We start from the raw sequence: 47,418 nt of genomic DNA on the forward strand, positions 1-47,418 counted from the left end.
GGTCTTGACCTCAACGCGTTGGGATCAATTCTGGAACAAACTGAATCAATACGGCTTTTCCGTTGCCCTCTAATAGTATCAAATAGAGGTCGCACCCCCGCTCAGATCGCTATTAACCAGGTTGACACGACGCAGATCGGCGTGACCAAAGTTTGCCTCGATCAGATTTGCGCCAGTCAGTCTAGCTCCGGTTAAAGTGCTGCGACGGACATCGGCATAGCTGAGATTTGCGTTGACCAAATTTGCACCTGTGAGATTGGCGCTGACTAGCGTTGCTTTCATCAAGTTTGCAGAGGTTAAGTCTACGCCGATCAACGATGCCTCAGTCAGCATAGCGTTGATCAAAACTGTGCTGGCGAGGTTGGCGCTAATTAGGTTAGCGCTGGTGAAATTGGTGTTAATCAAATGAGCACCCGCCAAATTAGCGCCCACTAAATCAGCACCCGACATATTCTTAGACCGTAAATCGATCGCGCCTAAGTTCGCTTCAGAAAAATCTTGGAGCGGATTTAGCCCTGCAATCTGCGCCAAGTCAAAGAAATCGTCTGTATCGGCTGTCTCGACGCGCTCGATCAATTCTCGAAGAAACTGAAGGGATTTGTCTTTGGTCATCATCTTTTTACCTAACTGAGACCATGCGGAGACGAGGTACTGCAATTAGGTAGGACTACAGAGCACTGCGACTGGATTTCGCAATGCACTCAAAGATTGATAGATCCAGAGTTAGACCTCGGAAGATGCTGGAAGAGTTTCAGGTCGCCTGTGAGAGATGAAGCGCAATAAGCCGTTCAATGACTGCTTTTTTGTTGTGACTAAGATTTTTGGGAATGAGGCTACTTAGAGTAGGAGCGTCATTCAAAATGCCCTCAGACTGTTCAGGGACAGCGAGTTCTGCTGAAGTGATGTTATTCGTGAGGTGATTTGAGTCAGACATAAAATATAACGAGTGGTGAATCGTTTTGATCTAGCTGGGCGTGAGTTCTAAAGATGGCTGAGAAAGCTGCACTTAAATAGCCTAGTCGATCGCCAAGAATCGAGACATTCCCCGATCGAACGAGTGCTTTGAGTTAACGATAACACTGCTGCTCAAGGATTCAATTCAGGACATCAAACTTTCATCATTCCCCTGACTTCTATTTTTCGGTTAGCGCCCACGCCCCATCCCACTCGCCAATCGGAGGATTTGTGAGCCAGTGTTGACAGCGCTCCATGTGCAGCGCCGCCGCTTTGTCGTGACTGTCAATTTCTAAAACGGTTGCAAATCCAGCGATCGCGAGAGCAAACTTGCGATTCAAATAGTGCTGTCGGGCTTTCTCATAGTGCTCGATCACCTGCTGTTTTTGGTCAGAAATGGTTTCCGATCGTAGCCCCACCAATTCGTAAACAGCAACCGGGTTGTTTTTGCCTTTGACTTTGATGAAGTCAAGTTCGCGGGTCCAGACGCGATCGCTCACAGGGCGATAGGTGCTCTCACTAATCACAATATCGGTGCCGTAGATCTTGGTGGCTCCTTCTAGCCGAGCGCCGAGATTAACCCCATCGCCGATCGCCGTAAACTCCATGCGTTTGCTACAGCCGATGTTGCCACTGATTACCGTGTCGGAGTTGATGCCAATGCCGATTTTGATGGTTTTCTTATGGTCTGCCCGACGTTTTGCGTTGAAGTCAGTGAGGCGGTGACGCATATCAACCGCTGTTTGCACCGACATCCACTCGTGATCGTCAAGGGGTAATGGCGAGCCGAAAACCGCCATAATCGCGTCGCCGATGTATTTGTCGAGAATGCCTTTGTGGGTGAACACGGCATCCACCATCGATTCAAAATATTGGTTGAGCAGTTCGACGACTTCTTCAGCCGCCAAGGTTTCGGTGAGCGTCGTATAGCTGCGAATGTCAGAGAACAACACTGAGACTTCTTTGCGATCGCCTCCCATCTTGGCAGCGTCGGGGTTTTCTAACAACTGTTCTGCCAGTTCTTGAGTCATGTAGCGATACATCGTGCTTTTGAGTCTCTTTTCATCGCTGATGTCATCCATGACGACCAGCGCCCCAGAGATTTTTTTGCTGTCGTTGGCATCGGCGATCGTATTGATCGATAAGTTAATGCTGTGCTGTTCTCCTCCTTTTGTGGGCTGTAGAGTTTGGTCAGGATAATATTGCTGGCGGTTTTTATCGCCGATCGCCATGCCAAACCACTTCGAGAAATCTCCCTTCTCAATCTTCACCAGCTTTGAGATTAAATGCCCTTCTAGCGACTCATTGCTGTCTAAACCCAATAGCTTCTTGGCGCTTTCGTTGGCAGCAATGATATGACCTTCTTTATCGGTGGAGATCACGCCATTGGAGAGCGATCGCAGAATGTCTCGCTGCATCTGCTCTTGCTGTTTAATGGTCTCAAACATTTTGGCATTTTGCAGCGCAACCCCCGCCTGAATGTTAAAGGTCGCCATAAACTCCTGATCGCTGCGATTAAAGCTGGCTTTCCAGAATTCAGGCGCTGCGGGCCAATAGCTGGGATTGTAATCGGGAAAGTATCCCTGCTTGTTTTTGTTGACGAGTTGAGTCACCCCAATCAGATCACCATTGACGTTGCGAATCGGCATACACAATAGGCTGCAGGTTCGGTAGCCTGTTTCTTGGTCAGTTTTTTTGGCGGTTTCGGCTCCCTCATGATCGTAGAGATCAAAGGGAATATTGATGACTTCACCAGAGGCAGCGACTTGACCCGCGAAGCCAACCCCGATCGGAAACCGCAACTCTTTTAGGTTGCCGTCTGCCATCACCACACGAGTCCAAATCTCGTCTCGCTCTCGGTCAATCAGCCAAAGAGTGCTGCGATCGGCGTTCATCAGCTTTTTGGCTTCATCCATGACTCGCATCAGCGTATCATCTAAGTCTAAGCTGCTTTGACTGAGCGATTGAGTCGCCTTAATCAGCGCATTGGCTGCCCGCTGTCTTTGCGTTGCAATATAGAACGATCGAGACGACTCTAGAATCAGTTGAATCGAAGGAGCAAATTCGATAAAAAGCTGCTCGTCGCCGTGAGTAAAGCCACCCAGATCAATTCGCTCATCGAGAGGAGTTGAGCGATCGCACCCTGGCTTGAGCTTGTTGATCAGTTGAATCACTGCTACCAGATCCCCATCGTCGTTGAGGAGGGGCAATGTCAGCATTGTGTAAGCGCGATATCCCAGCTTCTGATACTGAATTTTTGCTTGCCCCGATCGAGGGTCATCAAAAAAATCATAGTGGATATTGATCCCCCGTTTAAAGGTGGCGGCTTCTCCGGCAATGCCCTGATCGGCAGGGAATCGAATTTCAAAGCTGCGTCCATCAGTATCGTTGGTGACCGTCGTGTAGAGTTCGTTTTTCTCTTCGTCTAGCAAATAAATCGTGGTGCGATCGGCGTTGAGCAACTCTCCAGTTTTAGTTGTGATCGAGGTGAGCATCTCTTCTAAAATGGTGTCAAACCCCTGCATATCAAGCATCGAAAGAGTTTGGTTGACGATTCTTAGCTTTTGCTCAACCTCATAAACAACTTCCTTAAACTTGTCTTGCGTCAAAGGCGCGAGCAAGGAAGCAAACTTACCTTTCGGTGCCGACAGCGAACTCTTACTCGTTGCCAGACCTGATTCAGACGAATCATGGGTCGCAATACCAAACGAAGAGGGTTCTACGATCGCGTTACTCCACGTCGCCACATCGTCGCCATAGTGGGTTTCACTCGTTGAGGAGTCAGAATTGTGATCGCTAATCAGATAGACAGGACTATTTGTAATAGCCGCGTCTGTAACGACATCACTAGAATTTCGGTTGGGTAGATGGGGAGATGCAGGAGTCATAACGATTTCAGTGAGAAACTAAAGGAATCCGTTCTGTCTAAACGAGCAACGGAGCGATGGTAAACTGTGAATCATGACTGAACGATCGTGGTTTATGAGACACGTTCTATCTAAGACGATTCTGACACGATGACCAAAGATTAGATGTGCCAATTTCTACCGACTGACATCCCTTGCCTCGTCGCTTGAGCACTTCGAGGTTGATCGTTTGCTGCCATCAAGGGTTTGTAGGTGCTCACTACACTCGATCGCTTCAAGCAGAGGTTTTTTGCCATTTCTATTTATGGAATAGTTTGAGTGCTCTTACAATCACCGATCGGCTGCTCTCATGGTTCCCCCTTTTGAGAGTCTTTATGCTGAATTGCATCGACATTTGACAGTGAGAAAGTTGCTGAGTGCTTTCTTAGACAGTAAAGGGAAACCACAGTTTTTTCTAGATAGATATAAAATACAGTGAATCTTATGCAAATCGCCGACGAATGAGCGGTTAACGTTGATAGGTCTATATTAAGATAGGTTTATACAACAGTCCGGACAATTTTAAATCGCCAACGGTGGAATGCGGGTTTCAGCATCATCACTGAGGCAAATACCAACGGTGGAATGAGGGTTTCAGCCTCTGCCTCAAAAAATGTCCGGAGTATTGTTTATATAAAGTTTGTGTATGGGCGCACAAACTCAGACAGGTTCTGCTGACGCTCATGATTTGTGGATATTTCACGACTCACTATGCAGACAATTTCTGTGGTGATTCCGGCTCATAACAAAAATCTCAGATTCTCTATCGCTACTCTTTAAGATCTCTTTCTGCCGAGATTGACGTGACAAAGAAATGTAACGCAATTGTAACCGATCGAGGATTTAGATCGGCTCCTTAAACGCTACAACATCTGAGAAGCCAGAATCTAGCCAACATTTATCAATCTAACGAGGCTGATTTTAGCTGATGTTAAGAGTGACGCGCAGGTCAAGGTTGGTCAAAAGCTATGGACGGCGATTTGCTTAAATCCTCGCGTCCTCTCTAATAGAGTCACTCAGCGATATCTCCTGAAATGGCTACTGTTGACTTTACTGCCACCCGGATTTGTGAGGCGCTTTGCTCAACCGTTCGGCGACCCATTGCAGCATCTGATCTGAGTTATCAGCCTTGAATCGGCTTAGGTCTTTTTCGCTGCTTTTACCCGGGTCGATCGAGGTTTTCGAGCGGTGTCAGAAGCAGAGTGATCGACTTGAACTGATCCATTTTCTCGGAGGCTTGCTGCCTGAGCGAGAAGAGATTCTGCAAAGGCAGAGGCTGCGTCTTCGCCAGAGCCATTGGTCGAGTCGCTGGAGTGCCCCCCCGCAAGTTGAGCTAGTTCTTCTCGGCGCTGCTGACGATCGAGCGCACTCACCCGCACCACCGTCCGCAGTTCAGGCGTATCTACCGCAGACCCATTTTCTTCAACCGATGCATCTTTTGCCTTGCGCTTCTTGCCCTTTGTCGCCTGCTCGCTGCCGTTGAAGTCAATGACCTGCTTATCGACATGGAAGTGATGATCTGCCATCGCCGCCACGATCGGCTGGTGAGTCACACAGAGAACTTGATGCTGACGGCTGAGATGATGCAGTTTTTCAGCGATCGCTTGAGCAACCCGCCCTGAGACCCCGACATCGATTTCGTCAAAAACCAGCGTCCCAACCGAATCGACCTGCGAAAAGCAAGCCTGTAACGCCAGTAGAAAACGGCTCATCTCGCCACCAGAGGCAGTTTCGGTCAGCGACTGTAGCGGTTCGCCAGGGTTGGGGCTGAACAAATAAGTGATGCGATCGGCTCCCGCAGAGGTCGGTGAGACGGGCGTGATCCCCACTTGAAACTGGACTTTTTCCATCGCTAGGGGTTTTAGCTCTGCCACGAGCCGATTTTCCAAATCCTTGGCGGCAGTCTGACGCAGGTGAGTTAATTTTGCACACACGTCCGTCAATTCAGTTTTACGATCGTGGGCAGTCTGTTCAAGTTCTTCGAGAGACTGTCCGGCTCCAGTGAGTCCTTCAAGTTCGGCTTGGAGCGATTGTTGAAGCCCGATCGCCTCTGCCAAACTCGGACCGTATTTGCGGCAAATCTGCTTAAGTTCAATGATGCGTTCTTCAACTTCCTGCAATCGCTGAGGGTCGGTTTCTAGCCCGTCTCCATAGGCGTTGATTTCCTGTCCCGCTTCTTCGACCTGCGCGAGGGCTGACGTAACGAGATCCAAAATCGGCTGAATTTGCTCGTCATAGCGCAGCATATCCGTCAAAAGCGATCGGGCTTTACCCAAAAGGTCAGAACACGCATCATCGCCATTTTCGTTCTGGTAGAGCGACTGATATGCCTCGTAGCTCTGCTGCTGCAATTCGACGCTGTGACCGAGGCGTTTTCGCTCCTGTTCTAGCTGCTCGATCTCATCGGGATCGCTAAGATTGGCGACATTGAGTTCTCGAAGCTGATATTCAAACAGGTCAAGCTGCTGAAGGCGCTGTTGCTCAGAGTGACGACGCTTATCGAGTGCCTGAGACGCTTGCTGGTAAACAGACAACGCCTGACCCACGCGATCGCGTTGTTTGAGCAGGGTCGCCCCACCATAGCTGTCTAGCCAATTTCGCTGAAGGCTCGGCTGCCCTAATTGCACGGTCTGCCCCTGAGCGGTGATTTCTACAAGCCGATCGCGCAGCGACTCCATTTGCTGTTTGTTGACCAACACGCCGTTGACGCGCGATCGATTGCGCTGTCCGCTGCCACTGGCAACAATTTCGCGGGTGCAAACTAATAGAGAACCGTCTAGGGGATCGATCTGCTCGATGTCTAGCCAGTTTTTCATGGCGGGATCAATCCGAAAGGTCGCCTCGACCGAGGCGCGCTCTGCCCCTGTGCGAACGGCTCGACTCGTGACTTTGCCCCCTAGCGCAGCATCGATCGCATCTAAAATAATCGATTTCCCTGCACCTGTTTCACCCGTCAAAACGTGTAAGCCTGAGCCAAAATCCAACTCTAGACGATCAATTAAGGCAAAGTTTTCGATTTGCAGAGACAGCAACATGGGCAAATTTCAAGCTGAGGAATGAGACGCTGGCTGATTGAACTAAACGTCTGACGATCGTTTAGTTCAGACAAGAGGGTTGGGTCTGCTGAATGGTTTGAAAAGTAGAAAAAGCATCCGTAAAGGTGCCCAATTCAATGTTAGCGGTCAGGGAACTGATAAGGGTTTCTTTTTCGCGCTTCTGGTAGTAAATTTGTCCTATTTTAGCCGTCAAACGGTCAAAAGCAAAACTTTTCATGCTTTGTGTTGACGACACCCTGACCGAATAGAACTATTTTGAATCAAGTAACCAATTGCCTCAGAAGAGTTTCCTACAAAATAGTTCGTGAATCCTTCTTTAATCCATGATCTGTGGCTTCTAAAGAAATAATTAACTGAAAAGAGGAGAACTCTGTAAGCTTGTTGTTACAATGCTTTACATACCGTTTCAATCCGGTTTCACTGCATGAGCGTCATGAACGATAAGTCTGTTTCTGTTACGACAATTGACTCGAGGTACACGACTGAGGATGTTGATCGAGAAATGGCGGACTTATCAACCGTCACGATCGCGAATGAATCTGAAATCTTGATGGGTGACGTGCCCTCTGAGCAAGCGGCTCCCAGCATTCACTATGACCCCGATGAAATTGCGGCTCGATATGAAAGACAGCCCTTTAAGGTGTTTGCGAGAACGTTAAGCATCTTCTTACCGCTTGTCTGGTTCGCGTTTCGTCTGTGGTGGGATCGCGTGACTGGAGGTGGCGATCGTGCCCAGAAGGGGCAAGCGATCCATCTTCGCAAGATGCTGACCACATTGGGACCCGCCTTTATCAAAATTGGACAAGCGCTATCTACTCGTCCAGATTTGGTGCCCCCGACTTATTTAGAAGAACTGACCAAACTTCAAGATCAGTTGCCTCCTTTTCCAAATGAGATCGCGTTTCAGTTCATCCGCGAAGAATTGGGTGCTGACCCCAGCGAAGTATATGCAGAACTGAGTTCGATGCCGATCGCTGCTGCGTCGCTCGGTCAAGTCTATAAAGGCAAACTCAAGACGGGTGAAGACGTTGCGGTGAAAGTCCAGCGCCCCGGTTTGGCTGAAAGCATTGCTGTGGATATGTATATTCTGCGAAAGATTGCGGCTTGGGCGATGAACAACATCAAGCGAGTGCGGAGTAATCTAGTCGCGATCGCCGACGAACTCGCCACCCGCATTTTTGAAGAGACGGATTATAACCAAGAAGGACGCAACGCCGAGCGGTTTGCCAGCCTCTATGGTTATCTTCCCGAAATCTATGTGCCTAAAATCTATTGGCGCTACACAGGGCGACGCGTCTTGACGATGGAGTGGATTACGGGCACTAAGCTGACCGAACTCGACAAAATTCGAGAGCAGGGCATTGATGCCACTCACTTGATTGATGTAGGTGTGCAGTGTTCGCTACGGCAGCTTTTAGAGCATGGCTTCTTTCACGCTGACCCTCACCCTGGCAACTTGCTGGCAATGCCAGACGGCAGACTGGCTTATTTAGACTTCGGCATGATGAGCGAAGTCAAGCCCTATCAGCGCTATGGATTGATTGAAGCGATCGTTCACTTGGTCAACCGAGACTTTGAAGGGTTGGCACACGACTATGTGAAGTTAGAGTTTTTGACTCCTGACACTGACCTTGCGCCAATTATTCCTGCCTTTGCGAGTGTTTTTAACGATGCGTTAGGAGCCAGTGTTGCCGAAATTAACATCAAAAGCATCACCGATCAACTCTCATCATTGATGTATGAATATCCGTTTACGGTTCCGGCTTATTATGCGTTGATTATCCGATCGCTCGTCACCCTAGAAGGCATCGCCATCCACGTCGATCCTGAGTTCAAAGTGTTGAGCAAGGCATACCCTTACGTCGCGAAGCGATTGCTGACGGATCAGTCTCCTGAGCTTCGAGAATCGCTAAGAGACCTACTGTTCAAAGATGGTAGATTTCGATGGAATCGCTTAGAGAACTTGTTGCAAAACGCCCGCAGCAATCAAGAATATGACCTGGATCAAGTTCTTGACCAGGCGGTTGATTTCTTGTTTTCAGAACGAGGTGAGTTTATTCGCGCCAACCTGGTGAATGAGATTATTAAAGGATTAGATTCACTCGGTCAAAGCGTTTGGCAAACCGTAAATTACCGATTTCGTGAACAGGTAGGCTGGACGGTTGAGCGTCCGGTAGCACTATCGGAGAATCAGCAAACCCTAGAGCACGTCAAGCGCATCTGGAATATTTTGCAAGAAACTCGCGGGTTTGATCAGGGCAAGCTGCTGTCGTTGCTGCCGCGTCTACTTGCAAAACCAGAGACGCAAAAAATGGGTCAAAAAATTGTCGGAGGTTTAGCGCAAAAGTTTGCCGTTCGACTTCTTCGCGATTTTCTGTTAACTGAGCAGCCCTCTCCTCAAATTGTGAAGGATGGTTATCCGATCGCGCGTCCGGCTCTGCCCGCAGCAAGAGGATAAGAACGCCGTGGAGAAGAGAGACGTTTCACCGAAACGTCTCTACGAGGGTTGGGGATGGTTTGAATATTTGTCAGGTGACGGGCTTTTGGTCTGAGGCGCGACGATCGAGATCCTGGTTTCTCGCCTCAAACTCAGACGTGCGTCACTCGAACTGCTTTCTTTCACGCTTCAGGTCTTCTTCAAGGGCTTGAATTTGTTCTCGACGGGCTTCTAGTTCTAACGTGCGGCGATCGAGTTCTTGATTTTGAAGGGTTAGCGATTGCCGCCATTGCTCTGCGCGCTCGGTTTCTTGCTCAAGAAACGCGGGAGTAATACCGTTCACTAAATAGTCTTCAACCAGCTTTAAGACCCAACTTTTGGCATCTCGAATGCTAAGAATTTGTTGAGTACTGGATAGCTCGACCAGAACCAAGGCACTCTCGCCATAGTCACTGGCTTCAGTAGAAAGAACAAATTCTCCCTCAGTAGCGACTGCCCAAACGTTTTCGGCTTTTTGAGTCGCTAGCAGGCGCAATCCTGCTTTACCTGCATAGCTTTTTTGATGGACTTGAGCCAAGTGCAGCATAACCGTTTCTCTCTATTTGTCTCTACTGAATATCACGTCAGGATCAGTCTCTTTGGATTGGCAATCGGACAGCGAGCAGTTGTTAGGCTATCTGATTGAGGGCTAAGTGATCTTAAAAGAGATTAGCCCTATTACAAATAACATAGCGTTTCTAAAGCAGGTTCGATAGCCCGTAGGAGCACGGGAATGGAAACAACACTGAGGGAATGGCTGAATGAGTCCAGTAATTTTGCTGAATGCCTCTTGAATCTCAATCCAAGCGATCGAGGCGTGTCTGGAGAATCTCGGCTTGCGTCTCAAATTCTGACAGCGCATCTCGTGCAGTTTGAACCACATCAGGAGGGGCTTTATCGACAAATTTAGCGTTGTTCAACCGTCCTGAGAGGGCTTGAATTTCAGCTTCTACTTTCTTCAAATCTTTCTCGGTTTTTGCCTTGAGAGCGACTAAATCGATCAATCCTGCCAGAGGAATCGCGACTCGCACCGTTCCAACTACGCCAACGATCGTTTGGGCTGAGTCTTCTTCGCTAGGCGATGACGAATTCACGATCGGTTCGGGTGCGTCTGGACGCGGCTCACCGACGACTTCGGTTTTGAATTGCTCAATCTGGCTGAATAGCTGCTGGCGATCGCCCACTTTCCAGAGTTTTTGCTTGATAAACCAGACGGTGTAGCCAATCCCCACGAGTTCTAAAAAGGTTGACAGAAGCAGAATTTCGTGAACGGCTTCTAAAAGACCCGCACAAATTTTGAGCGTGATTAACGTCAGCAGAATGCAGCCGATCGTCAGCAAGACGCGCTGATGAGTGGATAAGAATGTGGCGATCGAGCCAACCAAATCCGTCTCAGAAGAATCCACAGTGACTTCTGGACGCGCTTGCTGAGTCTGAGGTTGATTAATCCTCAACGTTTGCACCTTTGCCAAATCCTGAATGTAGGGCTGACCTGACTTGAGGATGTGTTCTTCTTTCTCGCTCTCGGTTTGCAAGATTGCCTCAATTTTGACTCCGGGCTTGATGTCTGCCTCGGCTCTAAGATTCCGAATCGTGCGAATCGTGTCAATCAGGAGGTCAAACTGCTGCTCTAGGTCAGGGTTGATCAGCGTAGAATCGGCGATCGGATAAGTTTGTAACGCTAGTGTCTGACCTGACGTTTCATCGGTTTGAGTCACTGTATGCCAAATCTCTTCGGTGATGTGGGGCATAAAGGGGTGAAGTAGCTTCAGAGTCCCTTCTAAAACGTAGGCGAGCGTTTGCTGCGCGGCTTTACGAGAAACGGCATCATCACCCAGCAGACGAGATTTCACCAATTCGATATACCAGTCGCAGAAGTCGCCCCAGATGAATTCGTATAACAGTTTGGCAGACTCGCCCAAGCCATAGTGATCAATCTGATCGCGAATCTGCTGAGTGACCTGATGGAATCGGGACAGAATCCAGCGATCGCTCAAGTCCAACTGATCTCGATCGGGCAATCCTAACTGGTCGGGGGTCTTGCCATCTAGGTTCATCAACACAAACCGAGAAGCGTTCCACAGCTTATTGGTGAAATTACGAGATGCCTCAACCGACGCAGACTCATCTGTTTTGCGGTTATATTCCAATCGGATGTCTTGCCCCGCCCCCGTCACCTCACGCACGAGGGCATAGCGCAGTGCATCCGTACCATATTTGTCAATCAAAATCAGCGGATCGATGCCGTTGTTAGACGACTTAGACATCTTCTTGTTGTTTTCATCCCGCACCAGCCCGTGAATATAGACGGTCTTGAAGGGCATTTTTCCCGTAAAGTGCTTTGCCATCATCGTCATCCGGGCAACCCAAAAGAAGATAATGTCAAACCCCGTCACCAGCGTCGCAGTCGGATAGTAGCGCTTAAAGTCCGGCGTTTCGTCAGACCAGCCCAAGGTTGAGAAGGGCCATAAGCCAGACGAAAACCACGTATCGAGCACGTCAGGGTCTTGCTCAAGCTGAACATTTTCGCCGAACAGAGCGATCGCCTTTTCTCTCGCCTCTGCCTCGCTTCGAGCCACCATAAATGGGGTCGTGTCGGTGATGATGCCGCCCGTCTCGCTGATGGCATACCAGGCAGGAATTTGATGCCCCCACCAGAGTTGGCGAGAGATGCACCAATCTTTTAAGCTCACGAGCCAATCGCGATAAACTTTTGTCCAGCGATCGGGCACAAACTCAGGCGAATTCTTTTGGTCGAGATCGGCTAGAGCAGGCTCTGACAGGGGTTTGATCTTGACAAACCACTGAGTAGAGAGCAGAGGCTCGACGGGAACCTTACCCCGATCGCTATAGGGAACCGTGTGCTTATAGTCCTCGATTTTGACCAGCATTCCTTCTTCTTCGAGCCGTCTGACCACGTTTTTACGCGCCACAAAGCGGTCTTGCCCCTGAAACTCTCCGGCATTCTCATTCAGAGTGCCGTCTTTGTTCATAATGTTGATGAATCTCAGGTTATTCCGTTTGCCCATCTCAAAGTCGTTGGGGTCGTGAGCGGGTGTCACCTTGACGCATCCCGTCCCAAAAGAGGGATCTACAAACTCATCTCCAATGATCGGAATCTCTCGGTCTACGAGCGGCAAAATCACCATTTGACCAATCAGATGCTTATAGCGATCGTCCTTCGGATTGACCGCAACGGCAGTATCTCCCAACATCGTCTCAGGGCGAGTCGTGGCAACCTCCACATAGCAATCACTCTGCGCCAGCGGATAGCGAAAATGCCACAAATGCCCGTTGACTTCCTGATTTTCAACTTCTAAGTCAGACACAGCAGATTGACTGGCAGGGCACCAGTTGACCAGATAGTTGCCTCGATAGATCAGCTTCTCTTCATAAAGCTGAATGAAGGCATCTAGCACGGCTTTTGACAGCCCTTCATCCATCGTAAAGCGCTCTCTCGACCAGTCTACCGAAACGCCGAGTCGTCGAAGTTGATTGACGATCGTGCCTCCCGATTCGGCTTTCCATTTCCAAGCGCGTTCTAGAAACTTCTCGCGCCCCAACTCTTGCCGAGTCTTTCCCTCAGCTTTTAGCTGCTTTTCAAGAATAGTTTGCACTGCAATGCTGGCATGATCCGTTCCAGGAAGCCAGAGTGTGTTGTAGCCACACATACGGTGATATCGCACAAGCGCATCAATCAACGCTGTCTCAAAGGCATGACCCATATGAAGACTGCCCGTGACGTTGGGAGGCGGAATCACAACGCAGTAAGGTTCGCCGGGGGCATTGGGGTCGGCTTTAAAGACGTGGTTTTCTTCCCAAAACTTCTGCCACTTGGCTTCTGAGGCAGTAGAGTCGTAGTGGCTGGGCAGATTAGCGATCGTTGCAGTCATTGGGAAAACGTTGGGACTAGGTGGGGCGCTTATTTGTCAATGATAAACGTTCATACGCCTAGGGCATGAAGTGAATTTTTAGGATACAAAAATGGGTGCCTCTCAGAAGAAACACCCCGTCAATGAGCCAATTAAATTTGAAGCCTGTTCTAGTCAATAAAGCCCATCAACGCAGGGGCATCATCGACATTGTTAGAGGCGATCGGGCGTTGCCCGAACCCCATGTTGTCGTTCATCAAATCTGGATCGCTGACCATCACAGGTCTGCCGTAAGGACCTTCGCCTTCAATCATTTTGATCTCATCACAAAAGACTGGGCGTTTGTCCACCATTTCAAAAATGCGAAGGTGGCTTGCCACAATCGGACGGTTCGTCAGCAGAGTGCCCACGATTTCTAGGTGACTGGCTCCGATCGGTCGAATGCCCCCGTCCTGAATCGTGCCTGCGATTTCGATATCGCTGGACATGACAGGGCGGTTCCAAACAGAAAGACTGGGCTGTTTGTGGAGTGCGATCGCTCCCTTTTTATCGGCTTTTTTCTCGGCTTCGGGGGTCACGTCAATAACGTCTGCGCTCATGGTTTTTCCTTTGTGGAGTCGGTGATGTTTGGAGTAACGTCGTCGCTCGTTTTGCCGTTTGTAGCGACAGCGGACTTGGTATTGAGTTTTACGCTTCGATCTCTAACACTTATTCTTTTTTGGTGACGTTAAAAGAAGAAAGTTTGAAGCGATCGTGAGGCTGAATATTAAATTCAAATCTTAAGCAATTATAAGGTCAAAGCGTCCCCTACCTTCGGTTAAATTGGCTAGGAGATCTTATCAGACTGATCTTCAGAGATCAAATCACTGAGAAAGGGGGACGCTGATGGCATCCCCGATCGTCAAAATCAACTCAAGAATTAAGCGCTAACCGCAACTTTCTCTTTAGCGATTATTCGCTCATAGGTCGCTCTCATTTTTAGCCCAACTAGCACTTGGAATAAGCCCGTCCCATTGTTAGAACCTGGATATTCACGGTGCTTGAGCAATAGCTCGGTCAACTCACCGTTATGCTTCGCGGAAGTTTTGCTCAGGTGTTGTTCGATGTAGATGACTTCTTCGAGCTTGTCGAACTGACCATCGACTTCTAAAATCGAAACACTGTGACCGTAGTAAGAGTCAGGACCGTAATACATTTTGATTCCAGGATAGGAGCAAGTGAGCTTGCGTCCGCAAGGAGTCCAATGAATCTCGGAGCCTTCGTCAAACAAGTAAGCAGGCTCAAAGCCCTCCACTTCATCGCGTTGAATCATCTGCACCCGCAGCACTTTTCGCTCTTGGTCGTTCTTGATTAACTGCGTCGGCAACACTTGCACCACAACATCAGCAAAGCCTTTCTGAGGGTCAATGTACGCCTCAAAGTCGGGTTTGCGAGCGTTGATCTGAGCCAGCACATCTTCATAAGTGTGACCCCGTTCTGCCATGTCGCGCTGAATCTTCCAGGCGATTTTGACTTCATCGCTGATGTCGAGATAGACGCTAAAGTCTAACAGGTTGCGAACTCGTTCGTCGTAGAGCGGATGTAACCCTTCGATCACGATGATGTGATTGGGTTCAACAATTTCAGGAGGATCGAGAAGACCCGTCTCGTGGTTATAGATAGGCTTATTAATCTTTTCCCCACTTTTGAGCGCTTTCATCTGCTCATACATCAGGTCAAAGTTATTGGCTCTAGGGTCTAGTGCCGTGATTCCGGTTTCTTTGCGCTGCTTGCGATCCAGACTGTGGTAATCGTCGAGGCAGATAACGGTGACGAAATCTTCCCCAAACAGATCGGTCAATCGACGCAGAAACGTGGATTTACCGCACCCGGAGTCTCCGGCAACCCCAATTAGAACCACGCGGTCTGGCTTACTGATCATAGATTTCCTCTAAAACAAAAAGTTTTCTACTAATTGGGTTCTTGAGTCAGCCGGAGCTTTGACGACTTGCTCAAGCAAAATGCAATCATTCTAAGAATGAACGCTGCCTACCTCAACAGCTTTGTTAAGCCAAAGCTTTGCAGTTAAGTATTTAGGACTACTCGCTAGGGCAGATCTTACCAAATCGTGATCCCCCTCACAAGCCTTAAGTAAATCTAAAATTTGCGAATCCTCATTACTTTAGAGTCAAGGCGGACATTTCTATCCCTAGAGTGGCGAACTTGATTGGAAATTCATGATTTTAGCGATCGCCAAGTCTCCCTAAATCTGTAGAGTGAATAAGAGAAGCAATTTGCGCCCATCGATTTGGTAGAAAGGGCACCTTGCAGCACAATATTAAATTGAGTTAGGTCGGAGAGATTCAAAGCGATGTTCAATTCAAGCGCAACAGGTGCTGGCAACACACCTTCAGGCAGCCGCGTGTTTCGGTATGAAGTGGTGGGTCTGCGTCAGAGCCAAGAAAATGATCAGATGAGCTATCCCATTCGACAAAGTGGCAGCACATTTATCACGGTGCCCTACACTCGCATGAATGAGTTTATGCAGCGCATTACGCGCATGGGCGGCAAAATTGTCAGCATTCAGCCTTTAGACGTTAACGGTGACTTAGCTGGAAAAGTTACCCTGGAACAGTCTGCAACCAACGTTAAGCAGCACACTGATACACAGGGCACTCAAGCAGGAGTAAAGACAAAGCCAATGACCCAAGCAAAGGCTGCTGTCGCGACAGACATCCCCGTAAATATTTACCGACCCGCAAGTCCTTATGTCGGTAAATGTATGTCTAACGAGGAACTCGTCGGCGAAGGCGGAATCGGTACAGTTCGTCACCTTAAGTTCGACATTTCTAGCGGAGATCTGCGATATCTAGAAGGACAAAGCATCGGCATTATTCCTCCTGGAACCGACAAAAACGGCAAACCTGAAAAACTCAGACTCTATTCGATCGCCTCGACTCGCCACGGCGATCGGGTCGATGACAAGACCGTCTCCCTCTGTGTTCGGCAGTTGGAGTATAAGCATCCTGAGACGGGTGACATCGTCTATGGCGTTTGCTCGACCTATCTCTGTGGTCTAAAGCCAGGAGACGATATCAAAATCACAGGTCCGACGGGCAAGGAAATGCTGCTGCCGATCGACCCAGAAGCCAAAGTGATCATGATGGCAACCGGGACGGGAATCGCGCCGATGCGTGCCTACCTATGGCGCATGTTTAAGGACAACGAAAAAGCTGCAAACCCTGACTACCCGTTCAACGGGTTTGCGTGGCTGATCTTCGGCATCCCCATGACGGCAAACATTCTGTATAAAGAAGAGCTGGAGGAAATTCAACAGAAGTATCCTGACCACTTCCGTCTCACCAATGCAATTAGCCGTGAGCAGAAGAATAAGGATGGCGGCAGAATGTACATTCAAGATCGGGTGGCTGAACACGCGGCTGAACTGTGGCAGATGATGCAGGATGAGAAGACGCACACCTATATTTGTGGTCTCAAAGGCATGGAGGACGGCATTGATGCGGCTCTCTCGGCTGAGGCTTCAAAGGTGGGCGTTGAGTGGAAGGAGTTCCAACGGGCGATGAAGAAAGCGGGTCGCTGGCACGTTGAAACCTACTAGGATTCATTGAAAAACCGGGAGAGCTAATGAAGTTCCCCCGGTTTTTTAGTAGATTGGAGTGCTTCGCTCTCTACGACGCGAACACTTTCACCGCCGCCGCAACCCCGGCACCTGGCGTAAATTCATGACCTAGTTCTTGCAGGGTGGCTTCTAGAGACGCGATCGCCGTGAGCACATCTCGATCGCTGACAAAGCCTAAGTGACCAATCCGAAAAATCTTGCCCTTGACGTGATCTTGTCCGCCTGCTAGCACGATATCGAATCGCTTTTTCATCACCGATCGAATTTGTTCGGCATCGACACCGCTTGGCATCACCGCTGTGATTGCCGGACTTGCACACTCCTCTGCGGCAAATAAAGGCATTCCCATCGCTTTCATGGCGGCGCGGGTTGCTGCTAGCAGCCGATGGTGACGCGCAAAAATGTTCTCTAGACCTTCTGCCTGCATCATTCTTAACGCCGCTTGCAGAGCAAAGAATAGGTTAATCGGAGGCGTGAAAGGAGTCGTATTTTTGGCGGCATCTTTGCGATATTTGCCCAAATCCAGATAATAACGAGGCAGTTTTGCCATTTTGTACGCATCCCAAGCTTTAGCGCTGACTGCCACAAATCCCAACCCTGGCGGAATCATATAGCCCTTTTGCGAACCAGATGCCACCACATCCAAAGCCCAAGTATCGACTGGAACGTTTGTCGCTCCCAAGCTCGTCACGGTATCGACGATAATCAGCGCTTCGCCGTGGGCTTTGACGTGACGATTGATCGTTTCGAGGTCGTTGATCACTCCTGTCGAAGTTTCGCTGTGGGTAATGACGACGGCTTTGATTTGCTTCTCGGTGTCCGTCTCTAACGCCACACGGAACTGCTCAGGATCGAGAGGTTTGCCCCACTCAGCCGTGATCCGCTCGGTTTTCAGCCCATAAGCATCGGTAACTTCTGCCCAACGCTCTCCAAATTTGCCATTTGACCCAACCAACACCCGATCGCCCGGACTGAGAAAATTAATAATCCCAGCTTCCATTACGCCCGTGCCGCTGGCAGTGAGAATCAGCACATCATTTTGCGTTTGGTGAAGCCATTTTAGATTGGCGGTGACTTCTGCCATAATTTTGCCAAAGTCAGCGCTGCGATGCCCGATCGGATGCCTCGCCATCGCTAGCAAAACCCGCTCCGGCACAGGAGTCGGACCCGGAATCATCAGCATTAACTTGTCGTCCATGAGAGTGTCCTTTTAGGGGTGAGGATGCAGTTTTTTGTGCATGATCCAGGATTACACAAGTAATCCACGATCGGCTTTAATCCAACTGGAAATTAATTTTTATAGTCAAGAATCAGGAAGAAAGCCATTCTAAGATCGGTTGCGATAGGTGCGGCGGCGGGTCAAAAAGTCTGGTAAATCAATCTTGAGATCTTCGTTAAAAGCATCGGCTCTGCTATTTGATCGTAGAGGTTCGCCGCCGATCGTCGAAGTGGCTTGAATGTCTGCAAATAATTCTGCTAACTCTAGTGACCGATCGGAAGAGTCATTCTCCAAGAGATCTTTGAGCTGCGCCACTTTATCTTGGGTCGTGTAGAAACGGTCTTTCCAGTGCTGGACAGCGGTTTCATATTCACTGGCTTGCTGCGCCTGACTGAGAATTTGCTCCTGCATTTCGGCGGCTTGTCGCTCTAATTCGGCAATGCGAGTCTGATTTTGTTCACGATCGAGTTCTAGCTCTTGACAGGCTTGCTGCAAAAGTGCCTGAGTTGCCATTTGTTTGACGAGTTGTGACTCTAATTCTTCGACTTTTTGCGGCGAATCTTGGGCATCTGAATGGCTCGAAGCAGAATTTAGGGACTGGTCGGAGAAATCTCCCTCTAGTCGGGCTTCTAGCTCGTTAATTGCGGTGTGTCGATCGTTGAGTTCTCGATAGAGTCGTCGAATTTGTTTTTGCGCTTCTTGCAGTTGCAGTTCTAAATTAGCTGATAAACTACGCGCCGTTAATTCTTGCGATTCTAGCTCTAAGACCTGTTGCTGCTGGGTTTGCATCGCCACTTGCAGCTCATCGATTTGGGAAGTTAGCCGCGTTTGATCAGGTGCATTGGGGCGATTGAGCGTCACCTGCGCTCTCAATCGCTGCAATTCGGCGTGTTGACTTTGGGCAAAGAGTTCTGCGGCTTCGAGCAACTTCTGATAGTCTTGCTCTCGCTCCTGCGCCTGATGAATTTGCTGCTCAAAAGCGGCTTGTTTCTCAGCAAACTGTCGCTTTAGCTGGTTGATTGCCTGCTGCTGAACGTTGGCAATCTCTTCAGTCGAAGCCAGATGTTCTTCTAGAAACTGCTGATTGACGATTTGCAGCCTCAGCTCATTAAGGTTGTCAATCGATTGGTCTAACGCCAGCTCTAGATCCTGAATCCGCTCGATTTGGTTGCGGATTTTGGCTTGCATATAGTCTAACTGTGACTCTAACTCGTCAGAATTTGCAGATATTTCTGGCGTATCGGAGCGATCGGATAACTGTTCCGACAATTTTTTACCCTGATCAGCGTTCGGTTCAGACACTCGGAACCTCCCAAAACCCGATTCCACTTAGGAGAATTAGCTTTTATAGTAGACGCAAAATCAGAAATATTAGCGACGGGACAAATCGGCGATCGCGCGAGGTCAGGAGATTTTAGGCTCTTGTGAGGTTTTTGCAGCCTTTTCGACGTTAGGAGGGGCTTCAAGGCTATTCAGCGACCAGCGATATTCAACCTCTAATTGACTGCGCTGACAGTCTTCTTCCAGATGTTTTTGTTGAGAATATGCTTTTCGCAGCGTGATGATCAACTGGTGAACTTGCTCTCGCTGATGTTTTTTCTGAGTTACGGCAAACATTGTCTGCCGCTCTAGAAGTTGCAGCAACAATTCATAGTGAATATGCGAAGGGAGAGGAATCGGCTCCATGTAACGCTAACCTGGCTAAAGGAAAAAACGATCGACGAGAAATATTAGCCTAACGAGTCACCAACCGCGCAAGCGCCTGACCCGGATCGGGCTGTCTGATTAAGGATTCTCCCACGAGAGCTGCCTGAGCACCCGCATTAACCACTAAATCGAGGTCGGCAGGAGTGTGTAGCCCTGATTCGCTGACGACTAAAATTTCCTTTTCTGTCAGTTGATTGCCTCTCGCCGCCAGCAGTTGACAAGTAGTGTCAAGATCTACTGAGAAGTCTTTAAGGTTGCGGTTGTTGATGCCTACCATCGTCACTCCGTCGAGAGAGAGAACGCGATCGAGTTCTTCAAGCGTGTGCACCTCAATCAAAGCCACCATGCCCAACGCTTTGACGATTTTCAGAAAATACTGCAAGTCTGTGTCGGGCAATATCGCCGCAATTAGCAAAACCGCATCGGCTCCTTGCAGCCGCGCCCAATACATCTGATAAGGGTAAATGATGAAATCTTTACACAGCAGCGGCAAATCGACCCCTTCACGAATGCGCGAGAGATTCTCAAAGCTGCCTTGAAAAAACTTTCGATCGGTGAGGACAGACAGACACGATGCCCCACCTTTCACATAGGATTGGGCGATCGCCACCGCGTCAAAGTCTTCTCGAATCACTCCTTTGCTGGGCGATGCCTTCTTCACTTCGGCGATCACCGCTGGGTGAGTTTTTCCCTGACGTAGAGCCGTCACAAAATCGCGGGTTGGCGCGATCGTCTGCATTTTTTTCTGCAGCTCCATCAAAGGGAGACGATCGCGCATTTTAGCGACTTCGACTTCTTTTTCCCAAACGATCTCTTCTAAAATGTGACGCGGAGCAGAATCAGGAACCGTTGTCTGATATTGGATCTGAGGAATCGTAATAGCGGGATTGGGCTGACGACGACGAATCTCCATTAGGGTAGCCAGAAACCACAAAAGAAACTTAAAGTCAATGAAACTTGAGCCTAATCAGGTTCCAGCCGTTTTGACCAGAGTTGACCGACACAAACTCTTATTTAGTAGAGTAACGCAATTCCTTGAGAATTCTGAGTTTTGAACGGTACGGCTAGAGAATCTTTGAATGGTATCAGATCATCCTCTAACCATCCATCTCCTTGATGTCCTACCGTGTGCACATCAGTCCTCGTCGCTTCGTTTGAGTCGGCTCATGCCCCCTAAATCCCCTACGTCACTTGCTTTAAGTCGGGGAACCCGCCCAACGCAGTGACTCATCAAAATTGGGTGACTTTGAACGAGATCAATGACTTGACCTCTAAAACCTCGTTTCATCTCAAAATCCCCCAGCATAGGCAGGGCTAATTTAAGGTCGAGAAAGAAAATCTGTACCCTTTATCTTGCGTTAAGGCATCATTCTGATGCTGAACGAAGACTCAAGCTTGTAGATTTTATCTGGTGACAACTAATCAGCCCTGCCAGCATAGGGGATTTAGGGAGCGAGGGTCTCAGCGATGACTGATCGAAAGACTCGTGTGTACGCCGTAGCCTTGATATCAATGGACGGCGGCTCGTTTATAGGCTTCGTCTAGAATCTCGGATAGCGTGGGATGGGTGTGGACTAAGAACGCCAACGATCGCACCGATTGACGATTGGCGATCGCGTTTGCTGCTTCCTGAATCAAGTCTGCGGCGTGAAGCCCAATGATATGAACGCCCAAGACTTCTCCAGTGTCCGATCGATAGATTAGTTTAGCGATTCCGTCAACTTCTCCTTCAGCCAGCGCTTTGGCGTTGCCTTTAAAGTAAGTTCGCACCGCAGACACTTCAAATCCCTCCGCTTCGCCTAATTCTTGTGCCGCAGGCTCGGTCATGCCCACAAAGCTGATTTCAGGATGCGTAAACGCGGCGGCGGGAATGCTGCGATAGTCTACTTTGCGATCACGTCCGCACATATTTTCAACCGCAATCACGCCCTGGGCAGAAGCCGCATGAGCCAGCATCATCTTGCCTGTTGCGTCTCCGATCGCCCAGAGGTGCGGAACAGATTCTCCGGCTGAAAGGACTTCTAAGCGATCGTTAACGGGAATGTAGCCTCGTCGATCTAACTCGACGCTGACCGATTCTAACCCTATCTCTTTGGCAACCGGAATCCGACCCGTCGCGATCAAACACGCATCGACTTCGAGAACTTCGACGATTTCCTTGGTTTTGGCATCGGCAAGCTCAATCACCACAGGCGAACCAGGAGTGACTTTCATCGCCAGCATTCCAACTTTGGTCTCGATATCGCGAGGGGCAATCAGAATGCGCTGCGCGAGCTTGGCAATATCGGGATCGAATCCGGGCATGAGCTGATCGAGCGCTTCGATCATCGTCACCTCGCAGCCGAGAGCGGTGTAGACATCGGCAAATTCGAGTCCGATATAGCCGCTGCCAACGATCGCGATCCACGGGGGCAACGTCTCTAGCTTGATCGCGTCGTCGCTCGTAAACACGGTTTTGCCGTCGATTTGCGCGCCAGGAGGCACAAAGGGCACTGATCCCGGCGCGAGAATGATGTCTTTTGCCGTGATGATTTTCTCGCCTGCGTCAGTGGTAACGGACACCTTTTGCGACCCTGCGACCCGACCCCAGCCATGAATCACCTCGACTCCGACCCGCTTCAGGCTGTTGACTAGCCCGTCTTGTTGTTTAGCGACCATGTTGCCTGCATGAGTGGCGATCTCGCCTCGATCGAACGAGACATTGCCGACCTGAATGCCCAATGACTTTAAGTGGTGGGCGTTGCGGAGTTCTCGCACGCGACCCGCCGCCGCCAACAGCGCCTTAGACGGAATGCAGCCCCGATTGACGCAGGTGCCGCCCATATCTGCCGCCTCAATGATGGCGGTCTTTAATCCACAGTCAACCGCATGGAGAGCTGCACCATGTCCGCCAACGCCCGCGCCGATAATTACCAAATCGTAATCAAATCCGTCTGTCACATCTGCCTCCCGGTGCTGGTGGTTGCTTTATTTATTTTCGTCTGCTGAGGGTGGATCAGACAACCTTTCAAACGAGAGTGCTCGAAAGAAGTCAGTTTTGAAGACAACGAAGCGGTATGAAGTTATCATCAACAGCGAAGTCTGAATCGTAATGAAACGATTTAGTTTAGATTGGGCATTCTGATCTGGGTGGATGCCCGATGAAACTGTGATCAACAAAACCTGAAGGCTGAGTCGGCGATCGCTTTGTGATAGCTGACCATTTTTGAAGCCCAAACAGTCTAAGGTTTTGATCCTTGAATTTGGAGTCAAGCATGATGGATCTGCAACAGCAAGACGCGCGACGTGCCGCAGCGAGAGCATTTATTGAGTCGCTCGATAAACTGCAAGAAACCCTCTGCTTTGAAGCGGGTCAACCTGCACTTCCTGCGTCGAAAGTCGTTGAGGTGGTAATTGACAAGCCCTCTGAGGTTCCCGTAGCACTCACTCTCGACACGTTAGAGCAAGCCGTGGCAGATGTTGAGCAATTCATGCAGGCAAAAGAGCAGGGTTAAAAATAGTCCAAAAAAGAATTAGCTTTCTAGCATTTGTAGTTGATAGAGACTCGCGTAAAGTCCGCCTTGGCTTAGTAATGCGTCGTGACTGCCTGACTCGACAAGCTGCCCTCGCTTGAGAACTAAGATGCGATCGACATTCCGAATCGTCGAAAGTCGGTGGGCAATAATAATCGCGGTACGGGCTTCTAACAGGCGTTCTAAGGCTTCTTGAATCAGCGATTCAGTGCCTACATCCAGGTTTGCTGTCGCTTCATCAAGGACTAAGATCTGGGGATCGCGAATTGCAGCACGAGCAAACGCCAGCAGTTGTTTTTGTCCGCCAGACAGATTGGTGCCCCGCTCACGCAGCAGCGTATTGTAGCCTTGGGGCAACTGCTCGATCAAACTTGCCACGTTGGTGTTTTCAGCCGCCGATCGAATCTGATCAAAGGTATAGGTTTCCCCCAGGGTGATGTTGCTCTTGACATCTCCAGCGAACAGGAACCCGTCTTGCAAAATGATTGCCATCCGTCGCCGCAGTTCTGCTTGGGGCAATTGACGGATATCAATACCGTCGAGTAAAATTCGCCCGTTGGTTGGCTCATAGAGGCGACTTAACAGGCGAATGATCGAGCTTTTTCCGGCTCCGGTGGGTCCGACCAAGGCGACTTTCTCACCAGGGCGAATCGTGAAATCTAAGTCTTGGAGAACATAGTCATCTTGCTTGTAGGCAAACCAAACGTGCTCAAACTGAATCTCACCGGGAGCATCGGGCGTTTTGAGCGTTAAGTTGGCTCCCTTTCTCTCGTGTGCTTTTTCGGGATCGCGGATCTCGATCGGTTCGTTCATAATGTCGCTGACCCGCTCGACTGCCGTGAATCCGGCTTGAATCGCGGTGAATTTCTCAGCAAACTGACGCAGCGGATCAAATAAACGTTGAGCAAACAAAATGAACGTAGACAACAGCCCAAAATCGAGTTGTCGGTTCATCACGAGCCAGCCGCCAACGCCCAAAACCCCCGAAATCGCGACGAGAGAAATCCATTCCAGCGTAGCGGACACCGCAGAGTCGTGAAAAATCGTCCGATCGACCTCGTGAATGTAGCGCTTGTTGACCGTGCGAAATAATTCGCCGTTAAATTGCTCACGTCGAAATAGCTGAACGACTCCGATCCCCGTAATATTTTCCTGCAACATCGAGTTGAGCGAAGATAATTCTTCTCTTGCTTTATAGTTCGCTTTGCGATATTGCTGCTGAAAATAAATAATCAGCCCCGTCACGGGTAACAGCATCAGCACGAGCAGAGTTGCCAATTGCCACTGCCGAGCAAACATAATCACCGTGATCACAAGGATCGAAAACAAGTCATTGACGACCCCGATCGCGCCTGTCGAGAAGACTTCTCCCAGCGCTTCGACATCGCTAGTGAGGCGAGTGATCAAGCGTCCAACCGGAGTGCGATCGAAAAACCGAACCGCCAAAGACGTGACATGATCAAACAAATCGCTGCGGATGCCTGCGGTAATGCGCTGCCCGACTTTTTGCACGAGATAGCTCTGAGTGCCGTCTAAAATCAGTCGAGTCAAAATCGTGGCTAACAGCAAACTCGCCACAAAATTGAGTCCGTCGGTCAGCGATCGACCTTCGAGAAAGTCAAGCTGGACACCAAAAAAGCCCAGGCTAGTAGACTCACGTTTGAGCAGCGAGACGGTCTGACCGATCAAAATCGGCTGAAGGGCGTTAGCGATCGCCGATGGCACCAAAAACACCATCGACAGCAGCAACAGCCGCATATTCTTTTTAGCGTAGGGAACCAGCCGCAAAAAAAGTCGCCAATCGGTTTCTTTAGGGCGGCGATCGGGGCGATCAGCGAGAGAGTGGGTCATGATGGTTAGATAAAAGCTTGCGGCACGATCGCACAAGCCCAGGGAAGACAGTTGCTTAAGCTTAACGAAGATTAGACCTTCAGCGCGGGTTGACTCACCTGCCGACGAATCTGCTCGATGCAGGTGCACAGCCCATCGGTGTCAAGGCGATAGCTAAGAGGGTGGGCGATCAGCCGAGCCGTACTTTGAAACAGCACATCGATTTCAATCAAGCCGTTTTCTCGCAGCGTGTTGCCCGTGGCGACTAAATCGACGATCGCTTCAGACATCCCTGTGATCGGACCCAACTCCACCGAGCCAGAGAGTGGAATAATCTCCACAGGCAAATCTAAGCTCTGAAAATAATCGTAAGCACAGTGAACAAATTTAGAGGCGACTCGCCCGTTGAGCGGAAGTTCGAGGCTCGATCGATAAGGACTCGATGCCTTGACTGCGACCGACATCCGGCAATGCCCAAACCCTAAATCGACCAATTGGGCAACATTGGCGCTTTTTTCGCGCAGCACATCATAGCCGACCACGCCCAACTGCGCCTGTCCATATTCGACGTAGACCGACACATCTGAATTTCTAACCAGCAGCGCTTTTGCAGTGTTTGTGGGATCGGTGATTTGCAGTTGACGGTTGCCCGACTCTAGAAATGCGCTAAAGTCAAGCCCGATCGCTTGCAGCAATCGAATGCTGTCTTTGAGCAAAGCACCTTTGGGTAATGCGACGGTAATCATGGGAAGAGTAAGGGGCGAAGAAGAATTAAGAATCAGTTCTAAAATAAAGAATAGAAGGTTGAGCGACTCCTAGCCTAATTTATCCTTCGTCCCTCATCCTTCCCTGTATGCAGATTCTCTTGGTCGATGACGAAATCGAAATGGCTGACCCACTTAGTCGCTTACTGATGCGAGAAGGTTATGTCGTGGATGTAGCACATGATGGTCGTGAAGGGGCACTGCTGGTCGAGCAAAATCGCTATGACTTGCTCATCTTAGATTGGATGTTGCCCCACGAGTCAGGACTCGATCTGTGTCAACGGCTGCGATCGCGTGGTGACACCACCCCAGTTTTGTTTTTGACGGCTAAAGACACAATCGACGATCGCGTGCAGGGACTCGACGCTGGAGCCGACGACTATCTAATCAAGCCCTTTGAGCTAAGAGAATTATTGGCACGAGTCAGAGCCTTACTGCGTCGTCCTGCGACGTTAGAATCTGCTCCTGATTTGCGGCTCCGCGTCGATGATCTAGAGCTAGATTCTCAAAATCAAATCGCTTATCGCAAAGGACGGGCGATCGAGCTTTCTGAAAAAGAAAGTCAACTGCTGGAATATTTCATGCGCCAACCCAATCAACTGCTGGCCCACGACCAGATTTTTCAACATCTCTGGAGCGATGGCGAAAAGCCAATGAGTAATGCACTCGCCGCTCAGATTCGCTTACTGCGTCGCAAAATTGAGTCTGAAGGAGAACCGCCCCTGATCTCAACCGTGTACGGCAAAGGCTATCGATTTGGGGGAGGCGAGTAAGAACTCCTCATCTTTGCTGTGCACTATTCAAGAATAGACCTCCTGCGTGAATCCTTCGCCCTCCTCACGAAGTGGGGCAAGCCCTCGCCAACCCTTCTCCCCAGGGAGAAGGGAACTAGAACCTCTTGTTCCCTCTCCTTAGGGCTACCGTGTACACACAAGTCTTTCGATCGGTCGTTGCTGAGATCCTCGCCTCCTAAATCCCCCAATCTGGGGCAGGGTGGTTTCATACAAGGAAATAAAAGACCTGATGCAGTTGATTCGCCCAAGACCTGAGGGCTTGTGGAACGGTGCGCCACCGCTGCCGTCTTGCCAAGGTGATGAACGTATTGAGAACTGCCCAATTCACGTTGCAGGGTTGGGGGTGAGGTAAACAACTTGCACAGAGCGCTGAACGCTGCGCCCATGAGAATGATCTTGCTCTACGGCGACCGTCAAAGCGGGTTCAGTTTAGGTCAGAGTCTCGGCTTGACTGGATTTGAGTGCCAGAAGATAGTCCTGTTCGATGGCATTCACCTCGTTTCGGGCAAGGTTGCCAGTGCCCACTGATTAAACGTCTCAATCCATCCCTGAGGCTCGACTTGCAGAAAACTGTGCCGAAAGGTCGAATAGGACGGCATCGCTTGCCTATTGGGTAAGTCCAGCAGATGACCAAACTCGATTGATGGTGCCAGCAAAAGTCTGCCAAGGGGCGATACCCGCGGTAGCCGCACAGAAACCCCAGGAGGCTGAGAAATAGAATCATCCGCCAGGGATGTCGACGACCTTTGATCTTTCGAGGGTCGGGAATTTGCTTTAATTGCTCTATGAGGGTCATGGACTGAATCGATGAATCACTACTCAGTCCATCCTCATTTTCCTACGACTGAGCAGTATCTATTCAGTTCATTCTCATTTTCTTGTTCTTGTATAAAATCACCTTGCTTCTCCTTGAGAAGGGTTGGCGAGAGCTTGCCCCACTTCGTGAGGAGGGCTGTCCAGATTCACGCAGGAGGTCTACTGATCTAATCCGGTTGCCAGCGATAGTGAGATAAGCTGATTTTTCCGGTCGGGCTAAACTGAACGCCTTCAGATTCTAGGAGCGATCGCTGCAAATAATCTCCACCGTTGCGAAAGGGTGACTCAGAAATCTCGCCCTTAGCATTGATGACTCGATGCCAGGGCACATCGTCTTGGAGTGGGCTAACTCGAAACAGGGCATAACCGACCAGACGCGCTCGACCCGCCAGATCTGCCAATTCTGCCACCTGCCCATAAGTCGCCACTTGCCCATAAGGGATTTGGCGAACGATAGCGTAGATCCGATCGTAGCTAGACATCAGACTGATGGGGAAGTTTCAAGAGTGTTCTGAATCTGAACTCTCGGCAGGCGATGCTTCGAGAAGAGTCGGCACGTCAGATCGAAACTTCTCGCTGTCTTGCCAGGGGTCAAGAATATCTTTCACCAAGACTTCTTGCAGCCAAATGTGACCCACAATCACTAAAGGAATGGCGAGAAATAAGCCTAAAAACCCGAAAAAGATGGCAAAGATGACTTGAGACAACAGCGTCACTGCCGGAAGCATCGATAGCTGCTTTGACATCACAAACGGCACAAGCAAATATTGCTCAAGCTGTTGAATCACAATATACAGAACCACAACGGCTCCTGCTTTTACGGGATCTTCGATCAGCGCGATCGCCACGGGTGGAATCACACTCAGCGTCGGACCCACATTCGGAATCGCTTCTAACAACCCGGCTAACAGGGCATTTGCTAACACGAGAGGCACCCGCAAAACCAGCAAGCCAATGCCGCTCACCGTCCCGATTACGACCATGTTGATTAGAATGCCGCCAATCCAGTTCACCAGGGCAATCTCGCACAGAGACAAAATTTGATCAGCGCGTCGCCGATAAAACGAGGGAAACAGCAGCACAAACCCTCGGCGATAGGGTTGAGGATTGATCAAAAACATCACCGTCAAAATCACCACGAGCAGAAGATTAATGACGATCGCGAGTGCGTTTGAAAACCAGGAGAAAAAGTTTCCGGCAACCCGTGCGGCTAAGGGTTGAATTTGCCGAATCAGATCATCGACTCCTGGCAGATATTGAGAATAACCCGGAATCATGCCCTGCATATCTTGAAACCGATTTTGGAGGTTATCAAGTCCTTTAGGCACGAGTTCAACGAGCTGCTGAAACTGAGAAATAAACGGCGGCACAATTAGCCCAATAAAGACGAGCAACAGCAACACAAAAACAATTATTGAGAGCGCCACCGCTCCTCTTCGCTTCAACCCAGCTCGCTGGAGGCGACGCACCAAGCTATTGAGTGCCGTGGCAAACACGACTGCCGCAAGCACCAACAGCAACACCTGGCGAATCTCCCACAAGATGTAAAGCGAGATCACCAACCCTAAAAACCCAACCCATTTACCCAATCCCACGATTTGCTCTCCCTACCACGTTCTGGCTTAGATGAGTATGCCATCTCTAGGGTTTTATGCTCGATCTCGATCACAATCCGTCTCCCTCTCTTTGGGATAGTTCGCAGTCGTGCCTTTTTCCCAGATACTAAAAGAGTAATACCGCTCAACTTGCGAGGCGAGATGCTGCTATCAAAAGGGTTTGAAATCGAGGTTTACACGGGGACACCAGCGGGTGAAGTCGTCGGCATGTCTGACAAGATTGTGGCGACGTTGGATGGCTTTGTGCGAGAACCCGACAGCCGCAACGTTGAATACACCACCGCTCCGAGCTATCGATATGAGCGATCGCTGTGTGATCTCGTCCGTCCACGAGTGCAACTCCGGCACTATCTTCGGCAGTTGGGCGACTACACGTTGATTCCGGGCAGCACTTTGGCATTAAGTGGAGCAGATGAGTTTCACCGATCTGATCCGGGGAACCCCTATCACGACTATATCGAGCAGACCTACGGAACCAAAGTGGTGACGGCAAGCGTTCACATTAATGTCGGCATCAGCGACCCAGAATTGTTGATGCGTGCCTGTCGTCTAGTGCGAGTTGAGGCACCGTTATATCTGGCATTGAGCGCTGCCTCTCCCTTTTTGAATGGCAAGGTGACAGGCTCTCACTCTAGCCGTTGGGCGGTGTTTCCTAAAACGCCGAGTCACGTTCCATTATTTGAGAGTCACGCTCACTTCATTCGCTGGACAGAGGAGCAGTTGGTGGCAGGCACGATGCAAAATGTGCGTCATCTCTGGTCGTCGGTGCGTCCAAATGGCGATCGTCGCCCTTATAATCTCAATCGACTGGAGTTGAGAATCTGTGATTTAGTGTCTGACCCGATCGCGCTTCTCGCCATCACCGCTTTGCTAGAAGCCCGACTTCATCAACTGATCGAAGATCCGCATCTCGACCCATTAGAACTAAGTCAACTGCCAGCCGCAACGAGAGCAGAAGATTTAGTCGCGATCGCCGATGCGAATGAGATCGCCGCCGCTCACGCCAGCCTCGATGCTGAGTTAATTGATTGGCGATCGGGCAAGCGCATCGTGGCACGAGATTGGGTTGAGGAGCTTTATGGAGAAGTTTGGTCGATCTCTAAAAAACAAGGCTTTAGCTGCTTTCTGCTGCCACTCAAAAAGATTTTGCGAGAGGGCAATGAGGCACAGCGTTGGTTAAAGCAGCATGACCAAGGTTGGGACACGCACCAAATTGTCAGGGAGTCGATTCAAACCATGCAAACTCAGGAGGCAGCGCTTCAAAACGAGATATGTCAACCTCTCGTTGCATAGCTATCCAATCATTTAATCATTGAGACGGGATAATCAGGATGAGCGGGGTTGGGAATCAATCGCTGATTTTTGCAGTCTGGCAGCAAATCTAGCTTTTCTAAGATCACCTGACCGATGAGAATTTCATCGCCTACCACAAGCGCCTCATCCGCTGTGATGCGTCCTTCACATTCGAGGATGAGCGGTTCCGTCACTCCCACTAATTCTTCTGCGCCATTGGCAAATCGAGCCACCTGCTGACCTCGAATTCTCAACCCAAGCTCGTCTGCAACGCTTTGAGGAATCACCAACATGACTGCACCCGTATCGACGAGGGCTTGTCCCTCATAGACTCGCAGATGACGAGGTGCCAAAACTCCCCGACTCACCATGCTCTCATCCCCTGCATTAGTAAGTTTGACCTTCGTATGAACTGCGCCCATTGTGGTTTGTTCTGCCATTGTTTTGCCTAAATAGAGGATTCCTCATCGATCGGAGTTTCTACCGAGTTCTCGTCTGCGATCGTTTCCCACAAAAACCGTTTTGCTAGTCGATCGTAGGTTCCCGGTCCGACAAATTGCGGATATTTGTGCGATCGACTGTAGACCCACACTAAACTTCTGTCTTCAAAAATACGGACATCCTGCATCCACTTGCATTGGGGCATGAGCGACTTTGCCATCTCTAACGCATCGACCCAGCGATCGAACTCTTGTGAAAATCCAGGAGAAACCACTTTAAACATCGTAAGAACTATAGGCTTGATTTGATCATAGAACGCCTGAAGACAATCAGGAGAGCGTTCAGTCAAGCAGCAGCGAGTTCGTATGGTTTCGCGATCGCCTCGAAGTCCGAGTGCAAGAACTCTGAGCGGAGCCAGCTAACGTTCCCATTCAGCGGCGACAGACAGGATTGAAACGTAGCGCGAAACTCTGTACGTCCGCTGCAATGGGGTTGTTATGCCGCGCCTTTGCGAGCTACTTCCTGTACATTGATCGAACTTAACTTTGCGCGGACTCGTTAAGATTGTTATGCACTTTTGTATGCCAAGACAGCAGATGGCGCAAAGCTACCAAAAGTGACTGCTTTGAGAATGACATCTCGGATTGCATTGTTATAAAGCCGAATGTTTGTCATGCCACGAAGCTCAAAATATTTTGCATACTCAAGCTGATAGACAATATCTGACAGAACGACAATACCATTTGGCTTGAGAACTCTAATAATTTCATCTAGTGCTTTTTCCCGATCAGTCTCTGCTTCTAAGTTATGAACCGCCCAACTTGAGACTACAGCATCAAAAGAATCATCTGGAAAAGGTAGCTGACGCATATCGGCTGTTTTGATTTCAACGCGCTCTGTAACACCTTCAACTTCAGCATTTGATAGTGCAGCATCAGAACTATTGTTGGCTTGATCCTCCTGCTGCCATAGATCAATGCCGATCGCCTTGCCCGATGTGAGACGCTTTGCAGCCCCTATCAGCATTAAACCTCGTCCACAACCCACGTCAAGAACAAATTCACTCCCTGACCATTGAACTAGATCCAGCAGTTTTTCTCTGTCTTTTAACTTCATGACTTTACTGCCATAAAGCATGAAGCAACCCATACCAAGCAAGTAAGTAGCGGCAATGCCGAATAGCACACCGCCAATTATTTTTGGAATTTGTCCAAATGTCGATGAGAACAGGATCACAAGAGAGATCGTGAGTGCAACTGCACCAGCGATAAAAAAGAAGCCTAATAAACCTGGCGCATCAATGCCATAATTCGGCTTGCCTTGAACATTTTCAGTCGCCATTAGCCTTGCGTCTCATCAGAAACAACAGAAATAATAATAGTACATTTGCTCATATCGCTCAAGTGATAGCAAACACGATTTCTATTTGCGCCTCTAAAGACTTGCGGCGTAACTTGTTATTAGAGAGAAAGATTCCGCACATCACACCAAAACAGGTGGATCGGCAGAAAATTTCCGCATATCACTCTAAATCGGTTGGATTGACGGAAACTTTCTGTTCAATACACCGACTAAGATGAATCGGCAGAAACCTTCTGCATATCTTTAGGGCATACGGGGAGTTCTTAAGGATTACAAGTACGGCGTACCGTTGAGTGAGCGATCGCCCCTCCTTTCCCCAAACAAACGATCGGCTTTGCAAGAGCCGAAGGCAACGCACCCCTCCTCAAAAAATCAGCATTCCAAAAAACAAAAAACTCTTGTAAAATACATCGCAGTGATGAAGTTGTGCCCCGAAGCCTGATCTCGCAAATCAGACTCCGAGGACTTCCATCCCTAGTTAAACCAACTAACTCAGGAGGCGTTCATGATTGTACACCGTCAGCTTTGCTATGGGATCTTGAAAGGCTGGAATCAAGATCCTGCATACAGTTTTCACCCCTACAGACCGTCTGAGAAATCAGTGTTTTTGTCCTCTTTGAAGTAATCGAGAAGACAAAAACTATGGGAGTTAGGACGATCGTGCCTAGCTCGATTTCGTTCACGGTTGAGTTGCGATGCTCGATCGAACGGCGTTATCGAGTTGGCGTTATGCTGGATTTGCAAGAGCGTTATATCTTCATGTCGTCTGGCATTCTTCCGAATGTTAGCGACAGCATTGAGGACTTTGTTTCACAACTGAGTGAGATTGCGTCCAATCAACTGGCATTGCTCAAGTAGGATGGCACGAGTGATTTAACGACTGAGTATCAGATTGTTCGAGTGTTGCCGGGATATCAAGTTGAACGATCGTTCGTGAAATTCAACATTGTCGGGGGTAATGGTTCACTGATTCAAGTGGAGGAATTGCACAACAAAACCATCATTCAACTGTAAAGAGTTGGGGAGCCGTCGATTCCCCCTTTGAAAAACTCGGCTCCCTCAATAGGTCTCAAAAGCTGTTTTGTAGACCTCGATTTGGGCATGAGCAACTTTGCGATCTCTAAGGCATCAACCCATAATCGAACTCTTGTGAAAATCCAGGAGGAACCACTTTGAACATAGTCAGAAATATAAGCTTGATTTGATCATAGAACGCCTGAAGACAGTCAGGAGAACGTTCAGGTAAGCAGTAGCGAGTTCGTATTGTAAGACTAGAAATTCATCTGGCTTGAGAATTGCTATCGCATATTCTTGCCCTTGAGAATCGGCAAATTCAACTAGGTAATGATTATTCTGTTCTTGCTAGTAGACTTCAACGATCGTGCCCACAAGTCCACTAGGTAAATAGTTTATAGAGGAATAGTCTGGCTCTACGAGAGTCAATCGCTCAATGAGCAAATTATTTAGAATTGCAACTGTATCCAGAAGCTTAGGCTGATTGCTCATGTCTTGATGAACGCAGAAATTAAACTTTTGGTTGAGCAGCAGCGAGTAGTCTTTGCATCATTACCAAGATTTCTCAACTGTCCGCTCCAACCGTGTTTTAGAATACGCCCATTATCGTGATACGACTTTTATCAAGCCTGAAAGTATACCTAAGGTAGGTACTAGACTTTTTCCAAGAGCTTCAGAAAGCGGTTTTCCAACTTCTGCAAGCTTTTCAGCTCGTGTGTGATAGTAACCACTTTCGATTTTTTTCATGTCCCGCTCATGTTTCAGTTGCATACGTAGCTGTCGCGTCGCATATCTATTTGCAGTTTTCACATCTTTTTTATCTTTTCTTTGTGTCTTTTTCTCGGCACGCTTAACCTGCCTTTCTATTGGTTGCTGGACTTTTGATGGGTGAGCCATAGTTTAGAAATCTTAAACGTCTTGAACTATTATGGCTATATATGCTGGTGATTAGAGATACTTTACTGAAAGTTCAAGTTCACGTAAGTATTGATAACTAAAGATCCACTTTCATCTATGCTCAAGCCGAGGTTTAGCAGTCTAACAACGTTATCGGGTGAGCAAATCTTGACCGATCGCCCACCCAACACAATTTAATGAGCCACCGCAGGCATTCCTAGAATGTCTTCAATGCGAGGCATCTCTTCTAACGGAATCACCCGACCCTCATCTCCAAATCCAGCAATCTGATCGAAGTTGAGATAGCGATAAAGATCGTCCGCAAAGGGATTAATCTTATTCGCCATCATCTCCAAATATTCTTGAACGGTGGGAATGCAACCCAGCAACGCACACGCCGCCGCCAACTCTGCCGAGCCTAGATAGACCTGGGCACCTTTGCCCATGCGGTTGTTAAAGTTGCGCGTCGAAGTCGAGAAGACCGTTGTGTTATCGCCGACTCGCGCTTGATTGCCCATACACAGCGAGCATCCGGGCATCTCGGTTCTGGCTCCCGATGCGCCAAAGATGCCATAGATGCCTTCTTCTTTGAGTTGATGTTCGTCCATGCGAGTCGGAGGGCAAATCCACAGGCGACTGCTCACCGGGGGAACGCCTTCTAAGACTTTGGCGGCGGCGCGATAGTGACCGATGTTGGTCATGCACGAGCCGATAAAGATTTCGTCGATTTTGTCTCCCGCCACTTCTGACAGCAACTTGATGTTGTCGGGGTCATTGGGAGCCGCCACGATCGGTTCTTTAATCTCGCTCAAATCGATCTCAATGATCTCAGCATATTCAGCATCGGCATCGGCTTCGAGTAGACTCGGATTTGCCAGCCATTGCTCCATTTTGGCGACGCGACGCATCAGAGTTCGGGCATCTTCATAGCCGCGTGCCACCATATTTGTCAGCAGGGCAACGTTCGATCGCAAATACTCCGAAACCGTTTCGGGGCTGAGTTTAATCGTGCATCCCGCGCAAGACCGTTCGGCAGAGGCATCGGTTAGCTCAAAGGCTTGCTCAACTTTGAGATCCGGCAATCCTTCGATTTCTAGAATGCGCCCCGCAAACACGTTCTGTTTGTTTTCTTTGCTGACGGTCAACAGCCCTTTCTGAATCGCCATATAGGGGATGGCATTCACCAAATCTCGCAGCGTGATTCCGGGCTGCATCTCGCCCTTAAAGCGGACGAGAACCGATTCGGGCATATCGAGGGGCATGACTCCGATCGCCGCCGCAAATGCCACCAATCCAGAACCCGCCGGGAACGAAATCCCCAACGGAAAGCGAGTATGAGAATCGCCGCCTGTGCCCACGGTATCTGGCATCAACATCCGGTTAAGCCACGAGTGAATGATGCCATCTCCGGGACGCAAGGCAACGCCACCCCGCGACGAGATGAAGTCGGGTAAGTCGTGATGCGTTTTGATGTCCACAGGTTTGGGATAGGCAGCCGTGTGACAAAAACTCTGCATCACGAGATCAGCGCTGAAGCCCAAGCAAGCGAGTTCTTTCAGTTCGTCACGAGTCATCGGTCCCGTCGTGTCTTGTGATCCTACTGTCGTCATAGCAGGTTCGCACGACGTACCGGGACGCACACCCGCCAAACCACAAGCTTTGCCAACCATTTTCTGCGCCAGAGTGAAGCCTTTGCCCGTGTCGGCAGGCATTTTGGGACGAATAAACAAATCGCTCGACGCAAGGTTTAAAGCGGTGCGAGTTTTGTCGGTCAATCCGCGTCCGATGATTAAGGGAATCCGTCCACCCGCCCGGACTTCATCGACGATCGCGTCAGGCTGCAAGCTAAATGTCGCGATCACGTCCCCCGATTCGTTCGTCACTTCGCCTTTAAACGGGTAAATCGTGATCACCATGCCCGTCTCCAGTTGAGACACGTCGCACTGAATCGGCAGCGCCCCCGAATCTTCAGCAGTGTTGAAAAAGATCGGCGCGATCGAGCTTCCCAAAATATAGCCGCCCGTCCGTTTGTTGGGCACAAAGGGAATGTCTTGCCCGATGTGCCAGAGAACGGAGTTGATCGCCGATTTGCGCGACGATCCCGTACCCACCACATCGCCCACATAGGCAACGGGATGACCTGTTTGCTTTAACTCGACCAGAGTTTGCAACCCACCAGGCATTCGCGATTCCAGCATCGCCAAAGCGTGTAGCGGAATGTCAGGACGCGTCGTGGCGTGAGTTGCCGGAGACAAATCATCGGTGTTGGTTTCTCCGGGCACTTTGAAAACGACGACCGTGATCGCCTCTGCCAACACGGGACGATCGGTAAACCATTTTGCCTCCGCCCAAGCCGTCATCACTCGTCTAGCGTTGGCATTCGTCTCTGCCAAGACTTGCACATCGTGAAACGCATCGAAAATCAGCATTGTTTTGCTGAGAGCGGCAACCGCTGCTGCGGCTAATTCTGCATCGTCGGATTGCAGCAGATCAATTAACGAATGGACGTTATAGCCGCCCATCATCGTGCCCAGCAGCATCACGGCATCTTTGGGCGAAATGAGCGGACTGGTGATATCTGTTTTGGCGATCGCCGTCAAAAAACCCGCTTTCACATAAGCAGCTTGGTCAACGCCGGGAGGCACCCGATCGCGCAGCAACGCCAATAACGTCTCTTCTTCACCCGCAGGCGGGTGTTTGAGCAACTCACACAGGTCTGATGTTTGTTGAGCATCGAGGGGAAGTGGCGGAATACCCAAAGCGGCACGGTCAGCCGCGTGTTGGCGGTAGGATTCAAGCATGGTTAGATTATCTCTTACGATCGACATTCAACAATTTTCTGGTGTCAGTAGTCTAGTTTCAAGCGCTAGAAGAATTCTGTCAGTTTGCGCTCTTATTTCAGTGTGGTGCATCCGTAAACGATCAGAGGTCAAGCGTTGGGGTTAGACTTCGTTGGGATCAACGCCCATCTGACGCAGCCGTTCAGCGAGTCGATCCGCCCGTTGCTTCTCTCGTTCAGCGCGTTCGTCGCCTGTGGATAGTAGATTGCCCTGATCATCCCACCAGCGCAGCCACGGAAGCTCTATCGACTCATGTTCTCCCCGCCAAATGCCTAGCTCAACGCCCATCGGCGGAATGGGAAAATGTCCGCGCTTGTTGGCAGTCATTGGCTGATAGCGACTATCGACGAGATGATATAGCTCGATCGAGCTTCTACTACAGTCATAAATGCCATAAAACGGGATGCGAATTGCCTGTTCATAAACCCAAAACTTGCCTGTGACGGGCGTTTGGTCTCGTTCTTCGCTGCCGTCTCCAGACACAAATTCTAAGGCAATCAGGGGCGCGACATATTCTTGCCACAGCACATAAGAGCGACGAAACACCCCCTTCAGCATCGGCGGAACGCTAGGCACATAAAACCAGTCGGGTGCCTCGGCTCCTTTTTCAGGAGGCTCGGTCAATCGCCAATATATGCCGCAATCTTGACCGATGCAATACTGTCCGTCGGGGTGAAGTCTCTGCAACACGGGGCGAATTGAGTCAGTCAAGAGGCTACTTTGAGGATGTTCTTGAAAGTTTTTCACAAAGGTGCCGTCTGACTCTGGAAGTTGAGTGTGGTCAGGGAGCGTCTTGAGCGTAAACTCAGATTGGGTTGCCGTCATAGAAATGCCCTTCACCGTTGGGAGCTTGCATCTATTGTATTGACTTTAGGGGCTGAACTGATGACCTATTTCAGCAGCAAATAATAAAGCTGTCCAGTGGCGTTGACAAGTCCTGCCCGATCGCCTGCTTCTTTGCCAGTGCCCATAAAAATATCGACTCGCCCCGCTCCAATAATGGCACCCCCTGTATCTTGATCCAGCACAAAGCGGCTAACGGGACGCTGTTCTAAGAATTTGTTTGCATTCAGAATCGGCAGTTGAGTTTGAATCAGAGCGATCGCGCCCGGTGGCATTAATGATTTGTCCGTGGCGATCGAGCGTTCTGCCGTTACCGGAACGCCTAAACTCCCCATCGCGGGAGCACCTTGAGTATTTTGAAAGAAAACAAACCGTCGATTGCGAGGCAAATAAGTATCCAACTCGTCGGGATGCTGCTGAAAATAGCTCACCACATTGGGAAGATTCAAATCTTCGAGGCGGAGTTTGCCATCTTTGACCAATTCTCGCCCGATGCCTGTGTAAGGTTGATTGGTGTGCCCGGCAACGCCGATCGACATCCTGGTGCCATCGGTGAGTTGCAGTCGAGCCGAGCCTTGCACCTGCACCAGAAACGCTTCTAGACGATCGGGCAACCACACCAATTCCAACCCTCGCAGCAGTCCTTTATTCGCTTGCAATCCGTCTTTGCCTTCTAGCTCAAGGCGAGTAGGATGAGGCGGTTTCAATTTAGCGAGATCGGGCGATCGATAGAGCGGATAGCGATAGACTGCGGTGCGAACCCGACTCGCTTTATGGACTGGCTCAAAATAACCTGTGAACGACACCGTTCCCTGAGTATCTTTGCCCGTGGATTGATAGAAGACAAATTCTCGCTCGATTGCTGTCTGCAAATCCTGAGCAGAGCGAGACGTGAGGACAAGTTGTCTAAATCGTCTGAGACTGCGATCGACGCGATCGCGCGTGATCTCTTTCACCGGATAGTTCTGATAAGCCTGAACTGCCTGAGCCGTTTGCAAATAGCGTAAGCTGTGGTCGATCGCGGTCAGCAACGCTTGACGATCGCTAGAACGTTCCCACAGTCGATCGTCAAGGGCGTTGAGCGGCTGAGTCGCGGGTTTGAGCGGAATCATCGGAACCGCAATCATCGGATTGACCGACGCTGATGGAGTGGGCAACGATCGAGCCGGATTGACCCACACTCCAGATATCCCCAACGTCACCAGCGCCAAAAAACGAGGGATTCCAGCGATTCGTAAGTTTCTCATTCTGTCCAACTCAACTCAGCTAGAAGCGGGACGATCTCAGAACTCCTAAGTTCCTCCAGTCTCAATAGCGATCGACGCTTCCCGAATAGACTGGCTCAACGCGAATTCCCAGCACTTTAGAAGGACGCACCACCATATATTCCCCTTGAATATTCTTAATGGGAACGCTGATAAAATCACTAGAAGCAGCCTTGGGCACAAGTTCGCCGCTATACCATTTTTGAAAATCTTGAATCGTGGCAAACCGCACTTCTTCGCGATGCCCACCTTCTAGCAAGAGATGGACAGCAAACTCACTCGGAGTTCTAGGCATAGGGGTTTATCTCCAACATGACGACCCTATTATGGTCTGGAAGTGGGTTGAAATAACGTCAGCGCGCGGAATTATTGCCGCAGAACTATGCTAGATGGGCTTGCACGATCGCCACCAATTGCTCTGTCCAATAGCTGACCAGCGCCTCGGTTTCAGCTTCGACCATGACGCGAATCACAGGTTCCGTCCCAGACGCGCGCACGAGAATGCGCCCACGATCGCCCATGTCTGCTTCTGCTTGCTCGATCGCCGTTTGCACCGCATCGCACGATTGCCAGTTGAGCCGACGATCGCGATCCTCAACCCGCACGTTTTTCAAAAGCTGCGGATAAGTCTGAAAACTCTGGTCAACCAATTCCGCCAAGGTGCAGCCTGATCGTTGAACCAGGCAAGCCAGATGCAAGGCAGTCAACAAGCCGTCGCCACTGACGCTGTAAGAAGGACAGAGAATATGCCCTGACTGTTCGCCGCCAAGCTGGGCACCGTGTCGTATCATTTCTGCATGAACATATTGATCGCCGACCGCCGCCCGAATCAGTTGACCGCCTTGCTTATTCCAGGCGCGCTCAAAGCCCAGATTTGACATCACCGTAGAGACGATCGTGTTTCCAGGCAGTTGTCCCGATCGAAGAAGCTGCTGTCCCCAAAGATAGAGAATGTAATCGCCATCAACGGTTCTGCCCTGACTGTCAACGGCGAGGACGCGATCGGCATCGCCATCAAAGGCAAACCCGATCTCTGCCGAGTGGTCTTGCACCGCTGCTTTGAGTAACCCCAAATGGGTTGAGCCACAGTTGACGTTGATCTGGTTGCCATCGGGTCGATCGTGCAGACAAATCGTCTCGGCTCCCAGCGCTTGAAAGACCTCGGCAGAGAGTCGCGTCGCCGATCCCCACGCCAAATCTAAGACGACTCGCATTCCTGCCAACGGCTGCGATGTTTGACTCGTCAGAGGAGTTTGCAACGCCTCAATGTAGTGGCTCACCAAATCCGATCGGTGATAGTGCTGCCCCCAATGATTGCCTGAAACCGCCGAAATAAATTCTGTTTGACCCCGCAGTGCCGATTCGATCTGCTGCTGTAGTGCCGTTGCTAGCTTCGTGCCATCGGGGTTAAAAAACTTGATGCCATTGTCTTCGGGCGGATTGTGGCTTGCAGAAATCATAATGCCCCCGATCGCCCCACAGTGATGAGTCAGGTGAGCCACCATCGGAGTCGGACACAGCCCCAGATCCCACACGTCTAACCCTGCTGCGGTCAAACCCGCCGATAGCGCCATCGCCAACATATTGCTAGAGTTGCGAGAATCTTGACCCAAAATAACGGGCGCGATCGTCGAAGATGCTGACTTTAAAACCTGTCCTGCCCAATATCCAATCTGAAGCGCTAAGGGAGCCGTCAACACCTCTCCCGCCTGACCGCGAATTCCGTCAGTGCCAAACAGGGCTGAATTGGGAAGCACGATCGTGCCCCACCTTAGAGCACCAGAAGTCAAGGGACTGATGAGTTGAGTCCTTACGGGCGATGAAACCATAGCTGAATCCTGCTCCTCACACTTGTTACTGGGAGAATACCACTTCTCCCGAAAAAGACACTCACACCCCTACCGACGACAATAAAGCCTGAAATTCTCCCCAAGAGATCCCTTTTTGAATGTAGCGGGGATCGTTGGGATTGTAAGGGCTTTCTAGCCGATCGATCGACAGAACTGTTGCCCGATCGCACACCACAGGCACATCTGGATCAAACGCAGTCGGATTCATCAACGAGCTAGAAAACCCCTTAAAAATCGCTACTTCATCGGGTTGCCCGTCTGTCTCGATCGCAACCAGCAAAACCTCGCTCGGGCGTTTAAGCGTGTACTGTTCTAACCGTCGCCCCAGAGAATCAGCCATAGATCATGATCCGAATTAGATATCTTAGTTGCCCATCGCCGATCGCTTGCGCTTACCGACTTTAAAAAAGACAAAATAGCCGAAGTAGAGCGTGTAGACAATCAGCCCAGCGATCCCCAAAAATCCTAGAAACCAAGGCTGAGTTGAGCCGTGAAAATATTCTCGATATAGCCAGGCTGGCTCTAACCAGGTGCGACAGACGGCATCGCTTTGAATCTCAGCACTCGCTTGCAAAGCGCATTTCAACACGGGCAGTTGTGCCAAAACGCCCAGCCCACAATAAATTGAGACTGCCCAACGCCAAGAAGTCATCGTCAATTTCAATGGGCTTGCAAGCTGCTCACGAATTTCTTCATTCAAATCAGCCCAGTACCAGAGTGAGACCGGGATGAGAACGCGAGCGAACCAGCCAGCAAAAAACGCGATCGGCAATGCTCCAATCAATAGATAGATGGTAATCGCCAACAGGCTTGCAACTCGCCAATAGATGGTCAGCAATCGCTGCATCGCATCTGCCTTCTGCACAAATGCCCAGAGCAGCAGCGCCAGAGGCACGACGACCAGAAAAAGAATCGCGAGTCGATAATCAGCCCAAACAAACGGGGAAAACCAGGGGACATCTTGCATAGTAATTCGCAGTGAACGAAGCGCATCTCGCAACACGCCTAGCTTAAACCATAAAAAACAAGCAATTAGACTACCACAAAGGGAAATCTTCATTGCTTGTCCAATGATTCTAGACGATGGATTCAAAATCGACCCGATCGTGTTTTAGTTGTCGTAAACTCGGCACTCTAGCGCGTCAGGGTTGTCGTCGCAGAACTGCTCTAAAGAGTTTTTGGGCTTAGCCTGAAGTTGGTGAGAGCGCTCTGCCTGAAGCTCTTCAACAACATCCCATGCAGCCGCGCACTTAGGATCTTTGCCGTCAATGCCGCAGATCTCGCGGGCATTGTCACGTTCTTGTTCAATCTGCTTTTCGATTTCGCTCATGATTATAATTTCGTCCTTTCGTTGAACGGAGATACTGAAACAGGTCGCTCAAAGCGTTTGAGAGAGTAGGTAGTGCAGGTCAGGTTTTTGGAGTGCCGCTCACCTGATATCGCTAAAGCAGTGATATTGGCGATTGCAGGTCTGTTTCTCGATCGAGAGTAATCTCTTAAGATTCAGCTATCTGCAATGAATGCAACACTTTTTGAGCCTGAGAGCACTCACGATTATGGATGTTTCAATATTTTAACCTGCTTTCAAACCAGAGTCGCGTTCGGAAAACCCAGCAAACGATTACGGGAGGCTCGATTAGAAAACTTATGCCACGATCGCATCGGGTGCGCTTTTGCTCTCAGGCTGATTGCTCCAGTCCACGCACAGGTTGAGTAAACTAGGAATACACGATCGTCTCCACCCTGTTAATTAATGGTTCCTGGCAACCGGGAGAAACTTTATGACAGAACCAACCCCTGACTCAATGAAGTGGGTTTGTGCCCTCTCAACGCGCCCTTCGCTTGAAGCAGCCGTGATAGAAGTGGTTGAGCAAGCGCAAACATTGTTAGAGACTCCTGCTGATTTGGGGTTTGTGTTCATCTCCTCTGCGTTTGCCAGTGAATTTTCTCGGCTGCTTCCCTTGCTGAGAGACAAACTGCCAGACATTCCGCTGATTGGTTGCAGTGGAGGCGGCATTGTCGGCGTGTCTCAGCGGGGCAAGGTGCGTGAAATCGAAGGAGAACCTGCTCTCAGCCTGACGTTGGCAGCGCTTCCGGGGGTGAAGATTAAGACTTTTCATCTAACGGCTGAAGAGTTGCCCGATCTAGACAGTTCGCCGGATGCGTGGGTCGAGTTAGTTGGGGTGCCGATCGCCGATCAGCCTCACTTTGTCGTTTTAGCCGATCCCTTCTCTGCCAAAGTCAATGATCTGCTGCAAGGGCTAGACTATGCCTATGCCGGGGCTTCTAAAGTCGGTGGGTTGGCAAGCTCTGATCGCATGGGCGGCACAACTGCGCTGTTTTGCAACGATCGCTCTTACCGAGAAGGATCGGTTGGGGTGGCGCTCAGTGGCAATCTTGTCATGGACACGATCGTCGCTCAGGGATGTCGTCCGATCGGGCAACCCTATTGGGTGACTGAAGGCGAACGAAATATTGTGCTGGGCTTGCAAGAGCGCGACAGTTTAGAAGAAAGCCCGACATCTAGCCGCAAGGTTGTCACTCAGCGCACCCCATTAGAGATTTTGCGAGAAGTGATCGACACTCTGAGCGAAGACGATCGGGATTTAGCGCAACACTCTCTGTTTGTCGGAGTGGCGCAAAATGAGTTTAAGCAAGGGTTAGAGCAAGGCGACTTCTTGATTCGCAATCTGCTGGGCGTTGATCCACGCGTGGGCGCGATCGCGATCGGCGATCGCATCCGTCCGGGGCAGCGCATCCAGTTTCATCTGCGCGATGCCCAAACCTCTGCCGAAGATTTAGAAGTCTTGCTGCAACGCTATCAAACCGAGACCGACGCAAAATCATCGGCGATCGGTGCTTTAATGTTCTCCTGCATGGGGCGGGGCGAAGGGCTGTATGGCGAACCCAATTTCGACACTCAGATGTTTGCTCAATATCTCGATCGGGTTCCGGTGAGCGGCTTCTTTGGCAGCGGTGAAATCGGTCCGGTTGGCAACACGACGTTTTTGCACGGCTACACATCGGTGTTTGGCATTGTGAAAGAAAAAGATTAATTTGAGTTTTTCACCCTTTCCAGGAGGCTCGTTTGGCTATTGTTCGGGTGCGTGAGCACGTCAATCCCTTAAGTCGAAAGTATCAAACTCCCGCAGAATCGCCTGATTGGGAAAAAATCTATGCCGACTTGACGCTGCCTCTGCACCTAGATATCGGCTGCGGACGGGGACGGTTTTTGCTTAAAATGGCACAGCTTCAGCCAGAGTGGAATTTTTTGGGATTGGAGATTCGGGAACCGTTGGTTGATCAATCGATCGAGTTTCGCGATCAGTTGGGGTTGCAAAATCTCCACTATTTGTTCTGCAATGTTAATAACTCGCTGCCTGCTCTGCTTGCGCCGCTCAAACCGGGGACGCTGCAACAGGTGACGATTCAGTTTCCTGACCCGTGGTTTAAGCGTAAACATCAAAAACGACGCGTCGTGCAGCCCGAAGTCGTCGAAGAATTAGCACTCCATTTAAGCAATGGTGGTCGGGTGTTTGTCCAATCTGATATCGAAGAAGTGGCGATCGAGATGGTCGATCGCTTTGCTGCCCATCCTGCGTTTCACCGTCAAGACTGTGATTGGTTGACGGATAACCCGATGCCCATCCCCACTGAGCGAGAAGCCTCGACGCTAGAGCGAGGGGAACCTGTTTATCGAGCCGTGTTTTATAAACATAGAGACTAGGCAATGCGATCGCTCTACCGTCCACGATCGCCCCTGCGTGATTAACTCAAGGGCGATCGTGCTTCTCACTCAAATAAAACTTCTCTAAGCAGCCTAAAACTGTTGGTAAAGCGCATCAACGGCTTGCTTTAAATCTGGCAGGTAGTTTTCCACCACATTCCAGATGATATCGAGGTCAATGTCTAAATATTGATGGGCTAGGACATTGCGAAAATCGCCAATCGTTCTCCAATCAATTTCAGGACGTATCGCTTTCCAATCATCTGGTAGTCGTTGGGTTGATTCACATAGGGTTTGCAGATTTCGGATCACTGCATCCTGAGTTTTCAGATCTGCAAAAAATGCAGCTTTTCCCGCCACAGTGTAAGCTTCAATTCGATTAATACAGTCCCGAACGTGTACCAGATAAACACGGCTATCTTTCATAGCGATCGAGCTTCACTTAAGATGCGATCGCGGATGAAATAGTGCAGCGATTTTTCGGTTACGACATCAACTTTATGTCCTAGCAATGCCTCTAATTCTTGGATTAAACCGACAGGAAACCAGGGGCTTAACGATTCACCTAAATCTACTAGAAAATCAATATCACTGTTGGGTTGAGCTTCTCCCCGAACAACGGAGCCAAATACCCGCACGTTTCTAGCGCCGTGTTGAACCGCAATTTCTAGAATGCGATCGCGCTGCTCATTGAGAATTGCTTCAATCTTCAGTGTTTCTTGGGTTTTCATAGACAACCAAGCTGTCGCCATTCTTGCACTTTCAATCTATCTCTTTTTTCTTCAACGATCGCTCTTGCATGATCGGATGAAGAACAATCGCGTCATTAAGAGAGCAGGGCATACAGTTTTTCTACGATTTGCTTATGAGTTTTGTGGATAACCCGCCTAGCTGACGCTGGATCATGGAGTGGCGCAGTGTGAGCAAATGATTTAGCCTCAGCACGGAGGTTTTTTTGAGTCCAGTGACGGCAAAGTCAGGGTGAGTCGCATCTAAGATTAGGTCGGTAGCCAGGGGGTGAGTCGGAAGGCGGCTGGTAATGAGTGCGAGAACGACGTGACGATGTTCTCCGATCGGGTTTGTTAACGCGTAAGCAGGTCGAATTTTACTATCAGATAGATCGTCGTAGGGAAATTCAACCAGAACGATGCTACGTTTCATGGTCGATCAGTTTACCGTCTTCTAGTGTGTAAATGTCTTCGTCAGGATCACTGAGAAGATCGATCGCCGAAGTTTTGAGAGCTGCTAAAGACCATTCTTGAGCGTCGTCTTGATCGGGGAAAAGCAAGATGCCTCGAAAGCGAATGGGTTTTAGGGCAGCCAGGGGTTGGTCTAACTCGACAATGCCCTGTTCGTCAATGCTGCCTGTGATTTCGATGGCTTTCATGGGCTTTACGATCGCTCAACTGCTTCTAAAGTATCTTATTTTCACGATTCCCCTACACGATCGGCTGAAGGGCGATCGCGTGTGCAAAAGTATCGGTTTGTATAGGCAGGAATTTCTAGGCTGATGCTGCTGGAACCCTAATGAGAAAGAGTAGCAAGGTGATCTGCAATCCAAAGTTTGATAATGGCTTGGCGTGTGACTCCAAGGCGCTTGGCTTCCTGGTCTAGTGCTTCAAGCATCCAGATGGGAAAGTCAACATCAACACGCGTCTGCTCGTAGCCTGGATGATTTGCTTGAGAGAGGTCTAAAAGATTGGTAATGTCTTCGCCATTGTCAAATCTAGTGTCAAATTCATCTGCTTTCATAAATTTCTACCTCTTCTGTGCGAGAGCGTCGAACCGAAATAATGCGTACTCTGCTGTTTCGGTAGGTGACAACGGCTGACCAGCACTTTTGGTTGATTGTACCAATCACTAGAAATCTTGGCTCGTCTTCTGTTCTAGCTGGAATCTCGATTCTGTCGGAATCAGCCCACAGTTGTTGTGCTTTGACGAAGCTAATGCCGTGTTTCTCTTGATTAGACTGACTCTTAGCTTCATCGAACTCGAATTTCATAAGGTATTTGAACCATGCCTCTGATTCCTGATTGAAAGAAGCGATCGTTCTTCTCCACAATAGGGGCGATCGCAGTCAGCAAAATCTAAAACAGCGATCGCTCCTGCCAACAATGACCACGATCGTCCCCGACACAATTAGCTCAAATGCGATAAAGCTCAATGAGCGGGTAAGTCTTCGGCTTTCGCCTACCAAGCTACCCGGCTCTGTTTTATTTTCGGAGGTCGTTGTCTTCCTCACCGGAACAGGTCTGGACTCTTCTGGATACGCCCAAACAATTCCCATTGCTTAGTTCTGATAGTAGAAGAGTGCTGGAAAACCGAACACACCACCCGAAAACCGACATTAGAGCCGCGGTAGGCAGGAGAGCCAGAGTTGCGGAAGGCAGCGCGACAGTACGACGGATTGCTGAACCACGAACCGCCCCGAAGTACACGATTTTCACTATTTTTATTAGTTGTCCAGGAACTGCCATCTGATGGAGCAGCCTCATAATTTCCATGCCAGTGGTCAGCGCACCACTCCCAGACATTGCCGTGCATATCGTAGAGACCGAAAGGATTTGCTGGAAAACTGCCGACATCAGTGGTCTGCTTTCGATAGATTCCTTTCGGTGCCTCGCCATGAGTATGGTTACCGTTGTAATTTACCGGAATGGAGGGCTGGGGAACCCTTAAAGCCCCTGTCTTTTAAGCATGGGGATGTAAAAGGGGTTCCCGCGTGGCGGTCACGCCACAGAGTCT

General features: G+C 49.7%; 49 protein-coding genes and 1 pseudogene. 9 read left to right on the plus strand and 41 right to left on the minus strand.

Going from position 1 to position 47,418, the window contains the following annotated elements:
* Positions 1-78: 78 nt before the first annotated feature.
* From A8707_RS18395 to A8707_RS28355, 6 genes are all read right to left on the minus strand, one after another.
* Positions 79-615 (minus strand): pentapeptide repeat-containing protein, encoded by a 537-nt coding sequence (locus A8707_RS18395; protein WP_068818662.1) that lies wholly within the window; start codon positions 613-615, stop codon positions 79-81.
* Between the two features lie 136 nt (positions 616-751).
* Positions 752-934 carry a hypothetical protein gene (locus A8707_RS18400; RefSeq protein ID WP_068818663.1) on the minus strand — a complete coding sequence of 61 codons (183 nt, stop codon included), beginning with the start codon at positions 932-934 and terminating at the stop codon, positions 752-754.
* Positions 935-1,133: 199 nt separating this feature from the next.
* Entirely contained in the window at positions 1,134-3,842 is a 2,709-nt protein-coding gene (locus tag A8707_RS18405; RefSeq protein ID WP_082906425.1) for an adenylate/guanylate cyclase domain-containing protein, read from the minus strand.
* A gap of 140 nt (positions 3,843-3,982) precedes the next feature.
* Positions 3,983-4,117 (minus strand): hypothetical protein, encoded by a 135-nt coding sequence (locus A8707_RS30300; RefSeq protein ID WP_269452744.1) that lies wholly within the window; start codon positions 4,115-4,117, stop codon positions 3,983-3,985.
* Between the two features lie 882 nt (positions 4,118-4,999).
* A complete protein-coding gene (gene recN / locus A8707_RS18410) occupies positions 5,000-6,895 on the minus strand; it encodes a DNA repair protein RecN (protein WP_068818664.1) in 1,896 nt (631 codons plus the stop codon).
* Positions 6,896-6,956: 61 nt separating this feature from the next.
* The gene (locus A8707_RS28355; RefSeq protein ID WP_156518700.1) at positions 6,957-7,133 is read right to left on the minus strand and encodes a hypothetical protein; all 177 of its coding nucleotides are present in this window, start codon (positions 7,131-7,133) and stop codon (positions 6,957-6,959) included.
* A gap of 285 nt (positions 7,134-7,418) precedes the next feature.
* On the opposite strand from A8707_RS28355, the gene A8707_RS18415 reads away from it, so the two are divergent.
* The gene (locus A8707_RS18415; protein ID WP_231948139.1) at positions 7,419-9,374 is read left to right on the plus strand and encodes an ABC1 kinase family protein; all 1,956 of its coding nucleotides are present in this window, start codon (positions 7,419-7,421) and stop codon (positions 9,372-9,374) included.
* Between the two features lie 142 nt (positions 9,375-9,516).
* Here A8707_RS18415 and A8707_RS18420 read toward each other — a convergent pair whose 3' ends face one another.
* From A8707_RS18420 to A8707_RS18435, 4 genes are all read right to left on the minus strand, one after another.
* Entirely contained in the window at positions 9,517-9,939 is a 423-nt protein-coding gene (locus A8707_RS18420; protein WP_068818666.1) for a hypothetical protein, read from the minus strand.
* 250 nt (positions 9,940-10,189) lie between these two features.
* On the minus strand, positions 10,190-13,285 hold the full coding sequence (locus A8707_RS18425; protein WP_068818667.1) for a valine--tRNA ligase: 3,096 nt from the start codon (positions 13,283-13,285) through the stop codon (positions 10,190-10,192).
* 149 nt (positions 13,286-13,434) lie between these two features.
* A complete protein-coding gene (locus A8707_RS18430) occupies positions 13,435-13,863 on the minus strand; it encodes a hypothetical protein (RefSeq protein WP_068818668.1) in 429 nt (142 codons plus the stop codon).
* Between the two features lie 320 nt (positions 13,864-14,183).
* A complete protein-coding gene (locus A8707_RS18435; protein WP_068818669.1) occupies positions 14,184-15,185 on the minus strand; it encodes a phosphoribulokinase in 1,002 nt (333 codons plus the stop codon).
* 429 nt (positions 15,186-15,614) lie between these two features.
* Between A8707_RS18435 and petH the strand changes: the two genes are divergently transcribed.
* On the plus strand, positions 15,615-16,862 hold the full coding sequence (gene petH / locus A8707_RS18440; protein WP_068818670.1) for a ferredoxin--NADP reductase: 1,248 nt from the start codon (positions 15,615-15,617) through the stop codon (positions 16,860-16,862).
* Positions 16,863-16,932: 70 nt separating this feature from the next.
* On the opposite strand, the gene A8707_RS18445 is transcribed toward petH, so the two are convergent.
* From A8707_RS18445 to lpdA, 5 genes are all read right to left on the minus strand, one after another.
* Positions 16,933-18,081 carry a pyridoxal-phosphate-dependent aminotransferase family protein gene (locus A8707_RS18445; protein ID WP_068818671.1) on the minus strand — a complete coding sequence of 383 codons (1,149 nt, stop codon included), beginning with the start codon at positions 18,079-18,081 and terminating at the stop codon, positions 16,933-16,935.
* A 129-nt stretch (positions 18,082-18,210) separates the two neighbouring features.
* A complete protein-coding gene (locus A8707_RS18450; protein WP_068818672.1) occupies positions 18,211-19,404 on the minus strand; it encodes a coiled-coil domain-containing protein in 1,194 nt (397 codons plus the stop codon).
* Positions 19,405-19,506: 102 nt separating this feature from the next.
* Positions 19,507-19,788, minus strand: coding sequence for a DUF5340 domain-containing protein (locus A8707_RS18455; RefSeq protein WP_068818673.1), 282 nt, complete (start codon positions 19,786-19,788; stop codon positions 19,507-19,509).
* A gap of 49 nt (positions 19,789-19,837) precedes the next feature.
* A complete protein-coding gene (gene trpC, locus A8707_RS18460; RefSeq protein WP_068818674.1) occupies positions 19,838-20,722 on the minus strand; it encodes an indole-3-glycerol phosphate synthase TrpC in 885 nt (294 codons plus the stop codon).
* A gap of 596 nt (positions 20,723-21,318) precedes the next feature.
* Positions 21,319-22,749, minus strand: a complete 1,431-nt coding sequence (lpdA, locus tag A8707_RS18465) for a dihydrolipoyl dehydrogenase (RefSeq protein ID WP_068818675.1) — start codon at positions 22,747-22,749, stop codon at positions 21,319-21,321.
* A 314-nt stretch (positions 22,750-23,063) separates the two neighbouring features.
* On the opposite strand from lpdA, the gene A8707_RS18475 reads away from it, so the two are divergent.
* Positions 23,064-23,303 (plus strand): hypothetical protein, encoded by a 240-nt coding sequence (locus tag A8707_RS18475; protein ID WP_156518702.1) that lies wholly within the window; start codon positions 23,064-23,066, stop codon positions 23,301-23,303.
* An 18-nt stretch (positions 23,304-23,321) separates the two neighbouring features.
* Here A8707_RS18475 and A8707_RS18480 read toward each other — a convergent pair whose 3' ends face one another.
* Together A8707_RS18480 and hisG are read right to left on the minus strand one after the other, a co-directional pair.
* Positions 23,322-25,172, minus strand: a complete 1,851-nt coding sequence (locus A8707_RS18480) for an ABC transporter ATP-binding protein (protein WP_068818678.1) — start codon at positions 25,170-25,172, stop codon at positions 23,322-23,324.
* 71 nt (positions 25,173-25,243) lie between these two features.
* Positions 25,244-25,897, minus strand: a complete 654-nt coding sequence (gene hisG / locus A8707_RS18485) for an ATP phosphoribosyltransferase (protein ID WP_068818679.1) — start codon at positions 25,895-25,897, stop codon at positions 25,244-25,246.
* A 107-nt stretch (positions 25,898-26,004) separates the two neighbouring features.
* Here hisG and rppA point away from each other — a divergent pair, with 107 nt between their 5' ends.
* Positions 26,005-26,688 (plus strand): two-component system response regulator RppA, encoded by a 684-nt coding sequence (gene rppA / locus A8707_RS18490; RefSeq protein WP_068818680.1) that lies wholly within the window; start codon positions 26,005-26,007, stop codon positions 26,686-26,688.
* A 512-nt stretch (positions 26,689-27,200) separates the two neighbouring features.
* On the opposite strand, the gene A8707_RS29840 is transcribed toward rppA, so the two are convergent.
* From A8707_RS29840 to A8707_RS18500, 4 genes and pseudogenes are all read right to left on the minus strand, one after another.
* Positions 27,201-27,365: a hypothetical protein gene (locus A8707_RS29840; RefSeq protein ID WP_231948090.1), complete on the minus strand. Its 165-nt coding sequence runs from the start codon at positions 27,363-27,365 to the stop codon at positions 27,201-27,203.
* A 35-nt stretch (positions 27,366-27,400) separates the two neighbouring features.
* A pseudogene (locus tag A8707_RS30685) lies at positions 27,401-27,505 on the minus strand (hypothetical protein); the annotation flags it as partial.
* A 187-nt stretch (positions 27,506-27,692) separates the two neighbouring features.
* Positions 27,693-28,007, minus strand: a complete 315-nt coding sequence (locus tag A8707_RS18495) for an MGMT family protein (RefSeq protein ID WP_068818681.1) — start codon at positions 28,005-28,007, stop codon at positions 27,693-27,695.
* 18 nt (positions 28,008-28,025) lie between these two features.
* Positions 28,026-29,120 carry an AI-2E family transporter gene (locus A8707_RS18500; protein ID WP_068818682.1) on the minus strand — a complete coding sequence of 365 codons (1,095 nt, stop codon included), beginning with the start codon at positions 29,118-29,120 and terminating at the stop codon, positions 28,026-28,028.
* 162 nt (positions 29,121-29,282) lie between these two features.
* Between A8707_RS18500 and gshA the strand changes: the two genes are divergently transcribed.
* Positions 29,283-30,434, plus strand: coding sequence for a glutamate--cysteine ligase (gene gshA / locus A8707_RS18505; protein ID WP_068818683.1), 1,152 nt, complete (start codon positions 29,283-29,285; stop codon positions 30,432-30,434).
* Between the two features lie 8 nt (positions 30,435-30,442).
* Here gshA and A8707_RS18510 read toward each other — a convergent pair whose 3' ends face one another.
* From A8707_RS18510 to A8707_RS18520, 3 genes are all read right to left on the minus strand, one after another.
* Positions 30,443-30,874 carry a retroviral-like aspartic protease family protein gene (locus tag A8707_RS18510; RefSeq protein WP_068818684.1) on the minus strand — a complete coding sequence of 144 codons (432 nt, stop codon included), beginning with the start codon at positions 30,872-30,874 and terminating at the stop codon, positions 30,443-30,445.
* A gap of 8 nt (positions 30,875-30,882) precedes the next feature.
* Complete coding sequence (locus A8707_RS18515; RefSeq protein WP_068818685.1) at positions 30,883-31,158, minus strand: hypothetical protein; 276 nt, start codon at positions 31,156-31,158, stop codon at positions 30,883-30,885.
* 284 nt (positions 31,159-31,442) lie between these two features.
* Positions 31,443-32,216 carry a class I SAM-dependent methyltransferase gene (locus A8707_RS18520; RefSeq protein WP_068818686.1) on the minus strand — a complete coding sequence of 258 codons (774 nt, stop codon included), beginning with the start codon at positions 32,214-32,216 and terminating at the stop codon, positions 31,443-31,445.
* 663 nt (positions 32,217-32,879) lie between these two features.
* Between A8707_RS18520 and A8707_RS18525 the strand changes: the two genes are divergently transcribed.
* Positions 32,880-33,095 (plus strand): hypothetical protein, encoded by a 216-nt coding sequence (locus A8707_RS18525; protein WP_068818687.1) that lies wholly within the window; start codon positions 32,880-32,882, stop codon positions 33,093-33,095.
* 504 nt (positions 33,096-33,599) lie between these two features.
* Here the strand turns inward: A8707_RS18525 and A8707_RS29200 are convergent.
* The 10 genes from A8707_RS29200 to A8707_RS18570 all read right to left on the minus strand — a co-directional run bounded on the left by A8707_RS29200 (position 33,600) and on the right by A8707_RS18570 (position 42,276).
* Positions 33,600-33,743 carry a hypothetical protein gene (locus A8707_RS29200; protein ID WP_197484876.1) on the minus strand — a complete coding sequence of 48 codons (144 nt, stop codon included), beginning with the start codon at positions 33,741-33,743 and terminating at the stop codon, positions 33,600-33,602.
* 111 nt (positions 33,744-33,854) lie between these two features.
* On the minus strand, positions 33,855-34,148 hold the full coding sequence (locus A8707_RS18530) for a hypothetical protein (RefSeq protein ID WP_068818688.1): 294 nt from the start codon (positions 34,146-34,148) through the stop codon (positions 33,855-33,857).
* A 194-nt stretch (positions 34,149-34,342) separates the two neighbouring features.
* Positions 34,343-36,949: a bifunctional aconitate hydratase 2/2-methylisocitrate dehydratase gene (gene acnB / locus A8707_RS18535; RefSeq protein WP_068818704.1), complete on the minus strand. Its 2,607-nt coding sequence runs from the start codon at positions 36,947-36,949 to the stop codon at positions 34,343-34,345.
* A gap of 141 nt (positions 36,950-37,090) precedes the next feature.
* Entirely contained in the window at positions 37,091-37,813 is a 723-nt protein-coding gene (locus A8707_RS18540; RefSeq protein ID WP_068818689.1) for a Uma2 family endonuclease, read from the minus strand.
* A gap of 65 nt (positions 37,814-37,878) precedes the next feature.
* The gene (gene mltA / locus A8707_RS18545; protein ID WP_068818690.1) at positions 37,879-39,078 is read right to left on the minus strand and encodes a murein transglycosylase A; all 1,200 of its coding nucleotides are present in this window, start codon (positions 39,076-39,078) and stop codon (positions 37,879-37,881) included.
* Positions 39,079-39,139: 61 nt separating this feature from the next.
* Positions 39,140-39,391, minus strand: a complete 252-nt coding sequence (locus A8707_RS18550; protein WP_068818691.1) for a hypothetical protein — start codon at positions 39,389-39,391, stop codon at positions 39,140-39,142.
* 85 nt (positions 39,392-39,476) lie between these two features.
* A complete protein-coding gene (gene glmM, locus A8707_RS18555) occupies positions 39,477-40,925 on the minus strand; it encodes a phosphoglucosamine mutase (RefSeq protein ID WP_068818692.1) in 1,449 nt (482 codons plus the stop codon).
* A 61-nt stretch (positions 40,926-40,986) separates the two neighbouring features.
* Positions 40,987-41,286, minus strand: coding sequence for a DUF7734 family protein (locus A8707_RS18560; RefSeq protein ID WP_068818693.1), 300 nt, complete (start codon positions 41,284-41,286; stop codon positions 40,987-40,989).
* Positions 41,287-41,310: 24 nt separating this feature from the next.
* Entirely contained in the window at positions 41,311-42,006 is a 696-nt protein-coding gene (locus A8707_RS18565) for a DUF3177 family protein (RefSeq protein ID WP_231948140.1), read from the minus strand.
* A gap of 51 nt (positions 42,007-42,057) precedes the next feature.
* Positions 42,058-42,276 carry a Calvin cycle protein CP12 gene (locus tag A8707_RS18570; protein ID WP_068818694.1) on the minus strand — a complete coding sequence of 73 codons (219 nt, stop codon included), beginning with the start codon at positions 42,274-42,276 and terminating at the stop codon, positions 42,058-42,060.
* Positions 42,277-42,727: 451 nt separating this feature from the next.
* On the opposite strand from A8707_RS18570, the gene A8707_RS18575 reads away from it, so the two are divergent.
* Together A8707_RS18575 and trmB are read left to right on the plus strand one after the other, a co-directional pair.
* Complete coding sequence (locus A8707_RS18575) at positions 42,728-44,002, plus strand: FIST signal transduction protein (protein WP_068818695.1); 1,275 nt, start codon at positions 42,728-42,730, stop codon at positions 44,000-44,002.
* A 32-nt stretch (positions 44,003-44,034) separates the two neighbouring features.
* Positions 44,035-44,673 carry a tRNA (guanosine(46)-N7)-methyltransferase TrmB gene (gene trmB / locus A8707_RS18580; protein WP_068818696.1) on the plus strand — a complete coding sequence of 213 codons (639 nt, stop codon included), beginning with the start codon at positions 44,035-44,037 and terminating at the stop codon, positions 44,671-44,673.
* Between the two features lie 93 nt (positions 44,674-44,766).
* On the opposite strand, the gene A8707_RS18585 is transcribed toward trmB, so the two are convergent.
* The 6 genes from A8707_RS18585 to A8707_RS30690 all read right to left on the minus strand — a co-directional run bounded on the left by A8707_RS18585 (position 44,767) and on the right by A8707_RS30690 (position 46,675).
* Positions 44,767-45,099 (minus strand): HepT-like ribonuclease domain-containing protein, encoded by a 333-nt coding sequence (locus A8707_RS18585; RefSeq protein WP_068818697.1) that lies wholly within the window; start codon positions 45,097-45,099, stop codon positions 44,767-44,769.
* Positions 45,096-45,404, minus strand: coding sequence for a nucleotidyltransferase family protein (locus A8707_RS18590; RefSeq protein WP_197484878.1), 309 nt, complete (start codon positions 45,402-45,404; stop codon positions 45,096-45,098). Before A8707_RS18590 ends, A8707_RS18585 begins: the two co-directional genes overlap by 4 nt.
* Positions 45,405-45,525: 121 nt before the next feature.
* The gene (locus A8707_RS18595; RefSeq protein WP_068818698.1) at positions 45,526-45,834 is read right to left on the minus strand and encodes a type II toxin-antitoxin system PemK/MazF family toxin; all 309 of its coding nucleotides are present in this window, start codon (positions 45,832-45,834) and stop codon (positions 45,526-45,528) included.
* Positions 45,824-46,060 carry a hypothetical protein gene (locus A8707_RS18600; RefSeq protein ID WP_068818699.1) on the minus strand — a complete coding sequence of 79 codons (237 nt, stop codon included), beginning with the start codon at positions 46,058-46,060 and terminating at the stop codon, positions 45,824-45,826. The genes A8707_RS18595 and A8707_RS18600 overlap by 11 nt, the downstream gene beginning before the upstream one ends.
* A gap of 137 nt (positions 46,061-46,197) precedes the next feature.
* Complete coding sequence (brnA, locus tag A8707_RS18605; protein ID WP_068818700.1) at positions 46,198-46,425, minus strand: type II toxin-antitoxin system BrnA family antitoxin; 228 nt, start codon at positions 46,423-46,425, stop codon at positions 46,198-46,200.
* Positions 46,412-46,675, minus strand: coding sequence for a BrnT family toxin (locus A8707_RS30690; RefSeq protein ID WP_068818701.1), 264 nt, complete (start codon positions 46,673-46,675; stop codon positions 46,412-46,414). Before A8707_RS30690 ends, brnA begins: the two co-directional genes overlap by 14 nt.
* 31 nt (positions 46,676-46,706) lie before the next feature.
* Here A8707_RS30690 and A8707_RS28360 point away from each other — a divergent pair, with 31 nt between their 5' ends.
* Positions 46,707-46,967 carry a hypothetical protein gene (locus A8707_RS28360; RefSeq protein ID WP_156518704.1) on the plus strand — a complete coding sequence of 87 codons (261 nt, stop codon included), beginning with the start codon at positions 46,707-46,709 and terminating at the stop codon, positions 46,965-46,967.
* Here the strand turns inward: A8707_RS28360 and A8707_RS18615 are convergent.
* Positions 46,912-47,331 (minus strand): formylglycine-generating enzyme family protein, encoded by a 420-nt coding sequence (locus A8707_RS18615; RefSeq protein WP_082906426.1) that lies wholly within the window; start codon positions 47,329-47,331, stop codon positions 46,912-46,914. The two genes, A8707_RS28360 and A8707_RS18615, sit on opposite strands and share 56 nt — an antisense overlap.
* Between the last annotated feature and the right edge of the window lie 87 nt (positions 47,332-47,418).

The organism is Phormidesmis priestleyi BC1401 (genome assembly GCF_001650195.1).
In the GTDB taxonomy this organism is placed as follows: domain Bacteria; phylum Cyanobacteriota; class Cyanobacteriia; order Leptolyngbyales; family Leptolyngbyaceae; genus Phormidesmis_A; species Phormidesmis_A priestleyi_B.

What these genes read in the sequence shown, in the direction of transcription:
- A8707_RS18395 (WP_068818662.1), bottom strand. Translation starts at nt 615, where the DNA reads ATGATGACCAAAGACAAATCCCTTCAGTTTCTTCGAGAATTGATCGAG.
- A8707_RS18400 (WP_068818663.1), bottom strand. Translation starts at nt 934, where the DNA reads ATGTCTGACTCAAATCACCTCACGAATAACATCACTTCAGCAGAACTC.
- A8707_RS18405 (WP_082906425.1), bottom strand. Translation starts at nt 3,842, where the DNA reads ATGACTCCTGCATCTCCCCATCTACCCAACCGAAATTCTAGTGATGTC.
- A8707_RS30300 (WP_269452744.1), bottom strand. Translation starts at nt 4,117, where the DNA reads ATGGCAAAAAACCTCTGCTTGAAGCGATCGAGTGTAGTGAGCACCTAC.
- recN (WP_068818664.1), bottom strand. Translation starts at nt 6,895, where the DNA reads ATGTTGCTGTCTCTGCAAATCGAAAACTTTGCCTTAATTGATCGTCTA.
- A8707_RS28355 (WP_156518700.1), bottom strand. Translation starts at nt 7,133, where the DNA reads ATGAAAAGTTTTGCTTTTGACCGTTTGACGGCTAAAATAGGACAAATT.
- A8707_RS18415 (WP_231948139.1), top strand. Translation starts at nt 7,419, where the DNA reads ATGGCGGACTTATCAACCGTCACGATCGCGAATGAATCTGAAATCTTG.
- A8707_RS18420 (WP_068818666.1), bottom strand. Translation starts at nt 9,939, where the DNA reads ATGCTGCACTTGGCTCAAGTCCATCAAAAAAGCTATGCAGGTAAAGCA.
- A8707_RS18425 (WP_068818667.1), bottom strand. Translation starts at nt 13,285, where the DNA reads ATGACTGCAACGATCGCTAATCTGCCCAGCCACTACGACTCTACTGCC.
- A8707_RS18430 (WP_068818668.1), bottom strand. Translation starts at nt 13,863, where the DNA reads ATGAGCGCAGACGTTATTGACGTGACCCCCGAAGCCGAGAAAAAAGCC.
- A8707_RS18435 (WP_068818669.1), bottom strand. Translation starts at nt 15,185, where the DNA reads ATGATCAGTAAGCCAGACCGCGTGGTTCTAATTGGGGTTGCCGGAGAC.
- petH (WP_068818670.1), top strand. Translation starts at nt 15,615, where the DNA reads ATGTTCAATTCAAGCGCAACAGGTGCTGGCAACACACCTTCAGGCAGC.
- A8707_RS18445 (WP_068818671.1), bottom strand. Translation starts at nt 18,081, where the DNA reads ATGGACGACAAGTTAATGCTGATGATTCCGGGTCCGACTCCTGTGCCG.
- A8707_RS18455 (WP_068818673.1), bottom strand. Translation starts at nt 19,788, where the DNA reads ATGGAGCCGATTCCTCTCCCTTCGCATATTCACTATGAATTGTTGCTG.
- trpC (WP_068818674.1), bottom strand. Translation starts at nt 20,722, where the DNA reads ATGGAGATTCGTCGTCGTCAGCCCAATCCCGCTATTACGATTCCTCAG.
- A8707_RS18475 (WP_156518702.1), top strand. Translation starts at nt 23,064, where the DNA reads ATGATGGATCTGCAACAGCAAGACGCGCGACGTGCCGCAGCGAGAGCA.
- A8707_RS18480 (WP_068818678.1), bottom strand. Translation starts at nt 25,172, where the DNA reads ATGACCCACTCTCTCGCTGATCGCCCCGATCGCCGCCCTAAAGAAACC.
- hisG (WP_068818679.1), bottom strand. Translation starts at nt 25,897, where the DNA reads ATGATTACCGTCGCATTACCCAAAGGTGCTTTGCTCAAAGACAGCATT.
- rppA (WP_068818680.1), top strand. Translation starts at nt 26,005, where the DNA reads ATGCAGATTCTCTTGGTCGATGACGAAATCGAAATGGCTGACCCACTT.
- A8707_RS18495 (WP_068818681.1), bottom strand. Translation starts at nt 28,007, where the DNA reads ATGTCTAGCTACGATCGGATCTACGCTATCGTTCGCCAAATCCCTTAT.
- gshA (WP_068818683.1), top strand. Translation starts at nt 29,283, where the DNA reads ATGCTGCTATCAAAAGGGTTTGAAATCGAGGTTTACACGGGGACACCA.
- A8707_RS18510 (WP_068818684.1), bottom strand. Translation starts at nt 30,874, where the DNA reads ATGGCAGAACAAACCACAATGGGCGCAGTTCATACGAAGGTCAAACTT.
- A8707_RS18515 (WP_068818685.1), bottom strand. Translation starts at nt 31,158, where the DNA reads ATGTTTAAAGTGGTTTCTCCTGGATTTTCACAAGAGTTCGATCGCTGG.
- A8707_RS18520 (WP_068818686.1), bottom strand. Translation starts at nt 32,216, where the DNA reads ATGGCGACTGAAAATGTTCAAGGCAAGCCGAATTATGGCATTGATGCG.
- A8707_RS18525 (WP_068818687.1), top strand. Translation starts at nt 32,880, where the DNA reads ATGGGAGTTAGGACGATCGTGCCTAGCTCGATTTCGTTCACGGTTGAG.
- A8707_RS29200 (WP_197484876.1), bottom strand. Translation starts at nt 33,743, where the DNA reads ATGAGCAATCAGCCTAAGCTTCTGGATACAGTTGCAATTCTAAATAAT.
- A8707_RS18530 (WP_068818688.1), bottom strand. Translation starts at nt 34,148, where the DNA reads ATGGCTCACCCATCAAAAGTCCAGCAACCAATAGAAAGGCAGGTTAAG.
- acnB (WP_068818704.1), bottom strand. Translation starts at nt 36,949, where the DNA reads ATGCTTGAATCCTACCGCCAACACGCGGCTGACCGTGCCGCTTTGGGT.
- A8707_RS18540 (WP_068818689.1), bottom strand. Translation starts at nt 37,813, where the DNA reads ATGACGGCAACCCAATCTGAGTTTACGCTCAAGACGCTCCCTGACCAC.
- mltA (WP_068818690.1), bottom strand. Translation starts at nt 39,078, where the DNA reads ATGAGAAACTTACGAATCGCTGGAATCCCTCGTTTTTTGGCGCTGGTG.
- A8707_RS18550 (WP_068818691.1), bottom strand. Translation starts at nt 39,391, where the DNA reads ATGCCTAGAACTCCGAGTGAGTTTGCTGTCCATCTCTTGCTAGAAGGT.
- glmM (WP_068818692.1), bottom strand. Translation starts at nt 40,925, where the DNA reads ATGGTTTCATCGCCCGTAAGGACTCAACTCATCAGTCCCTTGACTTCT.
- A8707_RS18560 (WP_068818693.1), bottom strand. Translation starts at nt 41,286, where the DNA reads ATGGCTGATTCTCTGGGGCGACGGTTAGAACAGTACACGCTTAAACGC.
- A8707_RS18565 (WP_231948140.1), bottom strand. Translation starts at nt 42,006, where the DNA reads ATGAAGATTTCCCTTTGTGGTAGTCTAATTGCTTGTTTTTTATGGTTT.
- A8707_RS18570 (WP_068818694.1), bottom strand. Translation starts at nt 42,276, where the DNA reads ATGAGCGAAATCGAAAAGCAGATTGAACAAGAACGTGACAATGCCCGC.
- A8707_RS18575 (WP_068818695.1), top strand. Translation starts at nt 42,728, where the DNA reads ATGACAGAACCAACCCCTGACTCAATGAAGTGGGTTTGTGCCCTCTCA.
- A8707_RS18585 (WP_068818697.1), bottom strand. Translation starts at nt 45,099, where the DNA reads ATGAAAGATAGCCGTGTTTATCTGGTACACGTTCGGGACTGTATTAAT.
- A8707_RS18590 (WP_197484878.1), bottom strand. Translation starts at nt 45,404, where the DNA reads ATGAAAACCCAAGAAACACTGAAGATTGAAGCAATTCTCAATGAGCAG.
- A8707_RS18595 (WP_068818698.1), bottom strand. Translation starts at nt 45,834, where the DNA reads ATGAAACGTAGCATCGTTCTGGTTGAATTTCCCTACGACGATCTATCT.
- A8707_RS18600 (WP_068818699.1), bottom strand. Translation starts at nt 46,060, where the DNA reads ATGAAAGCCATCGAAATCACAGGCAGCATTGACGAACAGGGCATTGTC.
- brnA (WP_068818700.1), bottom strand. Translation starts at nt 46,425, where the DNA reads ATGAAAGCAGATGAATTTGACACTAGATTTGACAATGGCGAAGACATT.
- A8707_RS30690 (WP_068818701.1), bottom strand. Translation starts at nt 46,675, where the DNA reads ATGAAATTCGAGTTCGATGAAGCTAAGAGTCAGTCTAATCAAGAGAAA.